General features: G+C 70.5%; 47 protein-coding genes and 1 pseudogene (1 of these 48 only partly in view). 22 read left to right on the top strand and 26 right to left on the bottom strand.

Annotated elements, in window-relative coordinates; translation table 11 throughout:
* The 6 genes in view from ACGFIB_RS33880 to ACGFIB_RS33855 are tightly spaced (at most 28 nt apart) and all read right to left on the bottom strand, a layout consistent with a single transcriptional unit that may run on beyond the window.
* Positions 1-714, bottom strand: partial view of an amidohydrolase family protein gene (locus ACGFIB_RS33880; protein ID WP_393377328.1) — the 5' portion only. Its footprint begins 117 nt before the window's first position; the window shows 714 of its 831 coding nt (coding positions 1-714); the start codon lies at positions 712-714; its stop codon lies off the left edge, out of view.
* On the bottom strand, positions 711-1,055 hold the full coding sequence (locus tag ACGFIB_RS33875) for an L-rhamnose mutarotase (RefSeq protein ID WP_142576068.1): 345 nt from the start codon (positions 1,053-1,055) through the stop codon (positions 711-713). Before ACGFIB_RS33875 ends, ACGFIB_RS33880 begins: the two co-directional genes overlap by 4 nt.
* Positions 1,052-2,239, bottom strand: a complete 1,188-nt coding sequence (locus ACGFIB_RS33870; protein WP_357267099.1) for a mandelate racemase/muconate lactonizing enzyme family protein — start codon at positions 2,237-2,239, stop codon at positions 1,052-1,054. The genes ACGFIB_RS33875 and ACGFIB_RS33870 overlap by 4 nt, the downstream gene beginning before the upstream one ends.
* A gap of 28 nt (positions 2,240-2,267) precedes the next feature.
* Positions 2,268-3,179, bottom strand: coding sequence for a carbohydrate ABC transporter permease (locus ACGFIB_RS33865; protein ID WP_357252576.1), 912 nt, complete (start codon positions 3,177-3,179; stop codon positions 2,268-2,270).
* A gap of 4 nt (positions 3,180-3,183) precedes the next feature.
* Positions 3,184-4,119: a carbohydrate ABC transporter permease gene (locus tag ACGFIB_RS33860; RefSeq protein ID WP_189105104.1), complete on the bottom strand. Its 936-nt coding sequence runs from the start codon at positions 4,117-4,119 to the stop codon at positions 3,184-3,186.
* A gap of 1 nt (position 4,120) precedes the next feature.
* Positions 4,121-5,488 (bottom strand): ABC transporter substrate-binding protein, encoded by a 1,368-nt coding sequence (locus tag ACGFIB_RS33855; RefSeq protein WP_142576062.1) that lies wholly within the window; start codon positions 5,486-5,488, stop codon positions 4,121-4,123.
* Positions 5,489-5,619: 131 nt separating this feature from the next.
* Here ACGFIB_RS33855 and ACGFIB_RS33850 point away from each other — a divergent pair, with 131 nt between their 5' ends.
* Positions 5,620-6,648 carry a zinc-dependent alcohol dehydrogenase gene (locus ACGFIB_RS33850; protein WP_393377323.1) on the top strand — a complete coding sequence of 343 codons (1,029 nt, stop codon included), beginning with the start codon at positions 5,620-5,622 and terminating at the stop codon, positions 6,646-6,648.
* Positions 6,645-7,400: an SDR family oxidoreductase gene (locus ACGFIB_RS33845; protein WP_393377321.1), complete on the top strand. Its 756-nt coding sequence runs from the start codon at positions 6,645-6,647 to the stop codon at positions 7,398-7,400. Before ACGFIB_RS33850 ends, ACGFIB_RS33845 begins: the two co-directional genes overlap by 4 nt.
* 83 nt (positions 7,401-7,483) lie before the next feature.
* Here the strand turns inward: ACGFIB_RS33845 and ACGFIB_RS33840 are convergent, their stop codons facing one another.
* Entirely contained in the window at positions 7,484-9,478 is a 1,995-nt protein-coding gene (locus ACGFIB_RS33840; protein WP_393377318.1) for a right-handed parallel beta-helix repeat-containing protein, read from the bottom strand.
* Positions 9,479-9,601: 123 nt separating this feature from the next.
* On the opposite strand from ACGFIB_RS33840, the gene ACGFIB_RS33835 reads away from it, so the two are divergent.
* Positions 9,602-10,594: a sugar kinase gene (locus ACGFIB_RS33835; protein WP_357252566.1), complete on the top strand. Its 993-nt coding sequence runs from the start codon at positions 9,602-9,604 to the stop codon at positions 10,592-10,594.
* A 99-nt stretch (positions 10,595-10,693) separates the two neighbouring features.
* Here ACGFIB_RS33835 and ACGFIB_RS33830 read toward each other — a convergent pair whose 3' ends face one another.
* The 3 genes from ACGFIB_RS33830 to ACGFIB_RS33820 all read right to left on the bottom strand — a co-directional run bounded on the left by ACGFIB_RS33830 (position 10,694) and on the right by ACGFIB_RS33820 (position 18,209).
* The gene (locus ACGFIB_RS33830; RefSeq protein WP_393377315.1) at positions 10,694-12,526 is read right to left on the bottom strand and encodes a lectin; all 1,833 of its coding nucleotides are present in this window, start codon (positions 12,524-12,526) and stop codon (positions 10,694-10,696) included.
* Between the two features lie 116 nt (positions 12,527-12,642).
* Positions 12,643-15,534, bottom strand: coding sequence for a lectin (locus ACGFIB_RS33825; RefSeq protein WP_393377313.1), 2,892 nt, complete (start codon positions 15,532-15,534; stop codon positions 12,643-12,645).
* Between the two features lie 284 nt (positions 15,535-15,818).
* Positions 15,819-18,209, bottom strand: coding sequence for an RICIN domain-containing protein (locus ACGFIB_RS33820; protein ID WP_223854433.1), 2,391 nt, complete (start codon positions 18,207-18,209; stop codon positions 15,819-15,821).
* Positions 18,210-18,686: 477 nt separating this feature from the next.
* Between ACGFIB_RS33820 and ACGFIB_RS33815 the strand changes: the two genes are divergently transcribed.
* The 5 genes from ACGFIB_RS33815 (at position 18,687) to ACGFIB_RS33795 (ending at position 27,744) form a co-directional block, all read left to right on the top strand.
* The gene (locus ACGFIB_RS33815; protein ID WP_167748514.1) at positions 18,687-19,427 is read left to right on the top strand and encodes a FadR/GntR family transcriptional regulator; all 741 of its coding nucleotides are present in this window, start codon (positions 18,687-18,689) and stop codon (positions 19,425-19,427) included.
* Positions 19,428-20,290: 863 nt separating this feature from the next.
* Entirely contained in the window at positions 20,291-21,817 is a 1,527-nt protein-coding gene (locus tag ACGFIB_RS33810) for an arabinofuranosidase catalytic domain-containing protein (protein ID WP_393377309.1), read from the top strand.
* A 29-nt stretch (positions 21,818-21,846) separates the two neighbouring features.
* Positions 21,847-23,253 (top strand): lectin, encoded by a 1,407-nt coding sequence (locus ACGFIB_RS33805; protein WP_393377307.1) that lies wholly within the window; start codon positions 21,847-21,849, stop codon positions 23,251-23,253.
* Positions 23,254-23,285: 32 nt separating this feature from the next.
* Positions 23,286-25,097: a family 43 glycosylhydrolase gene (locus tag ACGFIB_RS33800; RefSeq protein WP_393377305.1), complete on the top strand. Its 1,812-nt coding sequence runs from the start codon at positions 23,286-23,288 to the stop codon at positions 25,095-25,097.
* Positions 25,098-25,377: 280 nt separating this feature from the next.
* Positions 25,378-27,744 (top strand): ricin-type beta-trefoil lectin domain protein, encoded by a 2,367-nt coding sequence (locus tag ACGFIB_RS33795; RefSeq protein ID WP_208762576.1) that lies wholly within the window; start codon positions 25,378-25,380, stop codon positions 27,742-27,744.
* Between the two features lie 256 nt (positions 27,745-28,000).
* On the opposite strand, the gene ACGFIB_RS33790 is transcribed toward ACGFIB_RS33795, so the two are convergent.
* The 6 genes and pseudogenes from ACGFIB_RS33790 to ACGFIB_RS33765 all read right to left on the bottom strand — a co-directional run.
* Positions 28,001-28,828 (bottom strand): SAM-dependent methyltransferase, encoded by an 828-nt coding sequence (locus ACGFIB_RS33790; protein ID WP_393377302.1) that lies wholly within the window; start codon positions 28,826-28,828, stop codon positions 28,001-28,003.
* A gap of 108 nt (positions 28,829-28,936) precedes the next feature.
* Complete coding sequence (locus ACGFIB_RS33785) at positions 28,937-30,307, bottom strand: extracellular catalytic domain type 1 short-chain-length polyhydroxyalkanoate depolymerase (protein WP_393377299.1); 1,371 nt, start codon at positions 30,305-30,307, stop codon at positions 28,937-28,939.
* Between the two features lie 102 nt (positions 30,308-30,409).
* A complete protein-coding gene (locus tag ACGFIB_RS33780; RefSeq protein ID WP_393377297.1) occupies positions 30,410-31,672 on the bottom strand; it encodes a lectin in 1,263 nt (420 codons plus the stop codon).
* 773 nt (positions 31,673-32,445) lie between these two features.
* Entirely contained in the window at positions 32,446-33,471 is a 1,026-nt protein-coding gene (locus ACGFIB_RS33775) for a LacI family DNA-binding transcriptional regulator (RefSeq protein WP_142575817.1), read from the bottom strand.
* A 266-nt stretch (positions 33,472-33,737) separates the two neighbouring features.
* Positions 33,738-35,504 carry a ricin-type beta-trefoil lectin domain protein gene (locus ACGFIB_RS33770; protein WP_393377295.1) on the bottom strand — a complete coding sequence of 589 codons (1,767 nt, stop codon included), beginning with the start codon at positions 35,502-35,504 and terminating at the stop codon, positions 33,738-33,740.
* A 419-nt stretch (positions 35,505-35,923) separates the two neighbouring features.
* Positions 35,924-36,016: pseudogene (locus ACGFIB_RS33765) on the bottom strand (DNA-binding response regulator); the annotation flags it as partial.
* Between the two features lie 206 nt (positions 36,017-36,222).
* On the opposite strand from ACGFIB_RS33765, the gene ACGFIB_RS33760 reads away from it, so the two are divergent.
* Positions 36,223-39,753, top strand: a complete 3,531-nt coding sequence (locus ACGFIB_RS33760; protein WP_393377292.1) for an AfsR/SARP family transcriptional regulator — start codon at positions 36,223-36,225, stop codon at positions 39,751-39,753.
* Here the strand turns inward: ACGFIB_RS33760 and ACGFIB_RS33755 are convergent.
* Complete coding sequence (locus tag ACGFIB_RS33755) at positions 39,702-40,154, bottom strand: S26 family signal peptidase (RefSeq protein ID WP_393377289.1); 453 nt, start codon at positions 40,152-40,154, stop codon at positions 39,702-39,704. The two genes, ACGFIB_RS33760 and ACGFIB_RS33755, sit on opposite strands and share 52 nt — an antisense overlap.
* A gap of 207 nt (positions 40,155-40,361) precedes the next feature.
* Here ACGFIB_RS33755 and ACGFIB_RS33750 point away from each other — a divergent pair, with 207 nt between their 5' ends.
* The 8 genes from ACGFIB_RS33750 (at position 40,362) to ACGFIB_RS33715 (ending at position 46,887) form a co-directional block, all read left to right on the top strand.
* Entirely contained in the window at positions 40,362-40,571 is a 210-nt protein-coding gene (locus ACGFIB_RS33750; RefSeq protein ID WP_167748496.1) for a hypothetical protein, read from the top strand.
* Positions 40,572-40,601: 30 nt separating this feature from the next.
* Positions 40,602-41,117: a MauE/DoxX family redox-associated membrane protein gene (locus tag ACGFIB_RS33745; RefSeq protein WP_393377287.1), complete on the top strand. Its 516-nt coding sequence runs from the start codon at positions 40,602-40,604 to the stop codon at positions 41,115-41,117.
* 19 nt (positions 41,118-41,136) lie between these two features.
* Positions 41,137-41,679 carry a TlpA family protein disulfide reductase gene (locus tag ACGFIB_RS33740; RefSeq protein WP_393377285.1) on the top strand — a complete coding sequence of 181 codons (543 nt, stop codon included), beginning with the start codon at positions 41,137-41,139 and terminating at the stop codon, positions 41,677-41,679.
* A gap of 5 nt (positions 41,680-41,684) precedes the next feature.
* Positions 41,685-43,565 carry an ABC transporter ATP-binding protein gene (locus ACGFIB_RS33735; RefSeq protein WP_393377282.1) on the top strand — a complete coding sequence of 627 codons (1,881 nt, stop codon included), beginning with the start codon at positions 41,685-41,687 and terminating at the stop codon, positions 43,563-43,565.
* Positions 43,566-43,779: 214 nt separating this feature from the next.
* Entirely contained in the window at positions 43,780-44,373 is a 594-nt protein-coding gene (locus tag ACGFIB_RS33730; protein WP_142575876.1) for a TetR/AcrR family transcriptional regulator, read from the top strand.
* Positions 44,370-45,209, top strand: coding sequence for an alpha/beta fold hydrolase (locus tag ACGFIB_RS33725; RefSeq protein ID WP_393377280.1), 840 nt, complete (start codon positions 44,370-44,372; stop codon positions 45,207-45,209). The genes ACGFIB_RS33730 and ACGFIB_RS33725 overlap by 4 nt, the downstream gene beginning before the upstream one ends.
* Before the next feature lie 113 nt (positions 45,210-45,322).
* Complete coding sequence (locus tag ACGFIB_RS33720) at positions 45,323-45,661, top strand: YciI family protein (RefSeq protein WP_357267004.1); 339 nt, start codon at positions 45,323-45,325, stop codon at positions 45,659-45,661.
* Positions 45,658-46,887, top strand: coding sequence for an RNA polymerase sigma factor (locus ACGFIB_RS33715; protein ID WP_393377278.1), 1,230 nt, complete (start codon positions 45,658-45,660; stop codon positions 46,885-46,887). The genes ACGFIB_RS33720 and ACGFIB_RS33715 overlap by 4 nt, the downstream gene beginning before the upstream one ends.
* A 138-nt stretch (positions 46,888-47,025) precedes the next feature.
* Here the strand turns inward: ACGFIB_RS33715 and ACGFIB_RS33710 are convergent, their stop codons facing one another.
* Both ACGFIB_RS33710 and ACGFIB_RS33705 read right to left on the bottom strand, forming a co-directional pair.
* Positions 47,026-48,009: a hypothetical protein gene (locus ACGFIB_RS33710; RefSeq protein ID WP_357252357.1), complete on the bottom strand. Its 984-nt coding sequence runs from the start codon at positions 48,007-48,009 to the stop codon at positions 47,026-47,028.
* Between the two features lie 42 nt (positions 48,010-48,051).
* Entirely contained in the window at positions 48,052-49,044 is a 993-nt protein-coding gene (locus ACGFIB_RS33705) for a hypothetical protein (RefSeq protein ID WP_357252360.1), read from the bottom strand.
* Positions 49,045-49,176: 132 nt separating this feature from the next.
* On the opposite strand from ACGFIB_RS33705, the gene ACGFIB_RS33700 reads away from it, so the two are divergent.
* The 3 genes from ACGFIB_RS33700 (at position 49,177) to ACGFIB_RS33690 (ending at position 52,091) form a co-directional block, all read left to right on the top strand.
* A complete protein-coding gene (locus ACGFIB_RS33700) occupies positions 49,177-50,331 on the top strand; it encodes a histidine kinase (protein WP_393377275.1) in 1,155 nt (384 codons plus the stop codon).
* Positions 50,319-50,981, top strand: a complete 663-nt coding sequence (locus ACGFIB_RS33695) for a response regulator transcription factor (RefSeq protein ID WP_393377272.1) — start codon at positions 50,319-50,321, stop codon at positions 50,979-50,981. Before ACGFIB_RS33700 ends, ACGFIB_RS33695 begins: the two co-directional genes overlap by 13 nt.
* A 333-nt stretch (positions 50,982-51,314) precedes the next feature.
* On the top strand, positions 51,315-52,091 hold the full coding sequence (locus ACGFIB_RS33690) for an SDR family NAD(P)-dependent oxidoreductase (RefSeq protein WP_357252368.1): 777 nt from the start codon (positions 51,315-51,317) through the stop codon (positions 52,089-52,091).
* Here ACGFIB_RS33690 and ACGFIB_RS33685 read toward each other — a convergent pair.
* The 7 genes from ACGFIB_RS33685 to ACGFIB_RS33655 all read right to left on the bottom strand — a co-directional run bounded on the left by ACGFIB_RS33685 (position 52,088) and on the right by ACGFIB_RS33655 (position 56,880).
* Positions 52,088-52,906 (bottom strand): LysR family transcriptional regulator, encoded by an 819-nt coding sequence (locus tag ACGFIB_RS33685; RefSeq protein WP_393377381.1) that lies wholly within the window; start codon positions 52,904-52,906, stop codon positions 52,088-52,090. The two genes, ACGFIB_RS33690 and ACGFIB_RS33685, sit on opposite strands and share 4 nt — an antisense overlap.
* Before the next feature lie 405 nt (positions 52,907-53,311).
* Complete coding sequence (locus ACGFIB_RS33680) at positions 53,312-54,169, bottom strand: hypothetical protein (RefSeq protein WP_393377269.1); 858 nt, start codon at positions 54,167-54,169, stop codon at positions 53,312-53,314.
* Between the two features lie 260 nt (positions 54,170-54,429).
* A complete protein-coding gene (locus ACGFIB_RS33675; RefSeq protein ID WP_191053260.1) occupies positions 54,430-54,762 on the bottom strand; it encodes a YnfA family protein in 333 nt (110 codons plus the stop codon).
* A 93-nt stretch (positions 54,763-54,855) separates the two neighbouring features.
* Positions 54,856-55,311 carry a MerR family transcriptional regulator gene (locus tag ACGFIB_RS33670; protein WP_393377267.1) on the bottom strand — a complete coding sequence of 152 codons (456 nt, stop codon included), beginning with the start codon at positions 55,309-55,311 and terminating at the stop codon, positions 54,856-54,858.
* Positions 55,308-55,739, bottom strand: a complete 432-nt coding sequence (locus ACGFIB_RS33665) for a hypothetical protein (RefSeq protein WP_393377264.1) — start codon at positions 55,737-55,739, stop codon at positions 55,308-55,310. The genes ACGFIB_RS33670 and ACGFIB_RS33665 overlap by 4 nt, the downstream gene beginning before the upstream one ends.
* 104 nt (positions 55,740-55,843) lie before the next feature.
* The gene (locus tag ACGFIB_RS33660) at positions 55,844-56,545 is read right to left on the bottom strand and encodes a cation transporter (protein WP_393377262.1); all 702 of its coding nucleotides are present in this window, start codon (positions 56,543-56,545) and stop codon (positions 55,844-55,846) included.
* Positions 56,545-56,880, bottom strand: coding sequence for an ArsR/SmtB family transcription factor (locus ACGFIB_RS33655; RefSeq protein ID WP_142575836.1), 336 nt, complete (start codon positions 56,878-56,880; stop codon positions 56,545-56,547). Before ACGFIB_RS33655 ends, ACGFIB_RS33660 begins: the two co-directional genes overlap by 1 nt.
* 217 nt (positions 56,881-57,097) lie before the next feature.
* On the opposite strand from ACGFIB_RS33655, the gene ACGFIB_RS33650 reads away from it, so the two are divergent.
* Together ACGFIB_RS33650 and ACGFIB_RS33645 are read left to right on the top strand one after the other, a co-directional pair.
* Entirely contained in the window at positions 57,098-57,382 is a 285-nt protein-coding gene (locus ACGFIB_RS33650) for a heavy-metal-associated domain-containing protein (RefSeq protein ID WP_357266975.1), read from the top strand.
* A 65-nt stretch (positions 57,383-57,447) separates the two neighbouring features.
* Positions 57,448-57,671, top strand: a 224-nt coding sequence (locus ACGFIB_RS33645; RefSeq protein ID WP_393377259.1) for a transposase, incomplete at its 3' end; no start/stop codon positions are given.

The raw sequence follows: 57,671 nt of genomic DNA, 5'->3' as shown, positions 1-57,671 counted from the left end.
TCCCAGCTCGGCGAGCGGCCAGTCGGAGCCGTACATGAGCCGCTGCGGGCCGAAGGCCTCCAGCGCCACGCCGACCACGCGGCGCAGGCGGGCTGCGTCGCCGCCGCTCACCAGCCCGGCCAGCCCGGAGATCTTCGCGCAGGTGTTCGGCCGGGCGGCGAGCTCGCGCAGGCCGGCCTCCCAGCGGCCGTCGTCGTCCGCTTCGGCGATTCCGCCGAGGTGGTCGACGACGAAGCGCACGCCGGGATGCGCGGCCGCGACGGTCGCGGCCAGCGGCAGCTGCCACGACCGCACCACCAGGTCGAAGCCGAGGCCGGCGGCGGCCAGCCGGTCGAGCGCCGCTCCCACGTCGGGCCGCCCGAGCCAGTCGGGATCGGGGTCGACATGGACTAGGTGACGGATCCCGACCAGCCTCCGGCGCGCCGCGGCGTCGAGCTCGCCGAGCTGGGCCGCGACGTCACCTGTGAGGTCGGCCCAGCCGACCACGCCCGCGACGCGCGGGCCCGGCTGCGTCAGCAGCCGCCTCGTCTCGGCGGCGCTGTTGCTCGACTGCACGACGACGGCGACGTCCACGCCGGTCGAGTCGAGCATCCGCTCGAGGTCGCCGTGCGCGAAGTCTCTGTCGATCGCCGCCATCGTCACCGGGTCGATCCACGGCTGCGGATCGGTGGCCCGGTTCCAGAGGTGCACGTGCGCGTCGACGGAACTGATCACGACAGATGCCAGACTTCGTCGATGGGCTGCCACAGGGCGCCGGGATCGCGTTCCTCGACGATGCGCACCTGGCAGGGGTCGGTGTGCGTCCACCACTCGCGCGACACCGGGTCCTCGGCGATGCGGGCCATGTCGGCCTCGTGGTCGTCGCCGACGTACTCGTAGTAGGCGAACAACATGTCGCCGACGATGAAGATCGAGTAGTTCGTGACGTTCGCGTCGCGCAGGGTCTGCTCGACCTGCGGCCAGACGTTGCGATGCAGTTCGAGGTACTCCTCCCGGCGCTCGGGCCGGACGCCGACGACGAGGGCGTGACGCTCCACGCGGGGCTGGGCGCTCACGACCTCACCCGCTCTCCGGCGGACGCGCCGATGCGGTCGTCCCCGTGGGAATCCGGGATGAGGCGCAGGCCGGCCCGCTTGGGGCGGACATGGGGCCCGTCGATCGCGGCCGGCGGATCCGCGGCCCGCACGGCGTGGATGTGATCCTCGTCCACCCGGATGCCGAGGCCCGGTTCGTCGCCGAGGACGATCCCGCCGTCCTCGAATTCCTGGTCGACGTGGAGTCCGATGGGGGCCGACAGATCCTGGACCTCGAAGGCCAGGTGGTTCGGCACGGCCACGGCGGCGTGCGCCACCGGGTTGGTGTGGTAGGCCACCGGGCTCACGGGCAGGTCACGGCTGTGCGCGACCGCGGCCACCCGCAGGAAGTGCGTGATGCCCCACACGTTGCCCACCTGGACGATGTCGACGGCGTCGGCGTCCAGGAGCGGCCGGTACTGCTCAAGGCCGGTGAGGTTCTCTCCGGTCGCCACGCCGGCGCGGATGCCCTGCCGGACCGAGGCGAGCCCGGCCGCGTCCCACCTGCGCACCGGCTCCTCCACCCAGGCGAGGTCCACCGACCGCTCCAGTGCCGTGAGATAGCGCACGGCCTGCGAGCGGTTCCACGACTCGTTGGCGTCGAGCATGAGGGCGGGTTCGGCCGAGTTGCGGGCGAAGACGTCCCGCAGCGCCTGCAGCCGGCGCAGGTCGTGATCGAAGCTCCGGCCGCCCTTGAGCTTGGCGGCGCTGAAGCCCCGGTCCGCGAAGCGCTCGTAGAGGCGTACGAGGGCGTCGTCGTCGAGGGCGATGTCCAGCCCGGAGGCGTAGCCCGGAACGAACCGGTCACGACCGCCGAGAGTGCGCCAGAGCGGCTCATCGGCCGCCTTGGCCTTGAGGTCCCAGAGCGCCATGTCGATCGCACCGATCGCGCCGAAGGTGGCGCCGGAGTGGCCGGTCTTGAAGACCCGGTCGAGCATCCGGTCGTAGAGCGAGGAGACGGCCCGCGGGTCCTCGCCCTCGACGGCGCCGAAGACGCGGTCGATGTCGCCGTGCGCTCCGAGCCCGACGCCCTCGAGACCGCTGTCGGTCTCGAGGATCAGCACATGCACATCGGTGCGCGGCTCGGGCATGACGCCGTTGGCGTCGCCGATCAGCCGGCCCCAGTCGTGCCCAGTGGTCAGGCTGCGATAGCCGGTGACCTTCACGGTTGCTCCTTTACTACGAGAATTCGACTCACTCCTTGGTGCCTCCGGCCGTCATGCCGGCGACCAGGAAGCGCTGTGCGAAAAGGAAGACGATCAGCACCGGCAACACCGAGATGACGGTCGCGAGCGCGAGCGTGGGCAGCTGCACGGACTGGGCGCCGGCAGAGCTCGGGTTGAACGCCGGTGTCGAGGCGAGCAGGGAGGTCAGGCCGACCTGGACCGGGTACCCGTCGCTCGACGGCAGCATCACGAAAGGCAGGAAGAAGTTGTTCCAGTTCTGGACGAAGCTGAAGAACGCGACCAGGGCGACGATCGGCGCGGCCAGCGGCAGCGCGACCCTCGCGAACACCTGGAACTCGGTGCATCCGTCCAGGCGCGCCGCCGCGAGCAGATCACGCGGGACGCTGGTGGAGAAGTAGATGTAGGTGAGGTACACGCCGAAGGGGAAGAACGACATCGGCAGGATCACCGACAACGGGTTGCCGATCAAGCCCACCACGTTCAGCTCAAGGAAGATCGGCAGCACCAGCGCGGTGTTCGGGATCAGCATGACGATCAGCGTCAGCACCAGGAGCAGCCGCCGGAAGCGGAACTCCGTCAACGCCATCGCGTAGCCCGCCGGGATGCTCGCAACGAGCGTGATGACGAGCGCGCCCACAGCGTACAGCGCCGAGTTGCCGACCCACGAGGTGACCGCGCCGTCCTGGAAGTCGAACAACTGCTTCCAGTTGGCGGCCAGGTCACCGATGCTGCCGGGCTGGAACGGGTTCTCGATGATGAGCGCGTGTGCGGACTTCGTCGTCGCCAGCAGCAGCCAGACGATCGGGATCACGAAGAACAGCACGAAGATCGCGACCACGACGCCGATGATCGTCCGCATGCTCCAGCCGCTTACACCGTCCTGTCGCCCCGCCGGGCGACCGACGTCGACTGTCGTCATAGCCTCAGTCCTTCTCGAACAGGCCGCCGCGTGTCACGAAGACGGCCGACAGCGCGAGGGCGATGACGAGCAGCAGCAGGGAGATGGCCGCCGCTCCGTTGAAGTCGTTCTGCTGGAACGCGTACTGGTAGGCGAGCTGGTTGAGCGAGTAGTCGTTGGGCACGATCGCGTTGCTCGCCTGAGAGAGCAGCTGTGGCTCGACGAACAACTGCGTGCCGGCGGCGAGCGACATGATGCCCATGTACGAGATCCACTTGCGCAGCATCGGCAGCTGGATGCGCCGGGCGATCTGCACAACGGTGGCGCCGTCGATGCGCGCGGCCTCGATCACGTCGGGGCTGATGTTGTTGAGCGCGCCGTACATGATGACGATCCACCCGCCCGCGCCGGTCCAGAACGCGATGATGGCGAAGACCGGAGGGAGGTTCGCCGGCACGATGACCTGCACGAAGCTGGAGAATCCCAGCATATGCAGCAGGCCGCTGACCGGGCTGGCGGTCGGGTCGAGAACGAACAGCCACAGCAGCACGCTCGACGCGCCCGCCAGGGCGCCCGGCAGGTAGAAGACGAACCGAAGTGTCCGGCTCAGCCATCGCACCCGGACCGCGTGCACGACGACGGCCAGGAACGAGACCAGCACCACCAGGGCGACTAGCCAGATCACCAGGTAGAGCGCGACATGCGCGACGGCGGGCAGGAAGCGGAAGTCGCTCACAACCTTGGTGAAGTTGGCGATTCCCGCGAAGCCGCCCTCGTTGTCGGTGAACGCGAGGAAGACTGCGTAGAGGGCGGGCAGGACCCCGAACGCGACCACCAGCGCTGTGTAGGGGGCGACGAAGCCGTAGCTCATCGCGCTCCTCTCGCCGGCGGCGCTCCTTTCGCCCGGCCTTCCGCGCGGTGCCAGCGTGGCCGATGGGCCGGTCTCATTCATGGCTGTCATGTCATTTGACCGTATATCCGTTGACCTGGGCCTGGTTCTTGATCGCCGTCTCCCACTCGGGAAGCATGTCGACCAGGTTCTTGCCGTTGGCGATGGCCGGAGTCATCGTCTTCGCCCAGATCGCCTCCTGGCTGAAGACGCCGGAGCCCCACCCGTTCCAGATCAGCGACCCGGCCGTGAGCAGAGCCTGCAGGTCGGTCGCGTAGTAGCCGCTCGACTCCTGCTTCTTGAGCCACTTCTCCGCGGCCGGCGCGTAGGCCGGGTAACCGGGAGCGACGTTCACCTGGTAGTCGTCGGCCGTCGTGACGAACTCGACGAACTTCTCGGCCGCCTTGAGGTTCTTCGAATGGCTGCTGACGAACCAGGTGCCGCCGCCGACGTTGCCGGTCGCGGGGCTGTCGCCCTGCCAGGTCAGCGGCGCCGCGACGCCGAGCTGGCCCGCGGGGACGTTGAGCGACTGCGGGTTGTTGAAGATGGCTCCCGCGTACCAGGCCGGGCCGGGCATCAGGAGCACCTTACCGGTGTACTTCTTCACGAACTCCGGCGTGAACACGCTCACGTTGGGCGTGGTGCCGTTCTTGATCAGAACGTCGAGCATCGACGCGACGCGCTGGCACTCCGGGGTGCCGGTGCTGACCGACACCGTCTTCGGACCGGTGACGCCGTTCGCCTGGCACTTGCCGCTCCAGAAGTAGATCTCCGAGGCGAACGAGTCTCCGACGGCGCCGACGATGTAGCCGGGGTGCTCCTTGGCCACCTTCTCGCCGATCGCCTGATACTCCTCCCACGTCGTGGGGAGGGTGTAGCCGAACTTGTCGAGCAGGTCCTTGTTGTACCAGAGCGCGACCTGGGCGAGGTCGTTGCGCAGGCAGTAGACCTTGCCCTCGACGGTGCACGGGTCCAGCGAACCCTTGGTGAAGGAGTCGAGGGTGGCCTTCGGGACGAGCCCGCCGTCGAGCACGGCAGCGAACGCCTGCTTGCCGTTGCTCTTCTGGCTCGCCCACGCCGCGTCGTTGTTCTGCGTCGAGAACACGACGTCGGGCCAGCCGTTGCCGGCCCGGTCGAAGAGCTGCACCTTCGTCCGGAACGAGTTGGAGCCGTTGGCGGAGCCGTCGTACGTAACAACGTTGATCTTGACGTCCGGGTTCGCCTTCTTGAAGGCGTCGGCCGCGCTTGATCTATCGGAGTCAACCCATACAGTGATGGGAGCCTTGTCGTCCTGAGTTACCTGCGGAAAGCCGTAGGAACCGACTGAGGTGCCGCCGTCGCCGCCGCAACCGGCCAGGGTGAGGGCGATGGCCGATGCTCCGGCAACGCTGATCGCGCGCATCCATGGGCCCGTGCGTCCGGCTCGTGTGAAACGGAACATGTTCGAGTCCTTTTGTCCTGTCTCCCACATCGGGGGGTGAGAGATGGTGATAAAAGTAACGGCATACGTATGATGAGCGCAAGAGTTGCCGCCGCTGGTGCGGTGCGGTGCGAAGGAGAGGGAGAACGCCGATGAAGGGTGCTGCGTATGTGGGCGGAGGCCGTCTGGAGACGGTCTCCGTGGAGGTCGGGCCGCCGGGCCCCGGGGAGCTTCAGATCGCCGTCGCGTACTGCGGATTGTGCGGAACCGACCTCCACATCGCGCACGGCGCCATGGACGCCCGGGTACGGACGCCCCTCGTGTTCGGCCACGAGACGTCGGGCACCGTGGCGGCGGTCGGTGCGGGCGTGGAGGGCTGGAAGGTCGGTGACCCCCTGACCGTCATGCCGCTGGTCTGGGACGGCACGTGCCCGGCCTGCCTCGCCGGTCATCAGCATATTTGCCAGAACCTCGTCTTCGTCGGAATCGACGCCCCCGGAGGACTTCAACAGCGGTGGAATGTGCCGGCGTCGATCGCGGTGCCGCTTCCCCCCGGCCTCGACCTGCGCACGGCGGCGCTCGTCGAGCCCGTCGCCGTGGCGGTGCACGACGTCCGGCGCTCGGGTCTCCAGGTCGGCGACCACGCGGTCGTGCTCGGCGGCGGCCCCATCGGCGTGCTCATCGCCACCGTGGCGCGTGACGCCGGCGCGCACGTCATCGTAGCCGAGGTCGACGCCTCTCGCCGCAGCCGGATCGCCGCGCTCGGGTTCGAGGTGATCGATCCCGCCTCGGCCGACATGGCCGCCGAGATCGCACGCTGGACGAACGGCGTCGGCGCCGATGTGGTGTTCGAGGTGTCGGGAGCCGCCGCCGCGGCCCGATCCGCCACCGACCTGGCGAAGGTGCGCGGGACGATCGTCGTGGTGGCCATCCACTCCGCCCCCCGCGAGCTGGACCTGCAGCGCGTGTTCTGGCGCGAGCTGCGTCTGCTGGGCGCCCGGGTCTACCAGCGGTCCGACTTCGAACGCGCCGTCGACCTGCTCAACCGGGGCCGCATCCCCGCGCAGGCCCTCATCTCCCGCGTCGTCCCGATCGAGGAGGTCGCCTCCGCGATGGACGACCTGTCGGCGGGCCGGGCCATGAAGATCCTGGTGGACGTCGCGGGGGAGGCCGGGGCATGAGCGGTATGTTCGACCTTCACGGCCGTCTCGCCGTCGTCACCGGCGCCCGCCGTGGCATCGGCCGCGCCATGGCGGAGGCCCTCGCCGCCGCCGGCGCGGACATCATCGGTGTGAGCACTCAGGCGCGGGCCGACGACGAGATCGCCGAGTCGATCCGCGGGCTCGGCCGATCCTTCGAGAGCCGGGCGGTGGACTTCGCGGATCGCGACGCCGTCCTGGCGCTGGGCGCCGAGCTCGCGGAACGGGCTCCCGACATCCTCGTCAACAACGCGGGCACCATCGAACGGGCTCCCGCGGCGGAGCATCCGCTCTCGTGGTGGGACCGGGTGATCGAGATCGACCTGTCCAGCCAGTTCGCCCTCACGCAGCTGGTCGCGCGTCCGATGCTGGAGCGCGGCCGCGGCAAGGTCGTGTTCACGGCGAGCATGCTGAGCTTCCAGGGCGGGATCAACGTGCCCGGCTACACCGCCGCGAAGTCGGGGATCGCCGGCCTCACCCGTGCCCTCGCCAACGAGTGGGCCGGACGGGGCGTGAACGTCAACGCCATCGCGCCGGGCTACATCGCGACCGACAACACGGCGGCGCTCCGCGACGATCCCGACCGGTCGCGGTCGATCCTGGAGCGGATCCCGGCCGGGCGCTGGGGCCGCGGCGACGACCTCGCCGGAGTGGCGGTCTTCCTCAGCTCGGCGGCCTCCGACTACGTCTCCGGCGCAATCATTCCGGTGGACGGCGGGTGGCTGGCGAGATAACGCGCTCGCCCCGATAGAAGAGGCGGGGAAGCCGCATGGCTTCCCCGCCTCATCGTCGTCCGGCCGCTACCGCCGTCAGGTGACTACCGGGAGACCCCGGGGAAGGTCCGCAGGGCGGGCTCGATGCCGGCCTGCTCGATCACCTGCTGGGCGTCGGCGGGCCAGGCCGTGCCCGAGACCTGGACGTTGTCGATCAGCTGGTTGTTGTGCACGCCGGCGTCCGGCGTCTGCGTGCCGCCCGAGTTGTACCAGTTGTGCTGGAGCACGTTGTCGCTGGTGTTGTTGATCGTCCCGTAGGAGTTCGTGAACACCCACACTCCGCAGTCCTGGATCACGTTGTTCTTCATCGTCACGTAGCGAGATCCCTCATCCAGGTAGAGACCCACCGTGCGCTTGGTGTCGTAGATGTAGTTCCCGCTGAACACGGCGCCGGGATTGGCCGACAGGTTGTACAGGCTCCCGCCGTCGTGGAAGACCTTCTTCACGCCGTGGATCAGGTTGCCGGTCACCTCGGTGTTCTTGAGGGTCGTCGGCGTGTTGTAGATCGGCTGGTACGCGTAGAGGCCCCGGTTCTTGTAGTCCTGACTGCCGCCCGCGTCGTTCGCACCCCAGCCCCAGCCGGTGTCGATCCCGTCGTAGGCGAGGTTCGAGACCTCGTTGTGCGCGATCACGGCGTGGTCCACGTAGGTGGTGAGGATGCCCGACATCTCCTTGTAGTCCTTGGCGACGTCGGTCACGAAGTTGTTGTCGATCGTGATGTCGCGCAGGGTCATCGCCGGGTCGCCCGGGTGGTGGGCGTCCGGCTGGACGCCGCCCGCGACGACCCCCGCGCCACCGAGATCGGTGAACAGGTTGTGGTGCACGGTCGTCTCGGTGACGCCGAGCCCGATCCCTGCTCCGTTCGCGTTGGCGTCCAGGCCGATGCCGAGGCCCACCTGCCCGAGGTGGGCGAAGACGTCGTCGGTGAACTTCACACGGGTGGCCGCGGCCACCTGGACCGCCGCCGGCATCTGGTTCCAGCCGTTGCGCGCGCCCTCGAACAGCGGGCAGCCCGACTGGCAGCTGCTCAGATAGTCGGCGGGCTGCGGGTAGGCCTTCGGGATGAAGGCGCCGTTCTGCTGGTCGGCGTAGCCGATCGACGAGCCGGGCGACAGCCAGGTCGAGTGCGAGAACTGGATGCCCGAGAAGGTCAGGTCGTGCACCGGGTTCGCGTAGCTGCCCGCGATCTGCACGAGCGACTCGAGGGAGGGCAGCACGAACGACGCGCCGTTCGGGTCCTCACCGGCGGCGGCGCGGTAGTACAGCTTGCCGCCGGCCGGGTCGAGGTACCACTGTCCCTCCTGCAGGAAGGCGTAGGAGTTCTCGAGCAGCAGTTGGCCGCCCGCGAACGGGCGCGCCAGGGTGTCGTACCCCCAGTTGTTGTTCTGCCACGCGGGCTGCTGCATGGTGATCGTCGTCCCGCTGATGTTCTGCACGGGGGCGTACCGATCGGTGAAGGAGCCCTGGCTCTCGACCTCGATGCGGCTCTGGTCCGGCAGCGTCGCGAGGTAGTTCAGCGCGGGATTCTTGATCTCCATGCCGGATTCGGTGATCGTCACGTCGCCGCGGGCGATCGTGATCGCCGCGCGCGGCGCCGCGGCGTCGTTCTTGTAGAGCTGACGGCTGTCCTGCCCCTTGGGCACCGAGGCGACGAAGATGTTCTTGCCCGCGTCGTACGACGTCCAGCCGGTCACGGTCCGGCCGCCGGAGATGATCGGGTGCGCCCCCTTCGCCGCGGTCCAGGTCACCGGCTTGGCGCCGGACCCCGAGTCCTCCGCGGTGAAACGCAGCGGCTTGTCGAGCCGATAGGTCCCGTCCCTCAGCTCGACCGTCACGGCGCTTCCCGCGCGCGCCGACGCGCGCGCCATCGCCTGCGCCGCGGGCAGGGTGCGCAGCGGCTTGCCCGGCGTGCCCTGATGGTGATCGTCGCCGTCGGGCGAGACCACGATCGTGGTCCGGCCGGGATGGGGCGGCACGGCGAGCGCCGGTGTGGCGCCGATGACGACGATGCCGGCGGTCGCGACGGAGATGCTTGCCACGAGGGTTGCCAAATGACCCTGTTTCACTTGTCTTCGGCTCCCTTGGTGCATGTGATGTAACACATCATAGGTATGATGAAATCTTGAGTAAAGGGCGTCCGTCAAGAGGGGTGATTCCCGGGCATGAGCGAGCAGCAGAGCGAAGGCCCCGTCAGCGGCCGGCGCGTCGAGGTGTCGACGCTGGGTGAGGCCATAGTGCGGCTGTCGCCCCCGGCCGGCGAGCGGCTGCGCGATTGTGGCTGGCTGCGGGTGCACGCCGGCGGCGCCGAGGCGAACGTCGCCGTCGCCCTGGCGTCGGTCGGGGTGTCCGCCCGCTGGACGTCGGCGCTGCCGGACACGGTCCTCGGGCGCCGGGTCGCGGACTCACTGTCGAGCGCCGGCGTCCTCCTCGACACCGTGCGGTGGATGGCCGACGAGCGCCTCGGACTCTACTTCGCCGAGATCGGCTCCCCGCCCCGCCCGACGAGCGTCCTCTACGACCGGGCCGGTACCGCGTTCGGCTCGCTCCGCGTCGACGATCTCGACTGGACCGCCGTGTGCGAGGCGCGGATCATCCATCTGACCGGCATCACCGCCGCGCTGGCACCCGGATCGGACGCGCTCGTGCTGCGAACGGCACGGGAGGGGCGTGCGCGCGGCGCTCTGGTCGTCTACGACGTCAACTATCGATCGGCGCTGTGCTCGCCGGAGGCGGCCGCCTCGTTCGCCGCCGAAGTGGCTCCCGACGTCGACCTGTTGATCTGCCGCGCCGAGGACGCTCGCGACCTTTTCGGCCTGGCCGGCGATCCCGCGACGCTCGCGCGCGATCTGGCGACGACGCTGGCGGTCGGCCGCGTCGTGGTGACGGCCGGGGCCGGCGGCGCGGTCGCACACTGGGAGGGCGAGTCCTTCGCGGCCCCCGCGCTGCCCACCGTCGGAGTCGATCGGATCGGCGCCGGGGACGCCTTCGCGGCCGGCGTGCTGTGGGGCGTACTCGACGATTCCCCCGAGGAGGCGCTCCGCCGGGGAACGGCGATGGCCTCCCTGGCGATGAGCGTGCAGGGAGACCAGTGCCGCTTCAGCGCCGAGGAGGTGCTGGAGATCGCCCGGGGCACCGGGCGTGAGGTCCGCCGCTGAACCTCACGTCCCGCCGCCCGGCGGTGGGGGAACCTCCCCAGGAGCCGGCCTCCGCCGGGGTGAGGGATCACCCCGGCGAAGGCGCGTGCCCGGACGGCGTCAGACCCGGGTCCACTTCTGGTTGTTCTGACCGTTGCACGTGTAGATCTGCACCTTGGTGCCGTTGGCGGTGCCGTTGCCGGTCACGTCGAGGCACTTGTTGGCCCCGACGGCGGTGATGCTGCCGTCGGAGTTGAGGCGCCACTTCTGGTTGTTCTGGCCGTTGCAGTCCCAGATGAGCACGCTCGTGCCGTTCGCCGTGCTCGCACCGTTGACGTCGAGGCACTTGTTGCCGTAGACCCGCAGCTCACCGGCGCTGGTGGTGGTCCACTTCTGGTTGTTCTGGCCGTTGCAGTCCCAGATCTGCGCCAGGGCGCCGTTGGCCTGCGAGGCGCCGTTGACGTCCAGGCACCGCCCCGACGCCACACCCCTCAACGCACTCGTGCTCGCCGAAGACGAAGGTGACGGCGACGGCGAGGGGGACGGGGAGGGGGACGGAGACGTAGATGGAGACGGGGACGGGGAGGGCGATGGGCCGGCCAGTTCCTTGACACGGATGTTGCGGTACGCCACCACGTTGCCCGACCCGTGGTTCTGGATGCCGATGTAGCCCTGCTGGAGCGAGCGGGCCGAATCGGTGTTGGTGAAATCGTTGATCTTGGTTCCGTTCAGGAACACCTGCAGCCGCTCACCCTCCACCAGCAGCTCATAGGTGTTCCACTGACCCGGCGGATTCAGCGCGGCGTCACGGGCCGTGATGTCCGCCGACTTGACTCCGTAGATCGCCCCCGTCGTCTTGTCGGAGGTGTCGGTGGCGTCGATCTGCACCTCATATCCGGTGTTGAGCGCCGTGTTCGGGTCGCTGGTGGGCGGGAACCCGACGATCACCCCCGAGTTGGAGTCACCGGTCATCCTCCAGTCGAGCTTGAGGGAGTAGGAGTGGAACTCCTTGGCGCCGTAGTACAGCATCCCCATGCCGCCCTGGGAGGTCAGCGTGGCGTCGCTGTTGGTGAACGACCCCGGCCCGACCTGCGACCAGCCCGTCGTCGACCCGTTGTACAGCGCCGTGTACCCGGTCTCCGGGCGGCAGTCGGCGTTGACGGCCTTGGCCGCGTACCGGATCCCGCCCAGCAGCAGGGTGCGGAAGTTCGAGTCGGCGTACGACTCCTGGGTGTGTCCCAACCCCGTGTAGAACGCCCGGCCGGAGGACTGGGGGTGGCACCAGGTGATCGGGTGATCACCCATGCCGCCGCCGCTGTAGCTGCTCTCGTCCAGGCTCTGCAGCACGCGGACGTTCGAGCGGGGGTTGGAGCGGAAGCTGTACCACTCGTCCGTACGCGACCATGTCGTCCCCAGGTGAGCGGTCGCGGCGTGCGCCCGGTCCTCGTTCCGCACGGTGGCCTGCTGGATCGCCGGGTGGTTGTTGAACCAGGCGCCCATCAGCTGCCCGTAGTACGGCCAGTTGTACTCGGTGTCGGCGGCCGCATGGACCCCGACGTAACCGCCTCCGCCGTTCACGTACGTCTGGAAGGCGGCCTGCTGGCTGTCGTTGAGCACATCACCGGTGGTGCTGAGGAACACCACCGCCTTGTACTGGGCGAGGTTGCTCGTGTTGAAGGCGTTCGAGTCCTCGGTGGCGTCGACGGTGAAGTCGTTGGCGGCGCCCAGGTCGCGGATGGTCTGGATCCCCGTGGGGATCGAGTCGTGCCGGAACGCGGCCGTCTTGGAGAACACCAGCACCTTGAAGGCGGCGGCCTGGGCGGGGACGGTCGGGATCACCGTCGCGGCGACGGTGAGCGCCGCCGCGGTCATCGACAGGCGTCGCAGCAGGGATGTCTTCCGGTCGCTCCCCGCGACGCGCCCGAGCGCGGCGGGGGTCAGATGTCGCAGCATGGGTGTCCTTTCGTCGCCGCCCGGCGCGGCCCCTTCCGAGGAGGAAAGCCGGGGTCGCGCCGGGCGGTCGCATCAATGGGTGATCGGCGTGAGGCCGGGCGGTGTGCCGGGTGGCCTCAGACGCGGGTCCACTTCTGGTTGTTCTGGCCGTTGCAGGTCCAGATGATGACCTTGCTGCCGTTGGCGGTGCCGTTGCCGGTCACGTCGAGGCACTTGTTGGCCCCGACGGCGGTGATGCTGCCGTCGGAGTTGAGGCGCCACTTCTGGTTGTTCTGGCCGTTGCAGTCCCAGATGACCACGCTGGTGCCGTCGGCGGTGGCGCCACCGTTGACGTCCAGGCACTTGTTGCCGTAGACCCGCAGCTCACCGGCGCTGGTGGAGGTCCACTGCTGGTTGGCCTGCCCGTTGCAGTCCCAGATCTGCGCCAGGGCGCCGTTGGCCTGCGAGGCGCCGTTGATGTCCAGGCACCGCCCCGACGCCACACCCCTCAGCGCACTCGTGCTCGCCGAGGGCGACGGGGAGGGCGACGGGGAGCGGGAGGGGGAGGGAGACGGTGACGGGGAGGGCGACGGGGAGGACGACGTGCCGGTGGCGAAGGTGAAGGCGTCCAGATCGAACAGGTAGCCCTGTCCTGTCGCGCCGCGGAAGACCAGGTACAGCGTCGTCGCTCCGGACGGCACGCCGCTGAGGTTCGCCGAGACGTCGGTGAAGGTTTCCCAGCTTCCGGTGCTCGCGACGGTCACCGTGCCCAGCAACGTGCCCGTGGCCGAGCCCGCCCGCACCTCGATCCGGCCGCCCGCGCCGGCCGAGGACACCCGAGCGGTGATCCTCGTCGCGTTGCTCAGGTTGTAGGGCTGGAAGGAGATCCAGTCGCCGTCGTCGGTGAAGCCGACCGTCTTGCCGCCCTCCGCGGTGGTGTGGTCCGCCACCTGGACGCCCTGCTGGGCGCCGAAGTGCTCGGCCTGCCGGTGGCGCGGCTGGAGCGTACGGACATTGGTGGTGGTCAGGCCCCCCGCGTCGGTGTAGGAGGCCTCGAAGACGCCGAAGATGTTGGCCGCGGAGTCGTGCTCACCGTCCACCGGCACGTTGATCGAGCCGCTGCAGCCGCTCTTGGAGGTGATCTGGTGCGCGTGGCTGTCGTGGCCGAGGAAGTAGGTGACGGTCACCTTCGAGCAGTCGATCGTGCCGTCCTCCGGGTCGCTGACGCTGACCTGGAAGGGCACGGTGTCGCCGAAGGAGAACAGCTGCCCGTCGCCCGGGGAGGTCAGCGTCACCGCGGGAGCGGTGTTGCCGACGGTCACGATCACACTCGCGCTACCGGTCAGCCCCTGCGGGTCGCGGACGGTGAGGGTGGCGGTGTAGGTGCCGTTCGTGGTGTAGGTCTTGCTCGGGTTGGCGGCCGTGGAGGTGGTGCCGTCGCCGAAGCTCCACGAGTAGGTCAGCGTGCCGCCCTCGGGGTCGGAACTGCCCGAGGAGGAGAAGCTCACGGTCAGCGGAGCCGGTCCCGAGGTCTTGTTGGCGGCGGCCTTGGCGATCGGGTTGCGGTTGGCCTTGCCGATGTACTCGACCCGGTACAGCGCCTGGTTGTTGTTTCCGGTGCCGTAGTCGAGGACGTACAGGGCGCCGTCGGGGCCGAACGCCATGTCCATCACCTGGGTGCCGCTCCAGGGGAACGCCGAGATCTCCCCGTACGCGCCGTCCGATTTGACCTCGATCGCCTTGATCCAGCGGCGGCCGTACTCACCGGCGAAGAAGCGCCCGTCGAGCGTCTGGGGGAACTTGACGGCCGAGCTCGAGTTCGGGTCGAACCGGTAGACCGGGCCGCCCATCGGCGACTCGGACCCGGAGCCGAACTCCGGTGGCGAGCCGGCGTCCCCCGCGTACCTGATCCATGCCGGCCTCGCCGCGGGCAGCGTGGTCAGGCCGGTGTTGCGGAAGGAGTTGTTGGTCGCGCCGCCCGAGCAGTTGAACTTCGATCCGGTGCTGTTGGTGGCGAAGTTCCACTCGTTGTAGGTCTCGCTGGTGGTGTTCGTGCCGGTGCAGTACGGCCAGCCGTAGTTGCCCGCACTGGTGATGCGGTTGAACTCCACCTGCCCTTGCGGCCCGCGGTTGGAGTTGGTCGACCCCGCGTCCGGCCCGTAGTCGCCCAGGTAGACGACGCCGGTCGCCTTGTCCACACTCATCCGGAACGGGTTACGAAAGCCCATCCCGTAGATCTCCGGCCGGGTCTTCGCCGTCCCCGGCGGGAACAGGTTGCCGCTGGGGATCGTGTAGGTCCCGTCCGGCTGCGGCTTGATCCGCAGGAGCTTGCCGCGCAGGTCGTTGGTGTTGCCCGCCGTGCGCTGGACGTCGTACTGCGGATTGCGGTCGGTCCGCTCGTCCAGCGGGGAGTAGCCGGCCGACTCGAAGGGGTTGCTGTCGTCGCCGGTGGTCAGGTAGAGGTTCCCGGCGGCGTCGAAGTCGATGTCACCACCGACGTGACAGCACATCCCGCGGTCGTTCGGCACCTCCAGCACGACCTTCTCACTGCTCAGGTCGAGCGTGTCGTCGGACTTGAGCGTGAAACGGGACAGGTTCAGGTGTCCCTTCCACGAGTCGAACTGCGCCTGCGTGCCGTTGGCGGGCGCGTCACCGCTCGGCGTGCTCAGCCGCGGCGAGTAGTACAGCCAGATGTACCGGTTCGACGCGAAGTTCGGGTCGACCGCCACACCCTGCAGGCCCTCCTCGTCATGGGTGTAGACATTGAGCTTGGCGGCCACCTTCGTGGTGCCGTTGACATCGGTGATGCGCACCGTGCCGTCGCGGGCCGTGTGCACGACCGATCGGTTCGGCATCACGGCCAGCGACATCGCCTCACCCAGCTCCGAGCCTCCCGAGGCGAGCGACACCTGCTGGTAGTCGGACGCGGGGATGGTCAGCGCGTTCGCCGGGGCGGTGGTGACCGCGAGGGCTCCGGAAGTGATCAGCGCCATCGTGGTCAGCGTTGTGAGCCACGAACGTCGGGACATCGGTTTCCTTCCTGACAGGTCAAGATCAGTCAGGGCAAAGCGCGCGCCGACGCGCTGTTGCCAAGGTTCTGCTTCGTGCCCAGAGGGGTGCCGCCTCTGGTTCCCTCATCCGGCCGCCGATCCCGGCGGCCGGATGAGGGAGGCTTCTGGGTGTGGATCGCCGTCGCGAGCCGTCCACCGGGTCTCCCGTGAGTGCGCTATGACGGCCGGTGGGGCGGAAGCGTCACGTGCGGCCGTCGCCGGGGCGAGCTATCTCCCCGGCGACGGCGTGTGCCCGGATGGTGTCAGGCTCGGGTCCACTTCTGGTTGTTCTGGCCGTTGCAGGTCCAGATGATGACCTTGCTGCCGTTGGCGGTGCCGTTGTTGTAGACGTCGAGGCACTTGTTCGCGCCCACGGCGGTGATGCTGCCGTCGGAGTTGAGGCGCCACTTCTGGTTGTTCTGGCCGTTGCAGTCCCAGATGATCACGCTGGCGCCGTCGGCGGTGCTCGCACCGTTGACGTCCAGGCACTTGTTGCCGTAGACCCGCAGCTCACCGGCGCTGGTGGTGGTCCACTGCTGGTTGTTCTGGCCGTTGCAGTCCCAGACCTGCGCCAGGGCGCCGTTGGCCTGCGACACACCGGTGACGTCCAGACACCGCCCCGAGCTCACACTCCTGAGCGCGCTCGTGCTCCCCGACGGCGACGACGGTGACGGGGAGGGCGTCGACGTGCCGTTCCGGGGCCCGGCGGAGGCCATCACGGACTGGGCGCCCGACGGCCACTGCCCGTTGGTGACGGTCACATTGCCGTTGACGACGCTGCCGCGGTCGCCGTTGGTGATGTTGGTGCTGCCGTTGGTCGACCAGTTGCCGGTGACGGTGAAGTTGCCCATGTTCTCACCGCCCCAGTAGTTGGCGGTGGCCCAGGTGCCGGTGTTCGAGAAGACGTTGTTCCTGACGGTGTAGTACTTGGAGCCCTCATCGAAGTAGAGCCCGAACCAGCCGTTGGTCCGCAGGCAGTAGTTGTCGCTGATGACCGCGTTCGGGTTCCACGACAGCGTGTAGATGCATCCGCCGTCGGTCATCTGCTGCATGACGTCGTGCACGTAGTTGCCGACGAGCTTGTTGCCCGACGCCGTGGTGGCCGTGGTGTACCGCGGCTGGTAGTTGTACAGACCCCGGTTGGCGTACTGGGTGCTGCCGCCGGGCTCGTTGGCGCCCCACCCGTAGCCGATCGACATGCCGGTGTAGGGCATGTTGTAGACCTCGTTGTGGGACACGTCGCTGGTGGTGACATAGGTGGTCAGGACCGAGACGACGCCCCGGTAGTCCAGCCCGAGGTCGTGGATGCGGTTGTCGCTGACGGTGATGTTGCGGTTGACCATCCGCTGGTCGCTCGGGTGGTGGGCGTCGGCGCGCACGCCGCCGACCACGATGCCGCCTGCCGAGTTGCGGGCGATCTCGGATCGGGTGACCGTGATGTCGCTGGCGCCCAGGCCGACGCCGCTGGCGTGCGCGTTGGCGTCGTTGCCGATGCCCACGGCCGTCTGGCCCAGGTTGACGAACTGCGAGTCGGAGAAGGTGATGTGGTTGGCCGCCGAGACCTGCACCGCCGCGGGCATCTGGGCCCAGTTCGGCCTGGTGGACTCGAACTGCTGGCAGCCCTCCTGGCAGGAGCTGGGCAGGTTGCTGGGCCAGTTGGAGTTGCCCGAGATGTAGGAGCCGGTCTGCTGGTCGGCGAAGCCCTGGTTGCTGCTGGGCCCGAGCCAGCTGGTGCCGGTGAAGGTGATGCCGCTGAAGGCGATGTGGTGCGCGGGCGCGTCGTAGGTGCCGCCGACGTTCACCAGAGACTGCAACACCGGCAGCTCCACGCTGGTGCTGCTCATGTTCTGTCCGGACAGCGGAATGTAGGACAGCACGCCCGTCGTGGGGTTGATGTACCACTCACCCGGCGAGTCGAGGAACTCGTAGGCGTTCTCGATGTACAACGGCCCGGCCCGGTGCGGGGTGGTGAACGTGTCGTACCCGAAGATGTTGTTGCTCCAGCTGGGCTGCTGCATCGTGATGAAGTTGCCGCTGATGCTCTGCACCCGCACGTACCGGTCCGTGAACGAGCCGATGCTCTCCAGCTCGATCCGGTTCTGGCCGGCCAGGTTGTTCAGGTAGCTCAGCGCGCTGTTGCCGAACCTCATGCCGGAGGAGGTGGCGGTGAAGTCGGACCGGTTCAGCTGCGTACGCGCCCGGGTGGCGAGGGCGCCGTTGACGTACAGCTGCCGGGTGTCGATCCCGGTGCCGACGTTGGCCTGCCAGATGTTCTTCGCCTGGTTCGCGAGCGTCCACCCGGTGACCGCCCTGGCGCCGGTGACGACGGGATGCGCCGACGGGGCCGCCTGCCACACGACCTGATATCCGTTGGTGCCGGAGTCGGCGGCGGTCAGCCGTAGCGGCGAGGAGAGCCGGTACGCCCCGTCGGCGAGTTGCACGACGATGTCGCCCGACATGGAGCTGTTCTGCGACCGCACCGCCGCCTGCGCTCCCGACAGCGAGCACGGCTGGGCGGACGAGCAGGTGCTGCCGGTGCCCGAGGGCGAGGCGTAGAGGGTCGTGGTGGCGGCGTGGGCCGCGGTGGCCGAGGCGACGACGGCCATCGCGGCGGTCAGCGCCGCGATGACGAGACCGACCAGAAGCGGTCTCAACACCGCGCCTGGTGGGGAAGGATGCTCAACTCGATCGGTCACGTGCTTCTCCGTGGTGACGCGGCCTCACCTGGCACCACGAGGGGTCGGGGTGGGGTGAGGCGATGGAAGCCGACGTGGCCGACCACGGTGTGCAGGCATACGATGCGCCTCCACACACCCGCCGTGTGGTCCAGCCGCAGGGGCCCGGAAGAAGCATCCTCCGGGTGCTCAGGTACCAATTACGGTGCCGGTGCCGCAGCCAGTCAAGACTTTAAGCACACCTATTTTCGTGGCCGGCATGCACGCGTCATGTGGCCGTAACGACAAGAACCGGCCTGGCCAGCGGAAAGCCGTATCGGCGCCGCTTCCTGGGTGAAACGTTTCGTGTGAATCATCAGTATGTTTCGTACTCACGACGCGATTCCGGAACCGCCTGCGGAGATGACACGGCCTGCAGAGCCATACTGCTAGGGAAGATCGTGAGGAAGGAGCGCCGTGACCGACACCCTGCGTGAGGGCGGATACCGGCCGGGCTACGAGGTGGCGGCCGAGCAGGTGCTGGAGCTCATCGCCCGGCTGGGCCTGCGGCCGGGCGACCGCATGCCGACGGAGAACGACCTGGCCCGGCAGCTGGGAACCAGCCGCACCGTCGTGCGTGAGGCGGTGAAGATCCTGTCCGCGCTGGGCCGGGTACGCGCGCAGAAGGGCCGCGGCCTGTACGTGGCCGACGACGAGGGAATGCTGGGCGCCGGGCGGCTGGCATCGTTCTTCCTGCCCACCGACCTGGATCACATCTACATGCTGTTCGAGTTCCGGCGGGCGCAGGAGACGGAGACCAGCCGGCTGGCCGCCCGCCGCGCCGCTCCGGCGGAGCTGCGGGCGATCGAGGAGGCGGCCGGGGTGTGCCGCGGCGGGTTCGAGGCCGGACGTGAGGACGTGTTCAACGAGGGCGACGACGCCTTCCACGCCGCCATCGCCACGGCCTCGCACAACATGTTCCTGCAGCTCGCGGTGCGGGAGGCCCGCCGGCTCCAGGCTCAGTCCGCGATCATCGGGCTGCGCGGCTCCGTGGGCGGCCACGCGGCCAAGGCCGTCGAGGAACACGACGCCATCTACCAGGCCATCCGCGCCGGCGACCCGGAGGCGGCGGCCCAAGCCGCCGCCGCGCACATCGACAACACGCTGGACGACTACCGCAGGGCGATCCAGCAGCACCTGTTCTCCTCGGCCGACTGAGACCGTCCGGCCGGCCGCACCGCCGGAGCCGCTTCCTCGTCGCCTCTGAGCATCGAAGCGAATCGTTTCGATGAGGCAGCCCCCGCCGGTGTCGCGCACGGACCGGGCGGGCCGGCCCGCCCGGGGGTCGCGGTCCATGAATCTTTCATCCGCGCGCGACGGGCGGGAGATCGCCGGCGGCCCTGCTGAGAGGCCTGCTGAAGGCCGTGGAAGGGACTCAGAACCCCTACGCGGGACGGAAAAGCGGGGGATGGGGTTCTTGACAGGCGCTCGGCCGGTCATATTTGCTTCGCTGCATCCCGCCACCCCCCAATCCGCCGGCAGGAAGGATCGACGATCTGACGATCTGTTAGCGCTAACAAACCCCATAAGTGCCACAAATAGGCAATAGGGGGCTAATTTCGATACCCCGGTCGGCGTGAATCGATTCGTGGACCTTTCTCGGGGAGGTCCAGCGCGAGACGCTCCCGCCGATCCGGTGTGACCGGAGGGTGATCCGCCGACGTCGCGGCTCGCCGCGTGCGACGGCGTGAGGTGTGCCGCCGGCGTTTCGGCTGCGGCGGGACTCCTCACCACTGTCCGCGACCCCTTCCTCCTCTCGTTACACGCGCCTTCGCGCGGATCGGGTCCTGCGCTCGGGACCCGAGATCCTCTCGGTCTCCACGCTTCGGACAACGCCGGATCGGTGCCGGGCGTGAGGATCGAGGAGCGGTCAGCTCCCACGGCCCGGCCAATCCACGGCGGGCTGTTGTCACAGTGACCCATCGCATGGGACACGACCGCCTACCGCCGGCTTCGGCGAGGCCGCCCGGATTCAGCACGCGGCTGTCTTCGCCGTGCCTTCCCCCCAAGGAGTGAAAGCAATGGCTTCTTCGTCCGTCGACTCAACGGGCCGCGCGGCTCGCGGGCGGCGCTCCCCGGCGGCCGTCGCGGCCTGCCTCGTGGCGGCGCTCGCGACCCTCCTCGCCGCCGCCCTGACCTGGTCGGCGCCGGTGTCGGCGGCGGTGGCGCCGCTGGTCGGCGCGTCGTCGGGGCGCTGCCTCGACGTGGTGGGCAACACCGATGCGCTGGGCACGGGCCTGCAGATCTGGGACTGCAACGGCCAGGCCAACCAGGCGTTCGAGTTCACCTCGTCAGGTGAGCTGCGCACGTTCAACGGCACGCGGTGCGCGGACGCGTACGGCCAGGGGACGTCGCCGGGCACCAAGGTGGTCATCTGGTCGTGCAACGGCCAGGCGAACCAGAAGTGGCGGCAGAACTCCGACGGATCGATCGCCGGCGTGCAGTCGGGGCTGTGCCTCGACGTGTACCAGGCGGGCACGGCCAACGGCACCGCGGTCAGCCTGTGGACCTGCAACGGGCAGAGCAACCAGAAGTGGACCACCGGCGGAGGCGGGCCCACCGGATCACCCACCCCGCAGCCGGGCGGGCGCTCGTGTGACATCTACGCCTCGGGAGGGACGCCGTGTGTGGCCGCGCACAGCACCACGCGCGCGCTCTACAGCTCCTACAACGGCAACCTCTACCAGGTGCGGCGCTCCTCCGACAACGCGACCAGGAACATCGGCGTCCTGGCTCAGGGCGGTGTCGCCAACGCCTCGGCGCAGGACTCCTTCTGCTCCGGCACCTCCTGCGTCATCACCGTCGTGTACGACCAGTCCGGGCACGGCAACGACCTGTGGTACCAGGGGTCGAGCGCGGTCCCCGGCTCGACGCAGAGCAGGCCCGCGACCGCGACCACCGAATCGCTCACCGTGGGCGGCGGCAAGGCCTACTCGCTGTACATCAACCCCGGCAACAGCTACTGGCGGGACGGTCACCTGACCGGCGTGCCGACCGGCACCGCGCCCGAGGGCATGTACATGGTGACCAGCGGCACCCACGTCAACGGCGGTTGCTGCTTCGACTACGGCAACAGCGAGACCACCAGGAAGGCCGACGCCGCCGGCGCGATGGACGCCATCTACTTCGGCACGAGCTGCTGGTTCGGCGGCTGCTCCGGCTCCGGCCCGTGGGTCCAGGCCGACCTCGAATGGGGGCTCTACCCCGGTGGCAGCCAGTCGTGGAACTACAACCAGAGGGCGTTCACCAGCAAGTTCGTCACCGCGACGCTGAAGAACAACGGCACCTCGCGCTTCGCGATCAAGGGCAGCAACGCGCAGTCCGGCAGCCTGTACACCCTCTACGACGGCGCGCTTCCCTCCGGCTACAGCCCGATGAAGAAGCAGGGCGCGATCGTGCTGGGCAGCGGCGGCGACTGCTGCAAGCCCGGCGGCGGCGCCAACCTCAGCGCAGGCACCTTCTACGAAGGAGCGATGGTCGCCGGCTACCCCTCCGACGCGACCGAGAACGCCGTGCAGGCCGACGTCGTCGCCGCCGGCTACCGCTGACCCCCCAACCGTGAATGGAGTTGTGCACGTTGAGCCATAAATCCTTCTTCGTCACCATCACGGCGGCGGTGCTTCTCGCCCTGGGAACAGCGGGTACGGCGCTCGCCGGAACCACCTCGGCCACGCAGAGCACCTCGGCCACAAAGAGCACGGCCACACGGAGCACCACGGTCGCCGCGGCCGCGGCGGCGACCGCCGGATGCGGCAAGGCCCCGACGCTGGCGAGCGGCACGCACTCGATCATGAGCGGCGGCCAGAATCGCAGCTACATCCTGCGGGTGCCCGCGGGCTACGACGGCAACCGCCCCTACCGCCTGGTCTTCGGGTTCCACTGGAACGGTGGCACCGCCAACGACGTCGACTCGGGCGGAACCGACGGGTACAACTGGTCGTACTACGGACTCAGGCGCCTTGCGGACGCCGCCGGCAACGGCACGATCTTCGTCGCGCCCCAGGGCAACAACAACGGCTGGGCCAACCCCGGCGGCCAGGACCTGACCTTCGTCGACGACATGCTCGGGCAGATCGAGGCCGGCCTGTGCGTCGACACCGCCCAGATCTACTCCACGGGCTTCAGCTACGGCGGCGGCATGAGCTACGCGATCGCCTGCGCCCGGGCGACGGTCTTCCGCGCGGTCGTGGTCTACTCCGGCGGGCAGCTCAGCGGGTGCAACGGCGGCACCCAGCCCATCGCGTACATGGGGGTGCACGGCATCGGGGACCCGGTGCTCAACATCTCCCAGGGGCGGGGGCTGCGTGACAGGTTCGTCAGGAACAACGGCTGTGCCGCCCAGAGTCCGCCCGAGCCGCGGTCGGGCAGCCTGAGCCACATCGTCACCGCCTACTCGGGGTGCCGGTCCGGCTATCCGGTCGTCTGGGCGGCGTTCGACGGGGGCCACACCCCGGGCCCGATCGACGGGTGCAACTGCGACGGCTGGAGGACCTGGACCTCGGGGGAGGCCTGGAAGTTCGTGACGCAGTTCCAGACGACCCCGCCCACTTCACCCTCTCCCTCGCCGACCGCCTCGCCCAGCGGAAACCCGTCGGGGAGCACGAGCGCGCTCAGGAGTGTGAGCGCGGGACGGTGTCTGGACGTTACCGGTGTGTCGCAGGCCAACGGCGCCCTGGCGCAGGTCTGGGACTGCAACGGCCAGAACAACCAGCAGTGGACCACCACCAGCGCCGGTGAGCTGCGGGTCTACGGCAACAAGTGCCTCGACGTCAACGGTGCGAGCACCGCCGACGGCGCCAGCGTGATCATCTGGGACTGCAACGGCCAGAACAACCAGAAGTGGCGCCTGAACTCCGACGGCAGCATCACCGCCGTGGGCGCGAACAAGTGCCTTGACGTCTACAACAACGGCACCGCCAACGGCAGCAAGGTCATCATCTGGACCTGCAACGGCCAGAACAACCAGAAGTGGACCCGCGTCTGAGCGGGAGCGATCAGCAGAAGGACGTTGTGCACATGGCACTTCCCAATGGCGGCCACGACATGTCCAGGCGCGTGGCCGCCTGGATCGTGGGCCTGCTGTGCGTGCTGGCGTTGCTTCCGGCCGGCGCGGCCAGGGCGGACAACCCGATCGTGCAGACCATCTACACCGCGGACCCGGCGCCGCTGGTCTACAACGGCCGGGTCTACCTCTACACCGGGCACGATGAGGACGGCTCGACGTACTTCACGATGAAGGACTGGCGGGTCTGGTCGTCGGCCGACATGGTCAACTGGACCGACCACGGCTCGCCGCTGAGCGTGTCCAGCTTCAGCTGGGCGAAGTCGGACGCGTGGGCGGGCCAGGCCATCTACCGCAACGGCAAGTTCTACTGGTACGTCCCGACCACCAACCGGTCGACCGGCAGGATGGCCATCGGCGTGGCCGTCTCCGACAGCCCCACCGGTCCGTTCAGGGACGCCCTGGGACACCCCTTGGTCGAGAACGGCGAGATTGACCCCACCGTCTACATCGACGACAACGGGCAGGCCTACCTCTACTGGGGCAACCCCAACCTGTGGTACGTCAAGCTCAACAGCGACATGACGTCCTACTCGGGCAGCCCGACGAAGGTCAACCTGACCACCTCGGGATTCGGCTCCCGCAGCGGGGACGCCAACCGGCCGACGCTGTTCGAAGAAGGCCCCTGGTTCTACAAGCGGGGCAGCCTGTACTACATGGTGTTCGCGGCCAAGTGCTGCTCGGAGTTCATCGCCTACTCCACATCCTCCAGCCCGACCGGGCCGTGGACCTACCGCGGCACGATCATGTCGACGCAGGGCAGCAGCTTCACCAACCACCCGGGGATCGTCGACTTCAACGGCGGTTCGTACTTCTTCTACCACAACGGCGCGTTGCCGGGCGGTGGCGGTTTCACCCGCTCGGTCGCGGTGGAGAAGTTCAACTACAACTCCGACGGCACGATCCCGACGATCAACATGACCACCACCGGGGCGCCCCAGGTGGGCACGTTGAACCCGTACGTGCGTCAGGAGGCCGAGACCATCGCCTGGGAGTCCGGCGTGGAGACCGAGCCGTCCAGCGAGGGCGGCATGAACGTCGGGTTCATCGAGAACGGCGACTACATCAAGGTCAAGGGCGTCGCCTTCGGCAACGGCGCCACGTCCTTCAGCGCACGGGTGGCCTCGGGCGGCAGCGGCGGGAAGATCGAAGTGCGCCGCGACGGCGCCACCGGCACCCTCATGGGCACCTGCGACGTCCCGGGCACCGGCGGCTGGCAGAACTGGACGACCGTCTCCTGCTCGGTCACCGGCGCGAGCGGCACCCACGACCTGTATCTCCGGTTCACCGGCGGCAGCGGCTACCTGATGAACGTGAACTGGTGGCAGTTCACCGGCAACGGGGGGCCGACCACCAGCCCCTCGCCCACACCCCCGGCATCGCCCTCGCCGTCGCCGTCGGCGTCGCCATCACCACCACCATCGTCACCGTCACCGTCGCCCAGCCCGACGATCACCCCCACGCCGGACGGCGGCGCCTGCAACGCGACCTACCGCACCGCCAACACCTGGTCCGGCGGCTACCAGGGCGAGATCACGGTGACAGCCGGCGCCGCGCCCGTCAGCGGCTGGACCGTCAGATGGACCCTGGGCAACGGCCAGACCATCAGCCAGGTCTGGAACGGCACGCTGAGCACCAGCGGCTCGGACGTGTCGGTGACCAACGCCTCCTACAACGGCTCACTCCAGCCGTCCGCCTCCACGACGTTCGGCTTCCTCGCCGGCGGCGCCCCGTCGGCCTGGTCCCTCACGTGCACCGCCGCCTGAGGACGACGGCGGTGCACCCCCGCTCGGAGGAGTGGAGCAGGCGCAGCTGAACCGGCGGTGATACGAGGACGCGCCGCCGCAGGGCTCGGGGGCCTGCGGCGGCGCGCTCCAGTACGGCGGCAGCACGTCACGTGACGTCGAAGCCCGAGCCCCCGGCATCCGGCCGCGGGCGCCCCTGACGGCGCCCGCTCCCGGCCGGACTGCCGCCATGTCGATTTCGCCCTACCTCATCGAAAGGACCCCTATGAGTCGGCGAAGAGAAAGTTTGGCGCGCGTCGCCATGAGCGTGGTTGTCGCGCTCCTGTCGGTCGCGATGTCCCTGGTGGCCGTGACGCCGGCCCGGGCGGCGGTCGGAATCACGATCAACGGCGGTTCCGGCGGCCGCACCTTCGACGGTGTCGGCGCCATCAGCGGCGGCGGAGGCAACAGCCGCCTGCTGGTCGACTACCCCGAGCCGCAGCGCAGCCAGATCCTCGACTACCTGTTCAAGCCGGGGTACGGCGCCTCGATGCAGATCCTCAAGGTCGAGATCGGCGGTGACACCAACTCCACCGACGGGGCCGAGCCGAGCCACCGGCACACCTCCGGCGACCTCGACTGCAACCGGGGTTACGAGTGGTGGCTGATGGAGCAGGCCAAGGCCCGCAACCCCAACATCAAGCTGGTGGGCCTGGCCTGGGGCGCCCCCGGCTGGCTCGGCAACGGCAACTTCTGGTCCCAGGACACGATCAACTACCTGGTCGACTGGCTGGGCTGCGCCAAGAACAGCCACGGGCTGACCATCGACTACCTGGGCGGCTGGAACGAGAAGGGCCGCAACCTCAACTGGTATGTCAACCTCAACACGGCGCTCGACTCGCGGGGCTACAGCAACGTGAAGATCGTGGCCTCCGACGACTGGGGCTTCGGGGTCGCCGACGACGCGGCGAACAACGCCGCCTTCCGCAACGCGGTCGACGTGTTCGGGTCGCACTACGTCTGCGGCTATCGCGGCCCCCAGCAGAGCTGTCCCAGCTCCACTACCGCGATCAACTCCGGCAAGGTGCTGTGGGCCAGTGAGAACGGCTCCGACGACTACAACGACGGGGCCAAGGCGATGGCCCGGGGCATCAACCGGGACTACATCGACGGGAAGATGACCGCCTACATCAACTGGCCGGTCATCGCCGCGATCACTCCGAACCTGCCCTTCGCCACGATGGGCGTGGCGGTGGCGCCGCAGCCGTGGTCCGGTTACTACGCCATCGGCAAGAGCGCCTGGGTGATGGGCCACACCACGCAGTTCACCGCTCCCGGCTGGAAGTACCTGGACTCCTCCAGCGGGTACATCGGGGGCAACCGCAACAACGGCAGCTACGTGTCGCTGCGGTCGCCCAGCGGCTCCGACTACAGCACGATCGTCGAGACGATGGACGCCACCAGCGCCCAGACGCTCAACTTCAACGTGACCGGCGGGCTGTCCACCGGGCAGGTGCACGTGTGGGCGACCAACCTCAACTCGGGGAACTCGGCCGACTACTTCGTCCACGCCGCCGACATCAACCCGTCCAACGGCGCCTTCTCGCTGACGGCCCAGCCGGGGTACGTGTACTCGATCACGACCACGACCGGCCAGGGCAAGGGCACCGCGACCAGCCCGGCCCGGGGCGCGATGTCCCTGCCGTACTCCGACGACTTCGACTCCTACGCCGTGGGCCGCGAAGCGAAGTACCTCTCGGACATGCAGGGTTCGTTCGAGATCGTGGGCTGCGGCGGCGGCCGGTCCGGCCGGTGCGTGCGCCAGATGGCCCCGCGCCAGCCGATCCTCTGGACCGGCGGGTCCCACCCGTACGCGCTGCTGGGTGACCTGAGCTGGAGCAACTACACCGTCTCCGCGGACGTGATGCTGGAGCAGAGCGGCTACGCCGAGCTGATCGGCCGGGCGGGCGCCCAGCACTCCTTCGGCCCCGAGGGACTGAACGCCTACTACCTGCGGGTGACCGACGGCGGCGCCTGGCAGATCATCCGCAACAACGTCGACAACGCGATGACGACGATCCGCAGCGGCAGCGTCGCCGGGCTCGGCACCGGTCGCTGGCACACCCTGGCCCTGGGCTTCTCCGGCGGCACCATCACCGCGAGCATCGACGGGACGCAGGTGGCCTCGGTCACCGACGGCACCTGGGGTGCGGGTCAGATCGGCGTGGGTACCAGCACCACCGAGACGGCCCAGTTCGACAACCTCACGATCACGCCGGGCCAGGGAGGCCCCGGCACCGGCAACGGCAACGTGCTGCGCGGCCTGGCCAGCGGCCGGTGCGTGGACGTGCCGAACCAGTCGCAGACCAACGGCACCCAGGTGGCGCTGTGGGACTGCAACGGCGGGGCGAACCAGCAGTGGAGCTACACCTCCGGCAAGCAGCTCCAGGTGTACGGCAACAAGTGCCTGGACGCCTCCGGCCAGGGAACGAGCAACGGCACCCAGGTCGTGATCTGGGACTGCGGCGGCGGGGCCAACCAGCAGTGGAACCTCAACGCCGACGGCACCGTCACCGGCGTCCAGTCCGGGCTGTGCCTGGACGCCTACAGCGCCGGCACCGCCAACGGCACGAAGCTCGTCCTGTGGGCCTGCAACGGCGGAGGCAACCAGCAGTGGAGCCGCAACTGATCTGACCCGCTCGCCCGTGGCGGCCCCCGGCCCCACCGGTACGACCGGTCGCCACGCCCGCGGACCACGCTGGTGGTCCGCGGGCCGGGCGGCGGGTCCGGCCGATCCACCCGACCACGACCGACGCCCGTAACCGAGGCGGAAATCGGGAATGCGCGGCCCGGATTCCGGGTCGCGCATTCCCGACGGACTCTTCACCCGCGACCGCGCCGCTTCCCGGTTCCTCCGTGAAGCGGGCGCCGCCCCGGTCCTTCGATCAGGGCTTGATCGCGACTCCGCCGTAGGCCCAGGCATGACCGCCGCCCGGGATGTGTTCCTGGTGCTCCCTGTGGTCGGGCCGCCACTTCACCACCTCGACCACGCCGGGATCGACCACGTGCCACCCCTCGAAGAACCGCACCACGGCGGCGTGCGTACGGGGGACCATGGGCGCGGCGCTGTTGTCATAGGGCTTGGCGAAGTCCTCTTCACGCAGCCGGGGCGCGAAGTCGAGGGTGATGTGCGACAGCAGCAGGCGACTGCCCGCGGGCATGGCGGCCTTGATGTGCTCCACCGTGGCGTACGGATCCTCCTCGTCGGTGACGAAGTGCAGGACGCCCGCCAGGATGACGGCGACCGGGCGCGTGAAGTCGATCACCGCCAGGACCTCGGGGTGGGACAGGATCTCCTCCGGCCGGCGGAGGTCGGCCTCGATCACCGTGGTCGTTCCCGTGCCGGTCAGCAGAGCCCGGCCGTGGACCAGGACGATCGGGTCGTTGTCCACGTAGACCACCCGCGCGCGGGGGTCGATCTCCTGCGCGATCTCATGGGTGTTGCCCTGGGTGGGGATACCGGTGCCGATGTCGAGGAACTGTGAGACACCCGAGTCGGCGAGGTGCCGCACCGCCCGGCGGAGAAAGGCACGGTGGGCGCGGACGCCCTCCCGAGTGCCGGGAGACAGCTTGACCAGTTCCTCGGCCGCCGTACGGTCGGCCGCGAAGTTGTCCTTGCCGCCCAGCAGATAGTCGTACACCCGAGCCGGGTGCGCCACCGCGGTGTTGATCCGCGCGGCGGCCGCGACCCGGGTCTCTGTCAGATCCGTCACCGGCCCTCCTGGTCGTCTCTCGGTCTCATCGAACGTTCTTCGCCGGGGCAGGTACCGCTGCGATGGCGCCGCATCGCTCCGTCACCTCTTCTCGGTAGGAGGCGGCCGCTACGCCACACTGCAGGTCGCACCGTTGAGGGTGAACGCGGCCGGTTCGCCGGCGTTGCCGGTGTGGGTGGCCTGGAAGCCGACCTCGGTGGAGGCTCCGGGGGCCAGCGACCCGTTGTAGCTCATGTTCTTCGCCGTGACCTGTCCGCTGGTGGGGGAGTAGGTGGCGTTCCATCCGCCGGTGATGGTCTGTCCGCTGGGGAGGGTGAAGGCCAGCGACCAGCCGTCGACGGCCGAGGAGCCGGTGTTGGTGATGGTGAGGTTCTCGGTCAGGCCGTTGTTCCAGGCGTTGACGGTGGCGCTGACCCGGCAGGCGCCGGAGCCCGCGGTGGGCGACGGGGACGGCGACGGCGTGCTGCTCGGCGACGGGCTGGGCGAGGGCGTGGGCGACGGAGACGCCGACGGGCTGGGTGATGGGCTGGGTGAGGGGGATGGGGTTGTGGTGCCGTCGAGGCCGAGGAAGGAGATGGCGTAGGCGAGTTGGCCGTTCATCGGCAGTTGGTGGCCGACGCCGGAGATGCTGATGCCTTCGACGGTGGCCTGGGTGGAGGTGTTGCCGTAGCGGGTTCGGGTCCATGACGACTGTGGGTGGTCGGTGAAGGCGGGGGTCTGGCTCAGGCCGTTGAGGTTGGTCCACTGCTTGATCTCCTCGCCGTAGTTGGGGTAGGCGAGGGTGGTGTCGGTGGTGCCGTGCCACAGTTGGATGCGGGGGTAGCGGCCGGTGTAGCCGGAGTACATGGCCCGGGCCTGGTCGCCCCACTGCTGGGCGGTTTTGATGAGTTGTCCGCCGGAGCACTGGCTGTTCCACAGTGAGCCGTTGGTGGTGGCGAAGCATCCGGCGGGTACGCCGGAGAAGGCCGAGGCGGCGGAGAACACGTCGGGGTACTCGGCGGCCAGGACGTTGGTCATCATCGCGCCGGAGGAGAAGCCGCTGACCACGATGCGGGAGGGGTCGACGTTGTAGCGCTGGCGGGTGTAGGAGACCATCGCCATGATGCCGGTGGAGTCGCTGCCGCCGTCGCGCCGTAGTGCGGCCGGGGTGGACACGTCGAAGCATTTCTCGCTGCGGGTGGCTTCGGGGACGACGATGATGTAGCCGTATCGGTCGGCGGCGGAGACGTAGTCGTGGCCGTTGCCGTTGAAGATCGCGCCGGCTGATCCGCCGCAGTAGTGGACCAGGACCAGCAGTGCCGGGCGTGCCGCGACTCTGTCGGGCACGTAGAGGTACATGTTGAGGTTCGTCGGGTTGTTGCCGAAACCGGTCACCCGGGTCAGCGATGCCGCCGCCGCGGGCCGGACCCCGAGAAACATGCCCGCCACCACCAGAGGCAGGGCAACGGCCGCCAGTATGGCGGTGAGCCTTCGTTTCACGCTGTTTCCTCATGAGTCGGGGAGCGAGCCGTCCGGCATACTCCGTGGTGGACGCGGCCGTGGCCGCCTTCGGGGAAGGCGACCACGGCAGGAGCCTCATCGTCAGACGCGGGTCCAGCGCTGGTTGGTCTGGCCGTTGCAGGACCAGATTTGGAGCTTGACGCCGTTGGCGGTCGAGTAGTTGGGTGCGTCCAGGCACTTGTTCGCGCCAACAGCCGTGATGCTGCCGTCGGAGTTGAGGCGCCACTGCTGGTTGGCCTGGCCGTTGCAGTCCCAGATGATCACGCTGGTGCCGTCGGCGGTGCCGCCGCCGTAGACGTCGAGGCACTTGTTGCCGTAGACCCGCAGCTCGCCGGCGCTGGTGGTCGTCCACTGCTGGTTGCTCTGGCCGTTGCAGTCCCAGATCTGCACCTGCGTGCCGTTGGTCTGCGAGACGCCGGTGACATCCAGGCAGCGGCCCGACGCCACCCCCCGGATGGCGTTCGTGGAGGCGGTCGGCGTCGCGCTGGGGGTGCCGCCGGGCTGGCCGATGCTGCCGGAGACCGACTGGAGCGCCGCGTACCAGGCGGCGGCCATCTTGTCGTAGCCGTTGGCGGTGGGGTGGATGCCGTCGATCAGGTCGCCGGTGGTCAGCTTGCTGTGCATGTCGACCAGGTGGACGTGCTTGCCGCTGTTGACCTTGGACTGCACGATGCCGGGGATCGCCGAGTTGAAGTTGCGGGCGGCGGCCTCCTGGCCGGAGTTCGACAGCGGGATGATGGTCGCGACGAACACGTCGGCGTTCGGCGCCGCCGCGGTGATGTGGTCGATCAGCGTGGACAGCCGCTGCGGCGCGCCGGACACGTTGTAGTTCTGCAGCACGTCGTTGGTGCCGATGTGCAGCAGCACCGTGCGCGGGGTGGAGTTGCGCAGCCAGCCGTTGATGTTCGCGTCGATCTGGTCGATCCGCCACCCGGGGTGTCCCTCGTGGTCGTGGTCGCCCAGGTTGCCCGGTCCGTTGTACTGCGATCCGACGAAGTCGGTCGTGTAGCGGCCCGCGGCCAGGCGCTGCCACAGCCCGATGCGGTAGCCGCCGGGCACCTGCGTGCCCTCGGTGATCGAGTCGCCCAGCGGCATCACCCGCACTCCGCCGTTCGACTCCGCGAAGGCGACGCCCGTGCCCACCAGCGTGCCCGTCACCGCCACCAGCACGGCCAGCAGCGCCGCGGTCGACCAACGTCTCCACGTGCGCAGGCTCAGCCCTCCGTGCGCCGGAAGGCGATCCGGCCGGTTCGGCCTATGGAGAGACTCCGGGCCGCTTCCGCCGAGCCGGCTGCGAGGGGTGACCGCGGCGCCGACCAGGCGTGAAAGGGATTCGATCTTCATGTGTACTCCTGGGAGAGTGCGGGACGGACCCTCGGCTGTTATCGCTCACATCGAGTGGTGGGCGAGGTCCGTCGGAGACCTGTCCGTGTCTTGAGGGAGAGACGGCTTAAGGGAGAGACGGCCGTCGGCTGCGTGGTCCGGGCTCGGCCTGTGCCGCGGAGGCCGGACCCCGATCCGAAGATCCTGGATCCGGGCAGATTCGTGTTAGCGCTAACATTTGTGTTTACAGGGCAGCTCTCTCTCTGCGATTGACGTAGGTGGTGGTGCGGCGGAGCAAATACGACGGCCGACGCCGCGTCAAGGCTCCTGCCTCTGCCCGCCCGGCCCCCGGGTCTGCCGGGGCGTCTCATCTGCCGCGACGAGGAGGGAGCTCGATCGTTGCGGGGCGTGGGGGTGAAACTTTCACGACAGGCGTCCGCCGGTGAAGAGCCGCCGGAGCCGCTCTGCCGGGGCGGCGAAACGTCAGCCGAAGGGTCGGAAGAAACACCAGCTCAGGGCCGGAGTCGCCGGGAGGATCAGGGAAACGGGCCGCTCTCGGCCCGGGCACGTTTCGTGGCGGTCATCCGACCGGCCACCCGAAGGGTCGTCTCCGGCCGGGAGGGTCGTCTCCGGCGGTCGTCTCCGGACCGGGGGCCGGGGCCGGGGCAGGAGACGGTCGCGGTGGCGGGGCTGGTGGCGGTGGCGGGGCAGACGGGGGCCGGTGGCGGTGGCGAGGCAGGCGGGAGGCGGGGGCCGCCGGGATGGCGTGGCGGGCGCGGGAACGCGTACAGCCGTCAGGAACGGTCATCCCTGGCACGGGCGGGTCCGGTGGTGCCGCGCAGCGAGATGGGCGGCGCGACCAGGAGATGGCCGTGCGGGGTGGTGGGATCGGCGATCAGCCGGATGAGCATCTCGACGGCGCGGGCGCCGAGCTCGTCCGCCGGGACGTCGGCGGCCGTGAGCGGGGGGTGCAGGTTCTCCGCCCAGTGGCGCGCGGAGACGCCGGCGATGGAGAAGTCGCGCGGCACGACCAGGCCCGCCTGGGCGAGCGCGTGGTACATCCCGGGGGTGGCGGCCTCGTTGAGGGTGGCGATCGCGGTCAGGTCGGGGCGTTCGTCGAGGAGCCGCTCGACGCAGGAGACCCCCGATTGGGCGTCGTCGGCGCAGCACGTCTGCACGCCGTCGAGACGACGCTCCGCCATCGCGCGGGTGAAACCGGCCTGGGCGCGGTGGCCTGGGCCGTACCCGGCCGCCACCAGCTCCTCCGAGCGGTTGATCAGCGCGATGTGGCGATGGCCGAGGTCGGCCAGGTGATGCACACAGTTGGCGATCAGCTTCTCGTAGTCGATGTCCACCCAGGACATCTCCTCCGGGCGGCTGGTGCGGCCGATGCCGACGAAGGGCAGCCCGGCCTGCCGCAGGCGGGTGACCCGGTCGTCCTCAAGCCGTATCTCCATGACGATGACGCCGTCCACGCGTCTGCCGCCGACCACGCGCTCGAAGGATCGGTCGTGCTCGCCGCCGGACGGCGACAACAGGACGTCCAGGTCGGCGTGTGCGGCGGCGTCGACGACGCTGGCCACGAAGCCGAGCTGCATGTCGGTCAGGCGCCGGCTGGCGGGAGGGATGACCAGGCCGATGGTGTGGGTCCGGCCCTCCTTGAGCGCCTTGGCGGCGGCGTTGGGCCGGTAGCCCAGTTCGTCGATGACCGCTTGGATGCGCCGGCGGGTCTCCTCCGACACGGGACGCTTGCCGCTCAGCGCGTACGAGACGGTGCTGCGCGCCACGCCCGACCGCTTGGCGATCTCCCCGATGTTCACCGGCGCTCCTCACCTGGTCCGACCGATATGCACATCGTAAGTCGAATCGAGCGCATGGAATGACGATCGCGACGCATGCGACGGTCCGCGCGACCCCGGTGACGTGCACGGTCGGTGGGTTTCGGTCCCCGCGAACCGGTTCGACTCGCGGCGGAGAGGTCCGCGCCCCCGGTGCCCGTGCGGCCGGACGCCGGTCGGACGTGTGACGCACGTCCGACCGGCGTGGCGGTCATGGGCGAAGCGAACCGGCGTCGGCGGTCACCCGGTCAGCTCCGGGTCCATTTCTGACTGGTGGTGCCGGTGCAGGCCCACAGCTGGACCTTCGTGCCGTTCGCGGTGCCGAAGTTGCTCGCCTCCAGGCACAGGCCGGACTGCACGCCGGTGACGGTGCCGTCGGCGTTGACGTTCCACTGCTGGTTGGCCTGACCGTTGCAGTCCCAGATGATCGCCCGGGTGCCGTTCGCGGTTCCGGCGGCCTCGGCGTCGAGGCACTTGGTGCCGTACACCTGCAGCTGCCGGGAGGAGGTGTAGGTCCACTGCTGGTTGTTCTGGCCGTTGCAGTCCCACAGGCTGAGTTGCGTGCCGTTCGTCTGCGACACGTTCGGCACGTCGAGGCAGCGGCCGGCGTTGACGTTGCGGAACGCCGACGCCGACCCTCCGCCGCTCCCGGGTGGCAGGAGTGTGATGGTGAAGGTGTCGTCGACGGCGGTGTGCGGAAGGTTGACCGTGGTGCCGTTGCCGGACAGGGTCGCCACGGTGTCCTGGACGGTGACCGGTCCCTGGACCGCGCCGCCGCCGTTGTAGGGGATGCGCTCGACGAGGACGCGGACCTGGTTGTTCTGCACGATGCCGCTGGTGGTGTCCAGGCGCTGCAGGTTGACGGCGACGTTGCCGGTGGTGCGGCCGCCGCCGACGAGGATCTTCGCGTTCCCGCTCGCCTTGGTGGCGAAGGCGTCGTAGTTGGAGCTGGGGGTGACGGAGGCGATCTGTCCGGTCTGCGAGCCGTAGAACCGGTAGACCCACCATTCGCCCTTGGGCTGGTACTGGCCGGAGGAGTTGTGGACGAGGAGGTTGCCCAGGTCGTTGTGCAGGTTGTTCCCGCCCGCCCAGTTGGCGCGCAGGCCGTCGGCCCCGGCCCGCTCCAGCCGCGCGATGTACCAGGCGCCGTCGGCGGGGTTCTGCTCGTTGGAGGCGCCGTACTCGTTGATCTGGTAGGGGCGGGGGTGGGCGATGCCGCGGGAGTTCAGCGTGGTGTCGGCGGTCGCGACGTTGGCCACCGGGTCGCCGGGCAGGGAGTGCCAGCTGACGATGTCGGGCACGACGTTGTTCGCCTTGACGTAGTCGAGGTACTGCGTCCACCAGCCGCCGGTGGACGGCACGCCCGCGAAGCTGGGGCCCACGATCAGTTGGGAGGGGAACGCGGCGCGGATGCGCTGGTAGGCGCGTTTCCACATCTCGAAGTACTGCGATTGGGGGCGGTTCCAGAACAGGGTGATGTTGGGCTCGTTCCACAGGTCCCACTGGACCGGGGCGCCGGTGGCCTGGACGTCGGCGATCAGGCGGGTGAGGAAGTTGTCGTAGTCGGTCCAGTTGCCGTTGTCGCCCGGGAAGCGCGAGATCGGGTAGCCGTCCGCGCCCCACAGGTCATGAACGAGCAGGATGAACTCGCCGCCCAGCGACCGGGTGCGCAGCAGCTGGGCGCGGGTGGCGTTCCACCGGCGGTCGTACTTGCCCGACACCCAGCCGCCCGGGGAGTCGAGCTGGGCGCCGCCGGCGCGCATGTACCGGAACTTCACGTCGGTGAAGTAGTTGCTCGGGGGGTTGGCCGCGTTCTCGGTCATGCCGTAGATCCACCCCGACGCTCGGTAGGTCGGAGAACCGCCCGCGGCTGAGAAGTTGACGGAGATGGACTCGTCGGCGGCCTGGGCCGGTGCGGCGGTCGCGACGACGGACGCGGCGACGATCGCCGCGGCGGAGAAGAAGGCGGCCAGACCGCGGCGGCGACTTCGCCGCCAACTGAAGGTGGTGTTCACTCGTGACTCCTTCGACGGGGGGGTGGGGGGTCCCGGGACGAGCCGTGGCGCTGTCCTGGAACCTGGGGTGTTGCCGTCTGTCGGTCGGGTGAAGCAAAGGGCGGTCTCGAAGCAGGCGACGCATCGAATCGATTCGCAGACAGGGTAAATTTAGGCGGCAAGGCGTGTCAATCACATGTGTCCCGTGGATGAAGAACACGTGTCCGACGCCTAAATCTGCGGAGATTCTTCGGGTTGGGCACCGAACATCCAGCTCACGGTCTTGTTCTCGAATCGGTTCGCCAGCAGAGGTGCCGGTGAGGAGCCGGTCGCAGGACTGGCAGGCGGGGGAGCCCGGGACAGCGAGGTCGCCGAGCGCGGGCACACGCCCACACTCTTGCCCTGGCCGTACCGTGCCGACAGGCGCTCTCACCCGCGCATCAGGTCACCAGGCCCCTGCGGTAGGCGTAGACGACGGCCTGCACGCGGTCACGCAGGCCGAGCTTGGTGAGGATGCGCGACACGTACGTCTTGCGCACCGCGCCCGTGATCGCGCCACCAGGGCCTATACGACGCATATACCGGCGTCTCCGAAGCTCGGCCGCGCCCGCAGACGTACGCGAAGAGAAGGTGACCATGCGACGGAGGCCGCCGGGGGAGGGCATGGCCGGGGAGGAGGCGGCGGGCGCCCCGGCCGATCGAAGGCTCGCGCCGGTGACCGGCCTCGCGAGGGGTGACGGTGTTCGAGTTCGACGTTCTCGGGCCGCTGCGGGCGAGCCGCGACGGGGTGCCCGTTCCGCTGGGCGCGGCGATGCTGCGCCGCCTGCTGGCGGCCCTGCTGTGCACGCCGGGCAGGCCGGTGGCGGTGGCGGCGCTGATCGAGGCCCTGTGGGGGAGCACGCCGCCCCGCAGCGCGCACAAGACCTTGCAGATATACGTGCTGCGGTTGCGGCGGGCGCTGGGCGAGCGCGACCGCGTCGTCCACCACTGCGCCGGTGGTTACGCCGTCACCGTGCTGCCGCCGGAGCTGGACGTGCTGCGGTTCCGGGAGCTCACGGCGGCGGGGCGGGCCGCCGGGAGGACCGCGGACCTGGCGAAGGCGGGCATGCTGTTCGAGCGTGCGCTCGGCCTGTGGCGGGGCCCCGCCTACGCCGACGTCGGGGACGTGGCGATGGTGGCCGACGAGGCCCGGCGGCTTGAAGAGGAACGGCTGCTGACCTGTGAGGAGCTGGCCGTCGTCGACCTGGCCCGGGGCCGCCACGCGGAGCTGGTCACGGGCCTGACCGAGATGGCCGAGCTGCATCCGTACCGGGAGCGGCTGCACGCGTGCCTGATGCTGGCCCTCAGCCGGGCCGGGCGCCAGGCCGAGGCGTTGCGGCTCTACCAGCGGACGCGGACCGTGCTCGGCGAGGAACTCGGCGTGGAACCCGGCCGGTTGCTGCGACGGGTGCACGAGGCGATCCTGCGGGACGAGGTGAGCGGTCCGTTCGCCGGCGAGATCCTCGGGCCGGAGACGGCCTGCGCGGACGAGCGCGCCGCGTACCTCGAAGCCCGGAGCACCGTGGAAGACACCCTGGACGAAACCGTGGAAGACACCACAGGAGACATCGGGGGAGACACGGCCGGGGACGATGCCGGGGGAGACGCGGAGGGCCGGGCGGACGCGGCCTGGATCGGTGAGGGGTGGATTGGCAAAGGGCGGATTGGTAACGGGCGGACGGGTGAGGGGTGGGCCGGTGAGGGGTGGGCCGGTGAGGGGCGGACCGATGAGGGGCGGACCGATGAGGGGCGGACGGGGCCCGCGACGACCGTGCCGTGTCAGCTGCCACCGGACATAACGGACTTCACCGGACGCCGGGACACGGTGGAGTCACTGCGGCTGTGGCTCACCGGCGCGGACGGACACACCGCCGCGACGCCGATCGTCACGCTGTACGGCGGTGCGGGCACCGGCAAGACGACGCTCGCGGTCCACGTCGCCCACCGCCTGCGGGAGACGTTCACCGACGGCCTGCTCTACATCGACCTGCGCGGGACCCGCCCTCGGCCGGTCGAACCGGCCGAGGCGCTGGCGCGGTTTTTGATCGCCCTCGGGGTGGACGCGCGGGCGGTGCCGGACGAAGCCGAGGAACGCGGGACGCTGTTGCGCACCGTGCTGGCCGATCGTCGCGTGCTGGTCGTGCTGGACGACGCCGCGGGCGAGGAGCAGGTCAGGCCGCTCCTGCCGGGTGGTGCGGGCTGCGCCGTGCTGGTGACGAGCAGGCGCGGGGTCGCCGGGTTGAGCGCCCGCTCCGTACGCGTCGGCCCGTTCGACCCGGCGTGCGCGACGGAGCTGCTCGGGCGGATCGCGGGGCCGGTTCGGGTGGCGGCGCGGCCCACGGTCGCCGCCGAGATCGTCCGGCTCTGCGGTCACCTGCCCCTGGCGATACGGATCGCCGGGGCGAAACTGGCGCTGCGCGAGCACTGGCGGCTCGACCACCTCGCGGATCGCCTGCGGGCGGAGCGGCGGCGCCTGGACGGCCTCGCCCTCGGAGACCTGTCGGTCCGGGCGGGGCTGGCCGCCGACTACGACAGGCTCGGCGAGACCACCCGGCGGGCGCTGCGGATGCTCGGCCTGCTCGACGTCCCCTCCTTCGCCGCCTGGATGCTCGCGGCGGCCCTCGACGTGACGGTGCGCGAAGCCGAGACGTACGCCGAGCTGCTCGTCGACGCCCAGCTCCTGAGCTGCGAGGGCAGCGACGGCAACGGGCGGTTCCGCTACCGCCTCCCCGAGTTGGCCCGGCTCTACGCGCGGGAACGCGCCGAGCTGGAGGAGACCGCCGGCGAGCGGGACAGGGCCGTCACGCGCGTTCTCGGCGCGTTGCTCGCACTGGCGGAGACGGCGGACAGCGGACTGCCGGAGCAGAGGGCCTCCGTCATCCGCGGCGCGGCCCCCCGCTGGTACGCCCACCCCGCCACCACCAGGGCCCTGGTCGGTGATCCGACGGCCTGGTTCGACAGCGAGCGGCCGACGCTTCTGGTGGGGGTGGCGCAGGCCTGCCGGCTCGGTCTGGTCGAGGCGGCCTGGGAACTGTCGGCCCGCGCGGCCGGCTACTACGCCTTCCGCGGCCACTACCGAGACTGGGCGTCCTCGCACGAGCTGGCGCTGCGGGCGTGCGCACTGGGCGGCGACCAGTGGGGCGAGGCGGTGCTGACGCTCGGCCTCGGCCACCTGTTCATGGTCGGCGTGGGGCCGCGGCGCGGCGTCGCGCCGGACGCGATCGAGGCGGCGCTCGCGGCGTTCGGCGCGGCGGGGGACCGGCACGGCGCGCTCGACCTGCTGTGCGTGCGGGCGTTCGCGCTGTGGCGCGGGGGCGACCCCGATCAGGCCCGCGCGGTGGCGGACGAGGCCATGGCCGTGGCCGAGGAGATCGGTGACGAGGCCGCTCTGAGCCGCCTCTGGTACGTCCGCGCCGTCATCGATCGGGAGCAGGGGCTCCACGAGGACGCGCTCGCCTGCGCGGACCGGGCGCTCCGCCTGGCGATCGGCGGGAACAGTCTCGTGGCCAGGACCCTCGCCCTGCGGGAGATGGCCGCCGCCTGCCGCGACCATGCCACGGGCAGGCGCGTCTCCCGTCACCTCTGGGAGGGCCTGCAGATCTGCCGGCGGCGCGGGGACCGGCTGTCGGAGGCGTATCTGCTGCTCGCCCTCGGCGATCTGCGCCTTCGGCTCGGGCGCCGGAACGCGGCTTCGGACGTGGCCTGGGACGTGACTGCGGAAGTGGCTTCGGACGTGGCTTCGGACGTGGCGAAGCAGATCGAGCGGGCACTGGCCGTGTTCGAGGAGTTCGCGGTCCCGTCCGGACGGGCCGCCGGGCTCCGCGTCCTGGGCGAGTCGCAGCGTCTCGGCGGCCGGGCCGACCAGGCGGTGCGCACGCTCGGCGACGCGGTGCGCGTGGCGCGCGGGCTGCACGACCTGCACGAGCAGGCGCTCGCGCTGAGGGCCCTCGGCCGGGCCCAGCGCGACCGCGGCGACCAGGCGGCGGCCACCCGGTCCTGGACGGCGGCCCACCGGCTGTTCCAGCGGCTCGGCAACACCACCGAGGCCGCCGCGACGGCAGCGGCAGGCATGGACCGGGCGGCAGGCATGGGCGGGGCGGCCGGCGTGGACGGGGCGGTGGGCATGGGCGGAGCGGCGGCCATGGAGCGGGCGGCGGGCGTGGACGGGGCTCCGCCCGATCAGGACAACCTGCGGATGACGACGCCCAGCACCTCGCTCACCGGCAGGTAGCCCCAGTGCCGCGAGTCCCGGCTGGTCGGGCCGTCGCCGAGGACCACCAGCCGGCCGGCCGGGACCACGTCGCCCGGCGCGGCGTGCACGCCCGGCGCGACCTGGTCGGGCACCCTGTCGCCCGGCATCGCGGCGACCCGCTTGATCAGCCACTCCGTACGGCGCAGTCCGGACGCGCGTCCCGAAGAGGCGGCGCCGCCCGGCTGCAGGCGCCGGAAGACCACCACCTGGCCGCGCCGCGGGACCGCCCGCCCGCCGCGTCGTATGAGCACCCGATCTCCCGGCTGGTACGTCGGAACCATGCTCGTCCCGGCCACCCGTACCACGACGAAGCGTCGCCGGGCGGCGACCGCCCCGGCGACCGCGGCCAGCGACAGCAGCGCAATCACGACGTGTTGCATGATCAACCTTCCGGCCTGGTCAGGCGATCGCGATTGTGCCGGGCCCGGCCTGCGCGACGGTTGCGCGGCGCCTGCGGTGTGCTCACGGCGTCGCGGCGCGTTCGGGCAACTGGCGCGCACCCGGCGCGCAACCGCGGCGAAGGCCGCGCGGAGCATCCTCACAGGGCGGGCGGCCTACCACGCCCGAACCCAGCAAAGGGAGAAACGATGATCCGCACGCTGAACCGCCTGGGAGACCGGCTGCTCGAAAAGCTCCTCCCCGGCGCCGAAGCCCAGGCCGACAACTGTTTCGAATACTGGCCGACTGGTGGCTGCAACCGCTACAAGGACTGCTACCCCAACCCGACCGGCTTCCTCTGCATCACCTACTGGCGGAGCAGTTGCGGCGGCGCCTGGCAGAACATCGGCTACTGCTGACACCGGCCGGCACGTCCAATGGTCTACGCCGTGCTGACCGTCCGGCTCGTGCTGACGGGGGTCTTCCTGGTCTCCGTCCTCACGAAGCTGCGCACGCGGCGGGCCTTCGGCGAGTTCACCACGGCGGTGCGGCGGCTCGGCGGCCTTCCCACGGGTCTCGGGACGCCCGCCGCCGTGGTGGTCGTCGCCGTCGAGGCCGGGACCGTCGTCATGCTGGCGGCGCCCGGCCTCGACGGCGACGGCAGGGCAGGTCTCCTGCTCGCCGGGGGCCTGCTCCTCGGGTTCGCCGCGGTCCTGGTGACGGCGCTGCGGCGCGGAACGACCGCCGCCTGCCGATGCTTCGGCGGCTCCGATGAGCCGGTCAACCGCCGGCACGTGGCGCGCAACGCCGTTCTCGCCGCGTGCGCGGTGGCCGGGGCCGCCGCGACGTCCGCCGCGGGCGGCACACCCGTCGCGCCGCCCGCCGCCGTCCTCTGCCTGGTCGGGGCCTCGGTCGCCGTCGGCGCCGTCGTGCTCCTCGACGACCTGCTCCACCTCCTCCGCTGACCCCTCGAAGGGAACGCCCATGGCCGTCCTGGTCGCCGCCGTCGTCCTGCTCGGCGGGCTCGTCCTGGTGAATCTGCTCCTTACCGGCGCGGTCATCAGACGACTCCGGAAAATCACCAAGGATTCCCTCGCCGGGGCAGTGCCCGGAAACCCCGGGCTCGCCGTGGGCGCCGAGGTCCCGGCCTTCTCCGCGCTCACGGTCTCGGACACGAAGGTCACCGCGGACGACTTCGTGGGCGAGCGCACCCTCGTCGGGTTCTTCAGCACCGACTGCCCGCACTGCCTGCCGAAGGCGCCCGTCTTCGTCACGACCGCCCGTGACGCCGCCGCCGACGGCGTACGAGTCCTGGCGGTGGTGGTGGAGGGCGAGAGGAGACCCGCCGAGCTGCTCGCCGCCCTGACCGGTGACGTGAGCGTCGTCGTGGAGGGCGAGGGCGGCGCGATGGCGGAGGCGTTCGAGGTCAGGGCCTTCCCGTCGTTCTTCCTGGTCGGCCCCGACGGGACCGTCGCCGGGAGCAGCCTGAAGCCGGAGCTGCCGACGGCCGCGCCGTCCCCGGTCTGACCGGCGTGAGGTCACGACTCGGGCCGCTGCGGCTCACCCTGGCGCTCGTCTGGCGGGCCGGACCGGTTCTCGCTCTGTCCCAGCTCGCCATGGCGGTTCTGACCGGCGCATCCCCCGTCGCGATCACGTGGCTCACCAAACTGCTGATCGATCGCCTGACCGCCGGATCGGGCCCCTCGACGACACCGCTCGCCGCCGCGATGGCCGTGCTCGGCGCCCTGACCGCGCTGCTGCCCCACCTGTCCGGGTGGGTCCAGCGGGAGCAGCAGCGCCGCATCGCGTGGCGCACCGGCGACGAACTGTTCACCGCGGTGTGCCGGATGCAGGGGCTGACCAGGCTGGAGAACCCGGATTTCCACAATCGGCTCCAACTGGCCCAGCAGTCCGCCCAGACCGCCCCGCAACTCGTCACCGAGTCGGCGCTCGGAGCGGCGCGCGGCGGCATCACCATCGCCGGGCTCCTGGGCGCGCTCGCCACGCTCAGCCCGCTCCTCGCCGGCGTCGTGGCCGCGGCCGCCGTGCCCGAACTGATCGTCCAGCTCAGGCTCGGCCGCCGCCGGGCGTTTCTCCGCCTGGAGATGGCCCCCGCGGAACGCCGCCGGATGTTCTACCAGACGCTGATGCTCGACCATCAGGCCGCCAAGGAGATCCGGCTGTTCGGCATCGGAGGCTTCCTGCGGGGGCGCATGCTGGGCGAACTGGCCGCCGAGCAGCGGGCGGAGCGCCGGATGGACCTGACGGCCGTCCGGCACAACGGGGCGCTCACCGCCCTCAGCACGGTCATCGCGGGCGCCGCGCTGATCGTGCTGGTCTCCCGGATAGCGGGGGGCCAGGCCGGCATCGGCGACCTGGCCGTCCTCACCGCCGCCCTCGCCGGCACCCAGGCCTCCCTGTCCGGCGTGGTGATCCAGCTGGCCCACCTGAACGAGGCACTCGTCCTGGCCGGCCACTACGCCCACGTCGTCACCATCGGACCCGACCTGCCGGAACCCGCCACCGGCGGCGACACGCCGCCGCTGCGGCATGGCATCGAACTGCGCGACGTGTGGTTCCGGTACGACCCCGGCCATCCGTACGTGCTGCGCGGCCTGAACCTGACCATCCCCCACGGGCGGAGCGTGGCCCTGGTCGGCCTGAACGGTGCGGGCAAGAGCACCGTCGTCAAGCTCCTGTGCCGCCTCTACGACCCCGAGCGTGGCAGCGTCCGCTGGGACGACGCCGACCTGCGCGAGCTGCGCGTCGACGACCTGCGCCGCCGGATCGGAGCCGTGTTCCAGGACTACGTGGCCTACGACCTCACCGCGGCCGAGAACGTCGCGGTCGGCGACGTCGGCTCCCTCGACCGGCCGGAGCGGATCCACGAGGCGGCCCGCCGGGCGGACGTCCACGACACGCTGGCGAGCCTTCCCCGCGGCTACGACACCATGCTGTCGCGGTTCTTCGCCGCCGAGCAGGGCGAGGACTCCGGCCGGGGCGTGCTCCTGTCCGGGGGGCAGTGGCAGCGCGTCGCCCTCGCCCGCGCCCTCCTCCGCGCGGACACCGCCGACCTGCTCATCCTCGACGAGCCCAGCTCGGGGCTCGACCCCGAGGCCGAACACGCCGTCCACCAGCGGCTCCGCGACCACCGCGGCGGCCGTACGAGCCTCCTCATCTCGCACCGTCTCAACACGGTGCGCGGGGCGGACCACATCGTCGTCCTCGCCGACGGGCAGGTGGCCGAACAGGGCACCCATGACGAGCTGATGGCCCTCGACGGCGAGTACGCCCGCCTGTTCACCCGCCAGGCGGCCGACTTCCAGCTGAGCGGGGCCGCCGATCCTGGGGGCACCGGTCTCGGGGGCGCCGCTCTCGGGGGTGCCGTCGTCGGTTCGCCGGCGGAGGCGTGAGCGACCCTGCGCACGGCGGGCGCGTCGGGAGGATAACCGGCCCCGGCCGCCCCTGGCGCCCTGCCGTCCGCGTCGTCCGCGTCGTCACCGCGGTAACCGCTTGCGCTCCTCGCCCGGCCTGAGGCATCCTTGGATCCCAAGGAAGAGCCTAGGGGTTCTAGGAATGCTCCTAGGAATGGTCACAGTGCTTCAGACGGAGAAGGGCGGTATGCCCATGGCGCGGGCCGGGTTGACCGCGGACCGGGTGACGCTCGCCGGCGCCGAGCTGGCGGACGAGGTCGGGCTCGAACACGTGACCATGTCGGCGGTGGCGCGACGACTCGGGGTGAAGGACGCCAGCCTGTACGCGCACGTCCGCAGCCTGGAGGACCTGCGCGGGCGGATCGCGCTGCTGGCGGCCGACGAGAAGACCGTCCGCATCGCGGAGGCGACCGCGGGGCGGGCCGGAAGGGACGCGCTGGTGGCGTACGCCAACGCCTGGCGGCAGTACGCCCACGACCATCCGGGCCGATACACCGCGACGCAGATCCCGATTCAGATCGACCCCGAGCTCGTGGCCCGGGCCGCCGGGCCACGGCGTGCCGTCGAGCTGACCTACAGCATGCTGCGCGCCTACGCGCTGCGGGAACCCGACCTGACCGACGCGGTCCGGCTGATGCGCAGCACGCTCCACGGCTTCACCAGCCTGGAGGCCGCGGGCGGGTTCGCGCACGCCCGCCCGGCGGAGGACACCTGGGTCCGCTGTCTCGACGCCCTGCACACCCTCCTTGAGCACTGGCCCACGCATGGTGAAGGAGAACCGACATGACCAGCCCGGCCATGGGCCACCTGCGGGTGGACGGCGCCACCCTGCGCTACGAGGTGCGCGGAAAGGGCCCGCTCCTGCTGCTGATCCCCGGCGGCACGGGCGGCGCGGCGTCCTTCGACGGCGTCGCCGACGCCCTGGCCGCCGACTACACGGTGGTGTCCTACGACCCGCGCGGCCTGTCCCGCAGCCCGCTGGACGACCCGGAAGCCCCGCAACGGGTCGAACAGCATGCCGACGACGCGTTCCGGCTGCTTGAGCTGCTGTCCCCGGACGCGCCCGCGCGCGTGGCCGGCTGCAGCTCGGGCGCGATCGTCGCGCTGCACCTGCTCACCACCTGTCCCGAGCGGATCGAACGCGTCGTGGCGCACGAGCCGCCGCTGGTGGAGGTGCTGCCGGACGCCGCCGAGCATCGCGCGCTGCTCGCTCGCGTTCAGGACACGTTCCGCCGGGAGGGGCTGATGCCCGCGGCGGCCGTGTTCGCGGCCGGCATGCGGCGGCCCGGCGCCGATCCTGCCGATGCCAAGGCGGTCACCGAACTCCCCCCGCAGGCGGCGGCACGGGTGGAGCGGACGATGGCCGACATGCCCTACTTCCTCGGGCGCATCGTGCCGAGCTTCATGGCCTACGCGCCGGATGTGGATCGTCTGGAGGCCCTGTCGGACCGGCTCGTGCTCGCCGCCGGAGCGGACTCACAGGGCGAACTGCCCTACCGTCCCGCCGCCTTCCTCGCCGAACGGTTCGGTGTGGAGCTGGTCCACTTCCCCGGCGGGCACACGGGGCTCAGCACGCACCCCGCCGAGTTCGGCGAGCTGCTCCGCAAGGTGCTGAGCGCCTGATCCGGCCGCGCCGGCAAAGTCGGGCCGCCCGGGTGTTTGTGAGGCGGGTGTCGTATGAGGCGGGTGCTCATTCGTCTTCCTGTTGAACGCCGATCGAAGGAAGAGAGTCAACCGTGAAGTACGTGCTGATGTTCGTCGAGACGGAGGATTTCGCCAAGCGGCTGGAGGCGATGGACGGGCTGGAGCGCGAGGCCGCCTACGAGGCGGTGGTCCGCTGGTTCGCCGAGAACTCCGGCAGGATCACGCATCACATGCATCTGGCGCCCGCGCACACCGCGACCACCGTACGTCTCGGCGGCGGCGAGCCCGTCGTCACCGACGGGCCGTTCGTCGAGGGCAAGGAGGTGGTCAGCGGCTACGCCGAGGTGGAGGTGGCCGATCTGGACGAGGCGCTGAAGATGGCCAGGTCCTGGCCGGCGTGCCCGATCGTGGAGATCCGCCCGGTCGCATGAGCGAACCGGACGGCGACCGGGGGAGCCGTGAGGTGCTGGCCCGCGTGGTGCGTGAGCACGCGGGCCGCCTCGCGGCGTGCCTGGTGCCGCTGCTGGGCGACTTCTCCGCCGCCGAGGACCTGGTGCAGGACGCCGTGGAGACCGCGCTGCGCCGCTGGCCGGTCGAGGGGGTGCCGGACCGGCCGGACGCCTGGCTGTTCACCGTGGCCCGCCGCCGCGGCCTCGACGTGCTGCGGCGGGAGACGAACTACCGTGCCAAGCTGGCCCGGCTGCGATGGCCCCAGCCGGGGGAGAGCGACGACCGGCTGCGGCTGGTCTTCACGTGCTGCCATCCGGCGCTGTCGCCGCACGCCCGGATCGCGTTGACCCTGCGGGTGGTGTGCGGGCTGAGCACCGCGCAGATCGCCGCCGCCTTCGTCGTGCCGGAGACCACGGTGGCCCAGCGGCTCACCCGCGCCAAACGAAAGATCGCCGAAGCGGGCATCCCCTACCGGATTCCGGCCGTCGAGGAGCTGCCCGAGCGGCTGGAGGCCGTGCTCGCGGTCGTCTACCTGCTGTTCAACGAGGGCTATCTGTCCAGCGCCGGCGATCGGGCCGAAGCGCGGGACCTTGCCGACGACGCCGAGTGGCTGGCCGGGCTCCTGGCCGTCCTCATGCCGAGTGAGCCGGAGGTGGCCGGGCTGCTCGCGTTGATCCGGCTCCATCGGGCGCGCGGCGCGGCCCGCTTCGACTCTCATGGGCGTCTGGTGCCGCTCGCCGAGCAGGACCGCGGCCGGTGGGACCATGCCGCGATCGCCGACGCGACCGCGTTGCTGACGCGTACCGCCAGGGCCCATCGCCGGCCGGGGCCCTACCAGTTGCAGGCCGCGATCGTGGCCTGTCACGCCGAGGCCGCCGACTTCGAGCACACCGACTGGGCGCAGATCCTCGTGTTGTACGACATGCTCCTGGCCGTGGCGTCCTCGCCGGTCGCCCGGCTGCACCGGGCCGTCGCCCTGCGTTATGTCAAGGGGCCCGTGGCGGCGCTGGCGGAGCTGGCCGGCCTGGAGGAGGCCCTGTCCCGCTACCCGCTCCTGCACGCGACCCGAGCAGAACTGCTGCGCGCGCTGGGCGACACGAGCCAGGCGCGGCTGTGTGACGAGCGGGCGCTGGGCCTGACCGCCAATCCGGCCCAGCAGGCCCTGCTCCACCAGCGGCTGGACTCGGCTCATGGGGAGTGGCCATAGCGCCCCCGGACCGCAACCCACGGCTGGTGTTATTGATCTACTACGTAAAGGCGCTCGCCGCGAACGGACCGGCAGGTCTTCGATGCCCACCACGTGGCCCACGGCCCTGTCGCCGGGGCGGCCTGGCCGCCTACTGCCTCACCTGCGGCGCGCGGGAGCGCTCAGCACGTCGCTGAGGTCGTCGACCTCCAGCCCCCGCCCCGGCGTCGCCCTGGGCGCGGTGATCGCCATCGGCCTGTCCCAGCTCCGGTACTGCGTGGCCAGGTGCGCCCGGAGAATGCGGTCCTCTCCGAGTCCCGGGACCTTCGGCCGGGGGTGCGCGTAGAAGCGCCAGCCGACCCGGTAGGGCCACCCGCGGTCGTCGTACATGTACGTCCATGTCACCTCGGACGCGCCGAGGTGCGAGGTTCCCGCGGACTCGCGGAAGCTGGGGGACACGCGGTAGAGCTCCTTGAGCGTGATCGTCCCGGTCAGGGTGTAGATCCGCTGCCTGCGTCCGGTGGTGCGGTCCTTGGCCCAGGGTGCGACGCTCTTGCGGCTCTTGGTGGACAGCAGCGTGCGCAGCGTGGCCGGCTCCAGGACGTTGACGAACTGGTCGCCGTACGCGGCGGCGGCGCCGCTCGCGCGGCCGGTGCGCGTCCAGGCCTTCGCTCGCGGCGCGAGCTGGTACTGCCAGCCGCCCACGCTGACCGTGCGCAGCGTCCCCACCGTGCGGAGCACGCCGGCGAAGTAGGGATCCTTGGCCGCCTCGTCCACCACCAGCTGCTTGTTGCCGATGCTCAGTCGCCGGACGTGTTCCGAGGCGATGACGCCGGCGCGCCCCAGCTTGACCTTGCCGGTGCCGCGCAGCTCCATGCCGCTCCCGATGTACGTGCTCCTGCCGTTGCTCAGCCGCACCTGTCGCGTCAGATCCGTGGAGGCGCTCCCGTAGAACTCGGTCGTCGCGCCGGCGCCGCGGGCGAGCAGGGACTGCAGGCCCGCCATCGGATCGGGTTCGGCCGCCCGGACGTGAGCGGTGGCGTGAGCGGTGGCGGGGGCGGCGGTCACCAGGGCCAGGGCGACGATGAGGGGGTGCATGCCGTACATCCAGGGGGTGAGCGGACCGATCTTGGGTGTGGGCAATCTAGCGTGCTTTCGCCTTCTCCACGTGGTCCACGTCGTGTCTCATCGGGAGTGGGCGAGGCCGGTGACGCGGCGGCCCAGCATCGCCAGCAGGCACACCATCACCACGCCGACGGCCGCCAGGCCGGCGCGGTCGGCCGCCGTGTCGGTGTTGGAGATCAGAGCGAAGGCGGTGTGGGCGATCAGGGCGCCGGAGGCCAGGGCGAGGCTGTGCCGGTCCGTCCACAGGCCGCCGGCCGTCCAGCGGCGCAGGAGCCATGCGACGGCGACCGCCAGAACGGCGGCGGCCGACATGGGCACGATCACCCACCCGCCGTGGGTGAAGGCGGGCTGGGTCGCGCCGCCGAAGGGGAACAGCAAGGCCAGGTAGCCGAAGGCGGCGACGGCGCCGAACACCCCGGCCGCCGCGGGCGCGGGCGGGCTGATCGAGGGCATGCCCTGGCGGACCTTCAGCCGCAGCCCCGCCGCCGTCAGCAGGACCACGGCGGCCGCACAGCCCGCCAGGATCGCCGGCGGCGCCTCGTACCCGGGGTCGATACTCGTCACCACCGTGACCCGCAGCAGCAGCGCGCCGAGCACGAAGACCGCCCCCGCCAGCCAGGTGCCGAGTCTGCCCAGGTAGGGCCGGTCGCGCAGGGACGGGACGATCAGGTCGGTGAGGAGGATCGGGATCGCGGCGCTGAAGACCGCGTGGTAGGGAATCTGCAGCTCGGCGTAGGCGCTGTTCAGGCCCAGGACCCGGGGCGCCCACCCGGCGGCGCCGTAGATCGTGGGGCTGCTCAGCGCCTGCAGCGCCAGGCCCTCCTCGACGATGCCGTAGGCGGCGCCGAGCAGCAGCACCCCGATCCAGCCCGTCCCGGCCCGCCGTACCAGCTCGCGTACCAGGACGACGCCCGCGCCGTATATCGGGATCCACAGCAGCAGGAGCCAGGCCATGCGCAGCGGCGGGTTGCCGAGGGTGAACTCGGCCACGAGCGGTGTGATCACCGCGAGGAGCAGCGCGGCCCGGCGGCCGCCCGTCTTGTTCGAGGTCATGCGGCCAGCGTGTTCCGCGCACACCATCCACGTCTGCCGCCCCGGGTCCTGGCCGTGGCAACCCAGGTGACAACCCGGCGTCGACTTTGGTTGCTGCCGCCGGCGGGCCCGCCGTCACTACGCTGGGCGTCCGTGACGGCAGACGTACGGCCGGGTCCGGCGAGGACCCGGCGGGACCGGGCGATCCGGGTGGGAGGCGTCGCCTGCGCGCTGGCCGCGGCGGCGGTCGTCGTGCGAGACGATTTCGGCGCGGCCTCCGGATGGTGGCCGGCCGTGGACGTGGCCGGCGGCGCGGCGGCGTGCGGGGCGCTGTGGCTGTCGCGCCGGTGGCCGGCCACCATGGCGCTCGTGGCCGTGGCACTGGCGGTGCCTGCGGCCTCGGCGGCGGTCGCGGCGGGCATCGCCACGCTCATGGCCGCCCTGTACCGGCGCTCGGTTGTCGCGATCGGCGTGGGCGCCGCCTGGGTGGCCGCGACGCTGGCCCGGTTCTGGTTGCGGCCGCCGGGGCTGGCGCCGTACCCGGTGTGGGCGCTGGTCGCGGTGCTGTTCGGGGTGGCGCTGACCGGATGGGGGATGCTGGCGCGGGCCCGCCGCCAACTGGTGCTGTCGCTGGCGGAGCGGGTCCGCAGGGCCGAGGAGGAGCAGCGGCGGCGGGTCGAGCAGGCCCGCCACGCCGAACGCCTGGCCATCGCCCGCGAGATGCACGACGTGCTGGCGCACCGGCTGTCGCTGCTGGCGCTGCACGCCGGGGCGCTGGAGTTCAACGCGCGGGCCGACCCCGAGGAGGTGGTCGAGGCGGCCGCGGTGGTGCGCTCCAGTGCGCACCACGCACTCCAGGAGCTGCGCCAGGTCATTTCGGTGCTCCGCGAGGCGCCCGTCCTTTCCGAGCTGGACCTGGGCGGTCTGGTCGAGGAGGTACGGCGGGCGGGTATGCAGGTCGAGATGCGCGACGGCGGTGTGCGCCTGCCCGAGCTGCCGGGCGCGACGGCGCGGGCGGCCTACCGGATCGTCCAGGAGGGGCTCACCAACGCCAGGAAGCACGCGCCGGGTATGCCGGTGACCGTCCGCCTGGACGGCGGGCCGGACCGGGGCCTCGCGATCGAGGTGCGCAATCCCGTGGTGCGTGCTCCCCGGGGGGAGGGCGCCGGCCTGGCCGGGATGCGGGAGCGGGCCGAGCTGGCGGGCGGCCGGGTGGAGCAGGCCGGGGTGGAGGAGGGCATGGTGGAGCAGGCCGGGATTGGGGAAGGCGAGTTCCGCCTGGCGGTCTGGCTACCATGGCCGGTGTGAGCGCCATCCGCGTGCTGGTCGTGGACGACGACCCGCTCGTCAGGGCGGGTCTGACACTGATGCTCAGGGGCGCCGACGAGCTCGTCGTGGTGGGCGGCGTGGCCGACGGCGCCGACGTCGGAGCCGCGGTCGACGCGCATGCGCCCGATGTGGTGCTCATGGACATCCGCATGCCGGGCCTGAACGGGATCGACGCCACCCGGCTGCTGCGGCGGCGGCCCGACCCTCCCCACATCATCATGCTCACCACGTTCGACGCCGACGAGCACGTCTTCGGCGCGCTGCGCGCCGGGGCCAGCGGTTTCCTGCTCAAGGACACCCCGCCGGAGGGCATCGTGGACGCGGTCCTCCGGGTCGCGGCGGGCGAGCCGATCCTGTCGCCCGGCGTGACCCGGCGCCTGATCGCCCACCTGGCTCCGGAGGCGGAGGACCGCCGCCGCGACGATGCACGCAGGCTGCTGTCCAGGCTCAGCGACCGCGAGCGTGAGGTCGCCGCCGCGGTCGGCCGGGGCAGGTCCAACGCGGACATCGCCGCCGAGCTCCATATGAGCGTCGGCACGGTCAAGAGCTACATCTCCCGCATCCTCACGAAGACCAACCTGGACAATCGCGTCCAACTCGCCCTCATCGCCCACGACGGTCCGCTCTAGCCGGGCCCGTTCCCCGTACGCGGTCGACCTTCGGCGGGAAGTTCCCGGAGCGGCGGCCGTTCACTGGACGAGGACGGGCACGAGCACCCTGTAGATCACCAATTCGCGCAGACAGTCGTCCTGGTCCGGCCCTGTGAGCGGTGGCCGGTCAGCCGGCGAAGCCGAAGACGGCGACCCCGCCGTTCACCCCGGTCTTCGAGTCTCACTCCTGAACGAAGCAGCAGGTCATCGATACCTGGGACGCATCGCCTGATACCCGGGTCATCATTGGTCTTCCATGATCCCAGTGGTGAACTCGAAGTGTTCGAAACGGGTCAAACAGCAGGAGTTCATATGGGACAGCTCGCCGGCAGGGTCGCGGTCGTCACCGGCGGCAGCGCGGGGATCGGGCTCGCCACGGCACAACGCTTCGCCGAGGAGGGCGCACTCGTCTATATCACCGGCCGCAGACAGGGGGAACTGGACGCCGCGGTCGCCGAGATCGGCCACGGCGCGGTCGGCGTACGGAGCGACGTCACCGACCCCGAGGACGTGGACCGGCTGTACGCCAAGGTGTCCGAGGACGGCCACCGGATCGACGCCGTGGTGGCCAACGTCGGGTTCGGCGAGTTCGTCGGTCTGGCGGACGTCACCGGCGAACACATGGACAAGATCCTCGGCGTCAATGTGAAGGGCACGGTCTACACGGTGCAGAAGGCGCTGCCGTTGCTCAACGACGGCGCGTCCATTGTGCTGGTCACCTCGATGGCCTCCACCAGTGGGCAGAAGGGGCTGAGCGTCTACTCCGCGTCCAAGGCCGCGGTCCGGTCCTTCGCCCGTTCCTGGGCCAACGAACTGAGCGGGCGCGGCATCCGGGTCAACGCGCTGGCCCCCGGCGCCACGGATACACCCGCGATGGACGCCGCTCTTGACGCCTCCGGCTTGGACGCGGCGGCGCGGGAGAAGTGGCGGGCGGATCACGCGGCACCGATCCCGCTGGGCCGCTTGTCCCGGCCCGAGGAGCAGGCCGCGGCCGTGCTCTTCCTCGCCTCTCCGGCGAGCAGCTACATCACGGGCGTCGAGCTCGCCGCCGATGGAGGCGCGACCCAGCTCGGTTTCGGACTCGTCTAGAAGGCGCGGTCCAGCGCGGCGCGGCCCGCGGCGACCGCCTGCGCGGTCCGGACGAACAGCGGCCCCGCCGTGTTCCGGCCGCCGTCCGGCCACGCCAGCACGAGCCGGGTCGCCGGGACGTCAGGGACGGGCACCGCCACGACGCTGTCGCCGATCCGGTTGGTGACACTCGCCCCGACGACCACGATCAACCGGCCGAAGGAGACCAGATCGACGATCTTGTCGAGGGGGTCCGGCGGGGGGAACTCGAGGTAGGCGTCCTCCCGGGTCAGCTCGGCAAGGGTCACCGCGGACCGCTTGGCCAGGCGATGGTCGGGCGGCAGCAGCACGACCGAGGACTCCTCGGCCAGATCGGCGGTCGCCATCCCCCCAAGGTCACCGCGACTGCACATCAACGCGACGTCCGCGGCGCCGCTGCGCAGCGCACCGAGCTGGTCGTTGGTGAAAACCACCTCGACCGGCACCGCGCCGGGCAGTCGCTCGTACGCCCGCACCACCTCGGCGAGCAACCCGGGCCCGGTCCCCGGCCTGGTGGTGACGACCAATCGCTGCTGCTGGGCGGCACGCCGGGTCCGCCGCACGGCCGTGTCCATCGCGTCGAGCACCCGGCGGCACTCGGCCAAGAAGACGCCGCCCGCGTCGGTCAGATCGACGCGGCGGCTGGTCCGCTCGAACAGCCGCACTCCGAGCCGGCGTTCGAGTCGGCCGATGGTCCGCGACAGCGGCGGTTGTGCGATGCCGAGCCGCTCGGCCGCCCGCCCGAAGTGCAGTTCCTCCGCGACGGCGACGAAGTACTCCACCTCGCGCGTCTCCATCCGGTCCACGCCGCTCAGGGTAACAACCGAGCACCCCCACGCCCTGACCTGCTCGGTTGCCTCGCAAGCGTGTCAACAAGATCCGGAGATGGGCCGAAGGCCGTCGGCCGAGTGGCGGCGTCGACCGCGGCCGACGCGGCCGGGCCAGCCCGGCGGCGACCTCGGTGTTGGCGTGATCGAGCAGGTGCTCCGCGATCGTCACGCAGACAGCTCTCGTCGTCATGCGATGACCACGATGATCCCGGGCCGGTCGTCCTCTCCGCCTCACTCCACTCCGTCAGGATCGAGCCCGTACGACTGATGCTCGGAGACACCGGGTCTGTCGGACGGCGTCTCCACTGTGATGCACTCGTTCCGTGCTCGGGAGCCGGTCAGCTGACGCACCCCCGGACCCCGGCGTCCTGCTCATCCTGACCGAGGGCGACGGCGTAGCAGGAGTCCGGCGCAGGCGGCGAGGGTGATGACAAGGCCGGTGAGCACGTACATCCGCCCATCCGTCCCGGCCTCGCCGCCGCCTCCGGTCGTAGCCCCGCCTACTGGCGTCGCGTCCACCTCCTGCTCCGCCGTGAACTCCTGGTCGTCCGCCGTGAACTCCTGGTCAAGGTCGTCTTCGTCCGCTGCGGCGGCGGTCACGGTGGTCGTGACGGTCCGGGTCGGCTTCGGGCTGGGGGTGCTGCCATCCGGGGTGGGAGAGGTGTTCGTATGACCGGTGCTCTGGGCGACGGTCAGGGTGTAGGTGGTCAGGGCCGCCGGGCTCCGCACTTCACACTCGATCACCGGTGCGGTGGGTGAGGGACCGATGTTGATGGCGGCCGGCCGCACCATCGCCGTGCCCGCATTGGACGAGGTCGTCTTCATGCTGACCGTGGTCTCCGGCAGCGGGATGGTCTGCCCGGCGGTGACGTTCAGGGGTTCGCTCACGCCGGTGGCGGACGTGAGGTCCTCGATCCCGGTGAGGGCCGCGTAGGCGTACAGCTTGACGCCGGTCAGTCCGGCGGCGGGCGCCCGCAGTTCGCTGCCGGTGACGTAAGTTCCGCTCCAGCCGATCGACATCTGCTGCCCTGCGGTGGCGTTGTCCGGCAGGGTCAGCTCGACGTTGACCTTGACGTCCTGCTTGTCGCCATCGGTGGTGCACTCGTACTCAACGATCTCGGCAGCCACGCGCAGGCTTCGCTCCATGCTGAGCGGGGCGGCGAGAGCCGGCTGGCTCGCCAGCGCCAGCCAACCCGCAAAGACGACCGAGACCACCGTATGGATACGCAACGCCGGCTCCTGATGTGACGTAGGGGTCTACAAGAGACGCGGTACGGGCAAGATCGGTTGTCAGCTGCCCGCCTCCGGATCAAGCTCCTTCCAGGTCGCCCGCCTCAGGGGTGACATGGGGGCTGCCCCCGCTGCCCGCGCTGCCCCCCCTGGGCTCAGCACGCTTGCTTTCGGCGAGCATCTCTCGCTGCTGAGCAGCGGTGCTGCGACGACCGGTTGAACGTCGGCGCTGAGTCGATTGATCCACCCGGCTTGCTCGGTCAGCCACGTGGCGCGTACATGATGACCAGCACGCCGGCCAGGCAGACGAGCGCGCCGATGACGTCCCAGCGGTCGGGCCGGAACCCGTCGACGACCATGCCCCAGACCAGGGACCCGGCGACGAAGACGCCGCCGTAGGCGGCCAGGATGCGGCCGAAGTTCGCGTCGGGCTGGAACGTGGCGACCAGCCCGTACAGGCCCAGCGCGATCACGCCGCCGCCGATCCACAGCAGGCCACGCTGCTCGCGTACGCCTTGCCAGACCAGCCACGCTCCGCCGATCTCGGCGAGGGCGGCCAGGACGAAGAGCAGCAGGGAGCGGATGACCGTCATGGCCGGTAGTACAGCGCATGGCAGCGGTCGATGGGTCTCCGGGGCGCCCTCCGCGCCGCGGTTCGGGCGCTCAGCGATGGTCGGGGTGGGTGCTCACGAAGGCCGGTCCCCCGAGCGGGGGCGGTCGGTGGCCAGGCCGGCGTACGGCAGCGGGCAGTCGGGACAGGTGCAGTTCGTCAGGCTGTCGCAGCCCGCGGTGACCACCTGGGTGAGCGCGGTGCGGATGGTGGTGAGGTCGGCGATGCGCGCGTCCACCTCGGCGATCTTGGCCTGGGCGCGGGCACGCAGGTCGGGAGTGGGATGACCGCGCCTGCCGGCGTCGATCAGCTCGGCGACCTCGTCCAGGGTGAAGCCGAGCCGCTGGGCGGCCTTGATGACGGTCAGCAGGGTGACCGTCTCCGGCGGGTAGGCGCGGTGCCCGCCGGGACTGCGCGCCGGTTCGGCGATCAGTCCGCGACGCTCGTAGTAACGCAATGTCTGCGGGTTGACCCCGGCCCGCCTGGCCACCTGCCCGCTGCGCAGGTGGGGGCCGTCGGGATCCTGCCTCACACCGATCCTCGCGATGCGGCAGACCCCGGTTCGGCAGGACCCGGTTCGGCGGATACCGGTTCGGCAGGTCCCAGATCGCCAGGACCCGGTGCGGCCGACACGGCGCGTGCCTGGAGCGCGTCCAGCACCTCGATGTGCGCCGGCGGCACCGCCACCTCCAGTGTCAGGCCGCCGTCCGCGATGGTCAGGGTGAAGGCGAAGAAGGAGCAGCAGCCGTTCTCCCGCGCGGTCAGCTCGGCAGCCCGGGCGGCGTGCTCCGGGCTGAAGACGAGCTCCAGCCGCAGCCGCTCGCGTCCGGGGCGCCGCACGGCCTGAACCGCCTCGGCGAACAAGGCGTCGAACTCGGCCACCCGAAGCGGCTGCTCCGCAGTGGGCAGGGTGCATGCTGCGGGAGCCCATCCCTGGTCAAGGGCGATGTCCTGTGTCACATCTCTGACGGTAAGCCTGTACTCCGGTACCGGATGCAACCCCTTTGCGCGTGGGTGCGCACCGACAAGCGCGGGGCGTACGCGAGATGACGTCGAGTCGCCGATCACCGGGAGTCGTCCCGGGCAGGGGAGCAGCACGGGTCGCCGCACTGACCGGACGAGGGGGACGGCGTGCGGGCGGGAGCGGCGCAGCAGGCGTCCCCGCGCCAGGCTTCGCGGCCTTCCCTGACCGCGACGGCGGCGATGACCAGGGCGGCGATGGGGTCTGCCCAGGACCAGCCGAAGGCGCTGTTGAGGGCGAGCCCGGCGAGCAGCACCGCCGACAGGTAGGTGCACAGCAGGGTCTGCTTGGAGTCGGCGACCGCCGAGGCGGAGCCGAGTTCGCGCCCGGCGCGACGCTGGGCGTACGACAGCACCGGCATGATCACCAGTGAGAGGGCGGCCAGGACCAGGCCGGGAGTGGAGTGCTCGGCCTCGCCGGCGCCCAGGAGGGTGCGCGCGGCGTCGACGGTGACGTAGGCGGCCAGCGCGAAGAAGGAGATCGCGATGATCCTCAGCGCGGTCTTCTCCCGTGCCTGGTGGTCGGTAGCGGAGAACTGCCAGGCCACCGCGGTGGCGGAGGCGACCTCTACGACGGAGTCCAGGCCGAATCCGACCAGTGCGGCCGAGGAGGCGAGGGTGCCGGCGGTGATGGCGACGACGGCCTCGATCACGTTGTAGGTGATGGTGGCGGCCACCAGCAGCCGGATGCGCCGCCGGAGCGCGTCCCGGCGGGCCGGGGTAGGGCCGAGGGAGATCGCGGTCATCAGCAACACCCCTTCTCATCCGCGTCCACGCAGGTGCGGTCGGCGGCTACCGCGATCACCGCGGTGCGCAGGTCGTCCAGCGCGTGGCCGAGCCGCTCGTCGGCCAGTTCGTAGCGGGTGCGCCGCCCGACGGGCACGGCGACGACCAGGCCGCAGTCGCGCAGGCAGGCCAGGTGGTTGCTCAGGCGGGTGCGGGAGATGCCCAGCAGGTCGGCCAGGTCGGCCGGATGGGCCGGAGCCTCGCGAAGCGCGATCAGGATGCGGCAGCGGATCGGGTCGGCCAGGGCACGGCCGAACCGGGCAAGTACGTCGATGTCGGACGCGATGGTGACCATTGCCCTGACGATACAGGAAATCCTGACTTCAGTCAGCTCTGAATCGTCGGTTGCGTCGTGAGTCGCGCGAGTCGCGGACGGCGCGACAGACGTCGTGCACGAGGTGATGCCCGCCTGAAGCCGGTTGCGCGCTCCTCCACGTTTACACCCCCTGGGGGTATGCTATGGTCTCTCGCGACAGGTACCCCCCAGGGGTAAATACACAAGGAGGACGGGTATGTGCACGGCATGCGCGTGCGGCACGGAGTCGGCCCAGACCACGGCGACCGCTGAGGCGAGCGCGGCGGACGGCCAGGTGGGCAGGGTCTATTCGGTGAGCGGGATGACCTGCGGCCACTGCGTCTCGTCGGTGTCCGGGGAGATCGGCAAGGTCGGCGGCGTGACAGGGGTGGCCGTCGACCTGCCGACCGGCGCGGTCACCGTCAGCGGCGCGGGATTCAGCGACGAGGAGGTCCGGGCCGCGGTGGAACAGGCCGGCTACCAGCTGGCGGCCCGGTCCTAGTAGTGCTTTGTTAGGTCAGCCTGTTGTGTCTGGTCGGCTTCTGTAGGTAGTGGTGCGATGCGGGCGTGACCCCCGAGCACCTCGCACATGTCCGCCGGCAACTGGAGTCCTTCGCCGCTGAGATGTTCGCTCCTTTGACCCGCCGGGATCAGCGGGCCAAAGGGCTGACCTACTTGCGGGGCCTGCTGCTGGACGGCCGCCGCAAGTCGATGCAGCCGATGGCCGAACGCCTGGGCATCGACCACCAAGGACTGCAGCAGTTCCTCACTTCCTCCACCTGGGACCTCAC

Origin of the sequence: Microbispora bryophytorum (genome assembly GCF_043197435.1) — a bacterium.
GTDB lineage: Bacteria > Actinomycetota > Actinomycetes > Streptosporangiales > Streptosporangiaceae > Microbispora > Microbispora bryophytorum.
Note: the sequence above shows the minus strand (reverse complement) of the source record. Positions and strands in the feature narration are given on the sequence as shown.

Coding starts and splice junctions, on each gene's coding strand:
- ACGFIB_RS33835 (WP_357252566.1), top strand. CDS start 9,602: ATGAGCGAGCAGCAGAGCGAAGGCCCCGTCAGCGGCCGGCGCGTCGAG.
- ACGFIB_RS33750 (WP_167748496.1), top strand. CDS start 40,362: ATGATCCGCACGCTGAACCGCCTGGGAGACCGGCTGCTCGAAAAGCTC.
- ACGFIB_RS33800 (WP_393377305.1), top strand. CDS start 23,286: ATGGCACTTCCCAATGGCGGCCACGACATGTCCAGGCGCGTGGCCGCC.
- ACGFIB_RS33725 (WP_393377280.1), top strand. CDS start 44,370: ATGACCAGCCCGGCCATGGGCCACCTGCGGGTGGACGGCGCCACCCTG.
- ACGFIB_RS33660 (WP_393377262.1), bottom strand. CDS start 56,545: ATGACCGCGATCTCCCTCGGCCCTACCCCGGCCCGCCGGGACGCGCTC.
- ACGFIB_RS33715 (WP_393377278.1), top strand. CDS start 45,658: ATGAGCGAACCGGACGGCGACCGGGGGAGCCGTGAGGTGCTGGCCCGC.
- ACGFIB_RS33830 (WP_393377315.1), bottom strand. CDS start 12,526: ATGCTGCGACATCTGACCCCCGCCGCGCTCGGGCGCGTCGCGGGGAGC.
- ACGFIB_RS33740 (WP_393377285.1), top strand. CDS start 41,137: ATGGCCGTCCTGGTCGCCGCCGTCGTCCTGCTCGGCGGGCTCGTCCTG.
- ACGFIB_RS33755 (WP_393377289.1), bottom strand. CDS start 40,154: ATGCAACACGTCGTGATTGCGCTGCTGTCGCTGGCCGCGGTCGCCGGG.
- ACGFIB_RS33730 (WP_142575876.1), top strand. CDS start 43,780: ATGGCGCGGGCCGGGTTGACCGCGGACCGGGTGACGCTCGCCGGCGCC.
- ACGFIB_RS33695 (WP_393377272.1), top strand. CDS start 50,319: ATGGCCGGTGTGAGCGCCATCCGCGTGCTGGTCGTGGACGACGACCCG.
- ACGFIB_RS33650 (WP_357266975.1), top strand. CDS start 57,098: ATGTGCACGGCATGCGCGTGCGGCACGGAGTCGGCCCAGACCACGGCG.
- ACGFIB_RS33825 (WP_393377313.1), bottom strand. CDS start 15,534: ATGTCCCGACGTTCGTGGCTCACAACGCTGACCACGATGGCGCTGATC.
- ACGFIB_RS33795 (WP_208762576.1), top strand. CDS start 25,378: ATGAGCGTGGTTGTCGCGCTCCTGTCGGTCGCGATGTCCCTGGTGGCC.
- ACGFIB_RS33845 (WP_393377321.1), top strand. CDS start 6,645: ATGAGCGGTATGTTCGACCTTCACGGCCGTCTCGCCGTCGTCACCGGC.
- ACGFIB_RS33850 (WP_393377323.1), top strand. CDS start 5,620: ATGAAGGGTGCTGCGTATGTGGGCGGAGGCCGTCTGGAGACGGTCTCC.
- ACGFIB_RS33865 (WP_357252576.1), bottom strand. CDS start 3,179: ATGACGACAGTCGACGTCGGTCGCCCGGCGGGGCGACAGGACGGTGTA.
- ACGFIB_RS33675 (WP_191053260.1), bottom strand. CDS start 54,762: ATGACGGTCATCCGCTCCCTGCTGCTCTTCGTCCTGGCCGCCCTCGCC.
- ACGFIB_RS33860 (WP_189105104.1), bottom strand. CDS start 4,119: ATGACAGCCATGAATGAGACCGGCCCATCGGCCACGCTGGCACCGCGC.
- ACGFIB_RS33855 (WP_142576062.1), bottom strand. CDS start 5,488: ATGTTCCGTTTCACACGAGCCGGACGCACGGGCCCATGGATGCGCGCG.
- ACGFIB_RS33685 (WP_393377381.1), bottom strand. CDS start 52,906: ATGGAGACGCGCGAGGTGGAGTACTTCGTCGCCGTCGCGGAGGAACTG.
- ACGFIB_RS33780 (WP_393377297.1), bottom strand. CDS start 31,672: ATGAAGATCGAATCCCTTTCACGCCTGGTCGGCGCCGCGGTCACCCCT.
- ACGFIB_RS33690 (WP_357252368.1), top strand. CDS start 51,315: ATGGGACAGCTCGCCGGCAGGGTCGCGGTCGTCACCGGCGGCAGCGCG.
- ACGFIB_RS33705 (WP_357252360.1), bottom strand. CDS start 49,044: ATGACCTCGAACAAGACGGGCGGCCGCCGGGCCGCGCTGCTCCTCGCG.
- ACGFIB_RS33655 (WP_142575836.1), bottom strand. CDS start 56,880: ATGGTCACCATCGCGTCCGACATCGACGTACTTGCCCGGTTCGGCCGT.
- ACGFIB_RS33810 (WP_393377309.1), top strand. CDS start 20,291: ATGGCTTCTTCGTCCGTCGACTCAACGGGCCGCGCGGCTCGCGGGCGG.